The sequence below is a fragment of the Mucilaginibacter robiniae genome (assembly GCF_012849215.1).
GTDB lineage: Bacteria > Bacteroidota > Bacteroidia > Sphingobacteriales > Sphingobacteriaceae > Mucilaginibacter > Mucilaginibacter robiniae.
In genome coordinates this window covers 403,039-460,709 of the sequence record NZ_CP051682.1, presented here as the reverse complement: position 1 = coordinate 460,709, position 57,671 = coordinate 403,039, and the positions used below count along the sequence as shown (strand labels likewise).

At 41.3% G+C, this 57,671-nt stretch carries 41 protein-coding genes and 1 tRNA gene (2 of these 42 only partly in view); 28 read left to right on the top strand and 14 right to left on the bottom strand.

The features are described from left to right. Window positions 1–167, bottom strand: partial view of a hypothetical protein gene (locus HH214_RS02105; RefSeq protein ID WP_169605768.1) — the beginning only. The gene continues 409 nt to the left of window position 1, outside the view; the window shows 167 of its 576 coding nt (coding positions 1–167); its start codon is at window positions 165–167; its stop codon lies beyond the left edge, outside the window. Between the two features lie 220 nt (window positions 168–387). Beyond that, window positions 388–461 (bottom strand) — tRNA-Met (locus tag HH214_RS02100). 106 nt (window positions 462–567) lie between these two features. Here HH214_RS02100 and HH214_RS02095 point away from each other — a divergent pair. From HH214_RS02095 to HH214_RS02085, 3 genes are all read left to right on the top strand, one after another. Further along, a complete protein-coding gene (locus HH214_RS02095; protein WP_169605767.1) occupies window positions 568–948 on the top strand; it encodes an START-like domain-containing protein in 381 nt (126 codons plus the stop codon). Between the two features lie 107 nt (window positions 949–1,055). Next, a complete protein-coding gene (locus tag HH214_RS02090) occupies window positions 1,056–2,510 on the top strand; it encodes an LptF/LptG family permease (RefSeq protein ID WP_169605766.1) in 1,455 nt (484 codons plus the stop codon). Between the two features lie 113 nt (window positions 2,511–2,623). Further along, window positions 2,624–3,829, top strand: a complete 1,206-nt coding sequence (locus HH214_RS02085; RefSeq protein ID WP_169605765.1) for a bifunctional 3,4-dihydroxy-2-butanone-4-phosphate synthase/GTP cyclohydrolase II — start codon at window positions 2,624–2,626, stop codon at window positions 3,827–3,829. A 90-nt stretch (window positions 3,830–3,919) separates the two neighbouring features. Here the strand turns inward: HH214_RS02085 and HH214_RS02080 are convergent, their stop codons facing one another. Beyond that, window positions 3,920–8,356 carry a translocation/assembly module TamB domain-containing protein gene (locus HH214_RS02080; protein ID WP_169605764.1) on the bottom strand — a complete coding sequence of 1,479 codons (4,437 nt, stop codon included), beginning with the start codon at window positions 8,354–8,356 and terminating at the stop codon, window positions 3,920–3,922. 82 nt (window positions 8,357–8,438) lie between these two features. On the opposite strand from HH214_RS02080, the gene tsaD reads away from it, so the two are divergent. Both tsaD and HH214_RS02070 read left to right on the top strand, forming a co-directional pair. After that, the gene (tsaD, locus tag HH214_RS02075; protein ID WP_169605763.1) at window positions 8,439–9,440 is read left to right on the top strand and encodes a tRNA (adenosine(37)-N6)-threonylcarbamoyltransferase complex transferase subunit TsaD; all 1,002 of its coding nucleotides are present in this window, start codon (window positions 8,439–8,441) and stop codon (window positions 9,438–9,440) included. Window positions 9,441–9,449: 9 nt separating this feature from the next. Further along, window positions 9,450–9,620: a hypothetical protein gene (locus tag HH214_RS02070; RefSeq protein ID WP_169605762.1), complete on the top strand. Its 171-nt coding sequence runs from the start codon at window positions 9,450–9,452 to the stop codon at window positions 9,618–9,620. Between the two features lie 310 nt (window positions 9,621–9,930). Here the strand turns inward: HH214_RS02070 and HH214_RS02065 are convergent, their stop codons facing one another. Then, the gene (locus HH214_RS02065; protein ID WP_248282182.1) at window positions 9,931–11,994 is read right to left on the bottom strand and encodes a M13 family metallopeptidase; all 2,064 of its coding nucleotides are present in this window, start codon (window positions 11,992–11,994) and stop codon (window positions 9,931–9,933) included. A gap of 213 nt (window positions 11,995–12,207) precedes the next feature. Between HH214_RS02065 and fabG the strand changes: the two genes are divergently transcribed. The 4 genes from fabG (at window position 12,208) to HH214_RS02045 (ending at window position 17,507) form a co-directional block, all read left to right on the top strand. Beyond that, window positions 12,208–12,951 carry a 3-oxoacyl-[acyl-carrier-protein] reductase gene (fabG, locus tag HH214_RS02060; RefSeq protein ID WP_169605761.1) on the top strand — a complete coding sequence of 248 codons (744 nt, stop codon included), beginning with the start codon at window positions 12,208–12,210 and terminating at the stop codon, window positions 12,949–12,951. A gap of 126 nt (window positions 12,952–13,077) precedes the next feature. Beyond that, window positions 13,078–15,168: a VWA domain-containing protein gene (locus HH214_RS02055; protein ID WP_169605760.1), complete on the top strand. Its 2,091-nt coding sequence runs from the start codon at window positions 13,078–13,080 to the stop codon at window positions 15,166–15,168. Between the two features lie 114 nt (window positions 15,169–15,282). Next, complete coding sequence (gene guaB, locus HH214_RS02050) at window positions 15,283–16,752, top strand: IMP dehydrogenase (protein ID WP_169605759.1); 1,470 nt, start codon at window positions 15,283–15,285, stop codon at window positions 16,750–16,752. A gap of 170 nt (window positions 16,753–16,922) precedes the next feature. Further along, the gene (locus HH214_RS02045; RefSeq protein WP_169605758.1) at window positions 16,923–17,507 is read left to right on the top strand and encodes an LOG family protein; all 585 of its coding nucleotides are present in this window, start codon (window positions 16,923–16,925) and stop codon (window positions 17,505–17,507) included. A gap of 4 nt (window positions 17,508–17,511) precedes the next feature. On the opposite strand, the gene HH214_RS02040 is transcribed toward HH214_RS02045, so the two are convergent. Continuing rightward, window positions 17,512–17,748, bottom strand: coding sequence for a hypothetical protein (locus tag HH214_RS02040; RefSeq protein ID WP_169605757.1), 237 nt, complete (start codon window positions 17,746–17,748; stop codon window positions 17,512–17,514). Between the two features lie 31 nt (window positions 17,749–17,779). Then, entirely contained in the window at window positions 17,780–18,052 is a 273-nt protein-coding gene (locus tag HH214_RS02035) for a hypothetical protein (RefSeq protein WP_169605756.1), read from the bottom strand. 119 nt (window positions 18,053–18,171) lie between these two features. Here HH214_RS02035 and HH214_RS02030 point away from each other — a divergent pair, with 119 nt between their 5' ends. Further along, window positions 18,172–18,570 (top strand): helix-turn-helix domain-containing protein, encoded by a 399-nt coding sequence (locus tag HH214_RS02030; protein ID WP_169605755.1) that lies wholly within the window; start codon window positions 18,172–18,174, stop codon window positions 18,568–18,570. Window positions 18,571–18,891: 321 nt separating this feature from the next. Then, entirely contained in the window at window positions 18,892–19,851 is a 960-nt protein-coding gene (gene trxB, locus HH214_RS02025; protein WP_169605754.1) for a thioredoxin-disulfide reductase, read from the top strand. A gap of 98 nt (window positions 19,852–19,949) precedes the next feature. On the opposite strand, the gene HH214_RS02020 is transcribed toward trxB, so the two are convergent. Next, window positions 19,950–21,212 carry an asparagine synthetase B gene (locus HH214_RS02020; RefSeq protein ID WP_169605753.1) on the bottom strand — a complete coding sequence of 421 codons (1,263 nt, stop codon included), beginning with the start codon at window positions 21,210–21,212 and terminating at the stop codon, window positions 19,950–19,952. A gap of 140 nt (window positions 21,213–21,352) precedes the next feature. Between HH214_RS02020 and HH214_RS02015 the strand changes: the two genes are divergently transcribed. Then, the gene (locus HH214_RS02015; RefSeq protein ID WP_169605752.1) at window positions 21,353–21,790 is read left to right on the top strand and encodes a peptidylprolyl isomerase; all 438 of its coding nucleotides are present in this window, start codon (window positions 21,353–21,355) and stop codon (window positions 21,788–21,790) included. Window positions 21,791–21,878: 88 nt separating this feature from the next. Next, the gene (locus HH214_RS02010; RefSeq protein WP_169605751.1) at window positions 21,879–22,325 is read left to right on the top strand and encodes a DUF5606 family protein; all 447 of its coding nucleotides are present in this window, start codon (window positions 21,879–21,881) and stop codon (window positions 22,323–22,325) included. Window positions 22,326–22,341: 16 nt separating this feature from the next. Here the strand turns inward: HH214_RS02010 and HH214_RS02005 are convergent, their stop codons facing one another. Both HH214_RS02005 and rlmH read right to left on the bottom strand, forming a co-directional pair. Next, window positions 22,342–23,307, bottom strand: a complete 966-nt coding sequence (locus tag HH214_RS02005) for a cation diffusion facilitator family transporter (protein ID WP_169605750.1) — start codon at window positions 23,305–23,307, stop codon at window positions 22,342–22,344. 158 nt (window positions 23,308–23,465) lie between these two features. Then, window positions 23,466–23,939: a 23S rRNA (pseudouridine(1915)-N(3))-methyltransferase RlmH gene (rlmH, locus tag HH214_RS02000; RefSeq protein WP_169605749.1), complete on the bottom strand. Its 474-nt coding sequence runs from the start codon at window positions 23,937–23,939 to the stop codon at window positions 23,466–23,468. A gap of 58 nt (window positions 23,940–23,997) precedes the next feature. Between rlmH and HH214_RS01995 the strand changes: the two genes are divergently transcribed. Further along, complete coding sequence (locus HH214_RS01995; RefSeq protein WP_169605748.1) at window positions 23,998–25,809, top strand: MutS-related protein; 1,812 nt, start codon at window positions 23,998–24,000, stop codon at window positions 25,807–25,809. A 60-nt stretch (window positions 25,810–25,869) separates the two neighbouring features. On the opposite strand, the gene HH214_RS01990 is transcribed toward HH214_RS01995, so the two are convergent. Then, window positions 25,870–28,395, bottom strand: a complete 2,526-nt coding sequence (locus tag HH214_RS01990) for a TonB-dependent receptor domain-containing protein (RefSeq protein WP_169605747.1) — start codon at window positions 28,393–28,395, stop codon at window positions 25,870–25,872. Between the two features lie 405 nt (window positions 28,396–28,800). On the opposite strand from HH214_RS01990, the gene HH214_RS01985 reads away from it, so the two are divergent. The 3 genes from HH214_RS01985 to HH214_RS01975 all read left to right on the top strand — a co-directional run bounded on the left by HH214_RS01985 (window position 28,801) and on the right by HH214_RS01975 (window position 34,578). Beyond that, window positions 28,801–31,596 (top strand): TonB-dependent receptor, encoded by a 2,796-nt coding sequence (locus HH214_RS01985; protein ID WP_169605746.1) that lies wholly within the window; start codon window positions 28,801–28,803, stop codon window positions 31,594–31,596. 358 nt (window positions 31,597–31,954) lie between these two features. Then, a complete protein-coding gene (locus HH214_RS01980; protein WP_169605745.1) occupies window positions 31,955–33,550 on the top strand; it encodes a catalase in 1,596 nt (531 codons plus the stop codon). Between the two features lie 188 nt (window positions 33,551–33,738). After that, entirely contained in the window at window positions 33,739–34,578 is an 840-nt protein-coding gene (locus tag HH214_RS01975) for a phosphatase PAP2 family protein (protein ID WP_169605744.1), read from the top strand. A 107-nt stretch (window positions 34,579–34,685) separates the two neighbouring features. Here HH214_RS01975 and HH214_RS01970 read toward each other — a convergent pair whose 3' ends face one another. After that, a complete protein-coding gene (locus HH214_RS01970) occupies window positions 34,686–37,631 on the bottom strand; it encodes a leucine--tRNA ligase (RefSeq protein WP_169605743.1) in 2,946 nt (981 codons plus the stop codon). Window positions 37,632–37,832: 201 nt separating this feature from the next. Here HH214_RS01970 and HH214_RS01965 point away from each other — a divergent pair, with 201 nt between their 5' ends. From HH214_RS01965 to HH214_RS01915, 11 genes are all read left to right on the top strand, one after another. Beyond that, window positions 37,833–38,087 carry a hypothetical protein gene (locus tag HH214_RS01965; protein WP_169605742.1) on the top strand — a complete coding sequence of 85 codons (255 nt, stop codon included), beginning with the start codon at window positions 37,833–37,835 and terminating at the stop codon, window positions 38,085–38,087. Window positions 38,088–38,144: 57 nt separating this feature from the next. Next, window positions 38,145–39,401, top strand: a complete 1,257-nt coding sequence (dctA, locus tag HH214_RS01960; protein ID WP_169605741.1) for a C4-dicarboxylate transporter DctA — start codon at window positions 38,145–38,147, stop codon at window positions 39,399–39,401. 62 nt (window positions 39,402–39,463) lie between these two features. Continuing rightward, window positions 39,464–40,051, top strand: coding sequence for a PPC domain-containing DNA-binding protein (locus HH214_RS01955; RefSeq protein ID WP_169605740.1), 588 nt, complete (start codon window positions 39,464–39,466; stop codon window positions 40,049–40,051). Window positions 40,052–40,135: 84 nt separating this feature from the next. Further along, window positions 40,136–41,011, top strand: coding sequence for a succinate--CoA ligase subunit alpha (sucD, locus tag HH214_RS01950; protein WP_169605739.1), 876 nt, complete (start codon window positions 40,136–40,138; stop codon window positions 41,009–41,011). A 496-nt stretch (window positions 41,012–41,507) separates the two neighbouring features. Then, window positions 41,508–45,128 (top strand): type IIG restriction enzyme/methyltransferase, encoded by a 3,621-nt coding sequence (locus tag HH214_RS01945; protein ID WP_169605738.1) that lies wholly within the window; start codon window positions 41,508–41,510, stop codon window positions 45,126–45,128. 74 nt (window positions 45,129–45,202) lie between these two features. Continuing rightward, window positions 45,203–45,598, top strand: coding sequence for a methionine-R-sulfoxide reductase (locus HH214_RS01940; protein WP_169605737.1), 396 nt, complete (start codon window positions 45,203–45,205; stop codon window positions 45,596–45,598). Window positions 45,599–46,347: 749 nt separating this feature from the next. After that, on the top strand, window positions 46,348–49,932 hold the full coding sequence (gene dnaE, locus HH214_RS01935) for a DNA polymerase III subunit alpha (RefSeq protein ID WP_169605736.1): 3,585 nt from the start codon (window positions 46,348–46,350) through the stop codon (window positions 49,930–49,932). A 130-nt stretch (window positions 49,933–50,062) separates the two neighbouring features. Then, the gene (locus tag HH214_RS01930) at window positions 50,063–50,299 is read left to right on the top strand and encodes a hypothetical protein (RefSeq protein ID WP_169605735.1); all 237 of its coding nucleotides are present in this window, start codon (window positions 50,063–50,065) and stop codon (window positions 50,297–50,299) included. 110 nt (window positions 50,300–50,409) lie between these two features. Continuing rightward, entirely contained in the window at window positions 50,410–50,730 is a 321-nt protein-coding gene (trxA, locus tag HH214_RS01925) for a thioredoxin (RefSeq protein ID WP_169605734.1), read from the top strand. 75 nt (window positions 50,731–50,805) lie between these two features. Continuing rightward, the gene (locus tag HH214_RS01920; RefSeq protein WP_169605733.1) at window positions 50,806–51,726 is read left to right on the top strand and encodes a DUF58 domain-containing protein; all 921 of its coding nucleotides are present in this window, start codon (window positions 50,806–50,808) and stop codon (window positions 51,724–51,726) included. Between the two features lie 196 nt (window positions 51,727–51,922). Further along, entirely contained in the window at window positions 51,923–53,389 is a 1,467-nt protein-coding gene (locus HH214_RS01915; protein ID WP_169605732.1) for a glycoside hydrolase family 130 protein, read from the top strand. 89 nt (window positions 53,390–53,478) lie between these two features. Here HH214_RS01915 and HH214_RS01910 read toward each other — a convergent pair whose 3' ends face one another. The 3 genes from HH214_RS01910 to HH214_RS01900 all read right to left on the bottom strand — a co-directional run. Beyond that, on the bottom strand, window positions 53,479–54,489 hold the full coding sequence (locus HH214_RS01910) for a glycosyltransferase family 4 protein (protein WP_169605731.1): 1,011 nt from the start codon (window positions 54,487–54,489) through the stop codon (window positions 53,479–53,481). After that, window positions 54,490–56,766, bottom strand: a complete 2,277-nt coding sequence (locus tag HH214_RS01905; RefSeq protein WP_169605730.1) for a glycosyltransferase family 4 protein — start codon at window positions 56,764–56,766, stop codon at window positions 54,490–54,492. Between the two features lie 342 nt (window positions 56,767–57,108). After that, window positions 57,109–57,671 carry the 3' portion of an aspartate aminotransferase family protein gene (locus tag HH214_RS01900; protein ID WP_169605729.1) on the bottom strand. Its footprint extends 628 nt past the window's final position, so the window shows 563 of its 1,191 coding nt (coding positions 629–1,191); its start codon lies beyond the right edge, outside the window; it ends in the stop codon at window positions 57,109–57,111.

Sequence of the window (57,671 nt, the reverse complement as noted above, 5' to 3'; positions counted from 1 at the left end):
TACTTAGGCTTATCCTTTTCAAATCCTCTTGGATAATGAACTTCTTCATCCTTGGTGATATAAACTTCACGTGATAACTGATCTATCTTCTCTGAAGGGTCTCTGTAGTAGAATATCTTTTTTGTAGCTAATTCCCTTTGTAGATACTCGCCTTTTGCTTCTGCCATTAGTAATACTTCAATGTTTAGGTTACATACATTTGATATATAAAGTAAATATATAACACTAATTTTTAAATTAAAGTGTAGAAAGTCAAAGCCTTACTTATCTTTGAACATTGCCGCTGGTATGCAGCATTCGTTGTTTAACTTCTTACAATGGCTAATGTGTATGAACAGGAAAAAAGAAAGCCTGTCACATCTTCATGTAACAGGCTGATCTTAAGTGTAGCGGGGAGCAGGATCGAACTGCCGACCTTAGGGTTATGAATCCTACGCTCTAACCATCTGAGCTACCCCGCCGGGTGTTTCCCTGAAAAGGTTTGCAAATATAGCACAAATTAGTTTTTTTTATAAAAAATGTTAACATTTGTGTTCTGGACCTTAGATATCAATTGTAACCCCTTATATGTCAGAAAAGAAAAAATTCCACTTGGAATACGAAATCAAATCATCACCCCGCATTTTGTATGGTTTTTTAAGTGAAGCGAACGGGTTAACACAATGGTTTGCCGACCGGGTTAGCGTGAAAGATCAGGTTTATACCTTTGTTTGGGATGATGAGGAGCAACAAGCCAAGCTGCTGAGCGCCAAAGAAAACAAAGTGGTGCGCTTCCATTGGCTGGATGATGACCCGCAATGTTATTTCGAGATGGAAATTATGCAAGATGAACTCACCAATGATGTAGCTTTAGGCGTTACCGATTTTGCCACCGAAGATACCATTGCCGAGCGTAAACTCATCTGGAACAACCAAATTGATTACCTGATTAGCGTACTGGGGGCTTAAGCCTTTTCCTGCCTGCAATAATCAAGCTTTCTTCATCGTTAAGCCTATGTATAAATGGCATGTGCCGCTTTAATGCTTGAAGCTGGCAAATTGCTTAAATTTGTCGTGTGAAAAAGATCCATCTTTTAATTCTCAAATCCTTCATCAGGCCTTTTATCGTTACCTTCTTAATTGTAATGTTCGTATTGCTGATGCTATTTTTATTTAAATACATCGATGATATGATTGGCAAAGGGTTCCAGTGGTACACCATTCTGGAGCTGATGATGTATGCTTCTTTCACCAACGTGGCTATGGCGCTGCCCTTGTCGGTATTGTTATCCTCTATCATGACTTACGGCAGCCTGGGCGAAAATTATGAACTGGTAGCTATTAAATCTGCCGGTATATCATTAAGCCGGGCTATGTACCCCATGATGATTACTGTAACGCTACTATCAATAGGCGCTTTCGTATTTTCAGATTATATGCTGCCTATTGCCAATTTTAAATATTATTCCTTACTGTATGATGTGCGCCAGCAAAAAGCAGCGTTTTTGATTACCGAAAAGGTATTTAATAACAGCGTGCCCGGCTACACCATTCGTGTAAGCAAAAAAGATCCTGATGGGCAAACCCTGCATGATTTGATGATCTACCAGAAAGATCAAGCGACCGGCAACATGAACGTGGTTTTTGCCAAAGAAGGTATTATGTACCGTACGCCTGATGATATGCAATTGGTGCTGAAGCTAAAAAATGGCGTACGTTATGAAGAAAAGCCAGGCGAACCGGCGTATGATATGCGTCAGCGTTTAACCCGTACGCGTTTTACTTCGGCCGAAAACCGGTTCGATTTATCAAGCTTTAAAATGCACCGCACCAGCGATAACGACTGGAAATCGGTAATGCAGATGATGAACCTGAAGCAGTTAACCATCTCGCAAGATTCGGTACGCCGAACGTTGGACAAAACCGAGTCGGGCAATTACCGGCTCATTAACCCTTATGTAAAGTATTTCAGCGTACCACCAAAGTCTGATTCGGTAAAAAACTATTTGCCGGCACAGAAAGCAGCCGCCTTGAGCGTAACGAATGATAGTGAAAAAGCAACAGCCATATCCAGCGCTTTGCGCGAAGCTACTTCGGTGAAAGATATGCTAAAAGGAATTGCCGATTCGTACAAAGAAGAATCTAAAACCATCCGTAAATATTCTATCGAATATCAGAAAAAGTTCACCCTTTCGGCCGCTTGTTTGGTATTGTTCCTGATTGGGGCTCCATTGGGGGCTATCATTCGTAAAGGTGGTTTGGGTCTGCCGGTTGTGGTGGCGGTAATCTTCTTCCTTATATACTACATCATTGCTACTATTGGCGAAAAGTCAGTTAAAGAAGGTGGCTTGTCGCCTGCTATAGGTATGTGGGTATCTATTGCAGTGCTTACGCCCATTGGTATTTTCCTGTCGTACAAAGCCGCTACCGATTCAGCATTGTTTGATGTAGAGATCTACAAACGATTAACGCAGAAGCTTACCCGGCTTATACCACGTAAACTAATGCCAAACAAAGTCAAGCCGTTTTGATTTTACAAACAACAGACTTGTTTAAGCTTGCTAAAGCTTAGCTTTGCATAACAAGTTGTGCTGGCTAACCGGCGTTAAACTTGTGTTTTGATTACATTTCTTGTTGTAATAACATGTTAAATACTATTCCCGAAGCAATTGAGGCTATCAAAGCCGGCGAAATAATAATTGTAGTTGATGACGATGATCGCGAAAACGAAGGAGACTTTTTAATAGCTGCCCGTTTTGCCACACCCGAAGCCATCAACTTTATGGCCCGTTATGGCCGCGGTTTAATTTGCGCACCCATCACCCGTCAGCAGGCTAAAAAGCTGGAACTTGAACCCATGGTGAACCATAATACGGCTACGCTCGAAACTAATTTCACGGTTTCGGTTGATTTGCTGGGGCATGGTTGTACAACGGGTATTTCAGCTTCCGACCGTTCCAGAACTACCCTGGCGTTAATCGATCCGGCTATCCGCCCGATAGATTTAGGTCGGCCTGGGCACGTGTTCCCGCTTATTGCTAAAGATGGCGGCGTATTGCGCAGGGCAGGGCACACCGAAGCGGCTATCGATTTGCCAGTAATGGCAGGACTGGAGCCTGCCGGAGTAATTTGCGAAGTAATGAAGGATGATGGCGAAATGGCCCGCTTGCCTGATTTAATAGAAATAGCCCGTGAGCATCAGTTGAAGATTGTATCCATCAAAGATTTGATTGCTTACCGATTGCATACCGAGAGTTTGATTGAGCGGGAAGTTTCTGTAAAAATGCCAACCGAGTGGGGCGATTTTGACATGATTGCCTACACGCAAAAAAACACCGGCGAACACCACCTGGCCCTGGTAAAAGGCCATTGGGAACCTGATGAACCTATTCTGGTACGGGTACACAGTTCATGTGTTACCGGCGATATCTTCGGTTCTTGCCGGTGCGATTGTGGTCCGCAGTTGCATAAATCTATGCAGATGATCAGCGAGGCCGGAAAAGGTGCTATTATCTACATGAACCAAGAAGGTCGTGGTATTGGCTTAATTAATAAGTTGAAAGCTTACCATTTGCAAGAAAATGGTTTGGATACCGTAGAAGCAAACATCAAACTAGGCTTTCAAATGGATCAGCGTGATTATGGTGTTGGTGCGCAAATCATTCGTGATTTAGGTATAACCCAGATGCGCCTCATGAGCAACAATCCTAAGAAGCGGGCTGGCTTGGTAGGTTATGGTTTAGAAGTAATTGAAACCGTGCCTATCGAAATTGAACCCAACCCGCACAATGAACTTTACCTGCGCACCAAGCGCGATAAAATGGATCATGCCATTCTGAAAAACCATTAAGCCAATAGCTTTACGCGTTAGTTAAGCGAAAATATAATTGATAAAATGCCTCCTTTGCCAATGCGAAGGAAGCTTTTTTATTTTGTGTTGTTATTTATCCTCGTCATTATCATCAACCGACTGCGGCATAGTCATAGTATTAGGCATGGTACCTGAGCGCTGTCGCTGACGATTTCCTTTACGGAACAGGTTTCGTATAAATTCGCCAAAGGTGTCAAAATCGCGCTGGTAAATCAAACCTAAGCCATTTACATATTGTGGATCTAAAGCTGAATTCAGCGTGTTTAAAGTAGTGGTATTCAAAATACGGTAAGAGTACCGTGCGCGTAGTTGTCCATCTGAACGAATAAGGTACTCCGCACTAAAATCTTTGGTTAAGTTGTTGAAATTAGAGTTGAACAAGTTGGCCGAGCTGTTCAGCGAAATATCATTGTTCGCGTTAATATTGTACAAACTGCCGTTAAACAAAAAGCGGTTGAAGTGCAACGAAGCACTGGCATCATTTTGCGAGCGGATGTTAATATCCACTACACCCTTCAGCGCGCTTGATTGAGAAAGATAACTGTTCAGCTTATTAAAGAAAAACTCGCTGGCCGCCGTTTGAGCTGTTTGCATTACCTGACGGTTAATAGCACTACCTGTACCTGGAGCAAACTGCCGGCGAACAATCAAGCTTAAGGCTTGCTGGTTACGGTTGTTCACATCACTCAGGTAAGCTCCCAAATCGTCTTTAATTGACGGGTTGGTTGGAAAGCTGAAATCAAAGCTAATAGCAGGCTGCAACAGGGTATGGGTGATATCCAGTTCAGCATCCACCAGTTCCTGGCGGCTGTTCACCAATGAGGAACCCAAGCCCGCTGCCGAATATAGGTCACGAATGTCAGCCCGTAGCTCGTAAATAGCTTTCAGGTTTACCTCAGCATTGGTCGGGTTGCCTGTCCATCGTATGGTTCCACCTTCTGATACCGTAAATACCTTGCTGATAAAGTTCTTAGCTGTCAGCTCAAACTTACCTGACGAAATCAGGAAGTCGCCGTACATATCAAAATCACCTAAGCTGTTTATTTTCAAGTTCAGGTTATTGGTTTGGCCGCGGCCTTCCAGTAAGCCTAAATCGGTTGAAATTCGTACAACGGTTTTTTCATCTACCCGTAAGTTGAAGTTCAGCGTAACACCTTTAAAGGCGCTAGGGTTAACTACATACTTGGTGGTATCTCTATGGCTTACAAAGCGTATAAACTCATAATCGCCAGCAGTAGCAGCCGTGTTCAGCGGAATATTAAATACGGTGCCGTCTTCAGATTTGGCATCAATATCAATACTCATGTTATCCAACGGTCCGCTAAAGTTAAACTGTCCGGTAGCGAAAGCAGTACCGTAATACAGTTTATTATCTTTCAGCGATGTGTTCAGGGCCATTAGGTTGCGGGCGTTGATCTTAATATCCAGTACCGGGTTAGCGATGTTGGTCAGGTCAATGGTGCCATTGGCAATGCCCTGCCCGCCACGCGAACCCTTAATCACCATTTTGTTAATTTTGATGATGCTGTTTTCTACCACCAGCTTTTCGTCAATGGTGTAAGGTACTTTCAGGTAATCTACCGTTACACCTGTGCTGGCCAGGGTAAGTGTACCATTAAGTTTTGGGGCGGTTGGCGATCCGGTAAGCCTGATATCACTGGAAATAGTGCCTTTTACGTTGGATACCAAGTTTTGAATGAAGGGCTGGAAAATAACGGCTTCCGTTTGATTCATCTGCACGTTGAAATCGAGGTTGTTACCATCGTTCCTGTTCAGGTAGTAAGCGCCTGCAATATTCATGGTTTCCAATCCACGGTTCAAAATATTCAGCTTCACATTGGCTTGGCTGCGTGCGTTATCCAGTGTAGATTGGATTTTTACATCACCTACCAGGGTTTGATTCATCAATAAGGAATCGATGCGCAAGTCGGCATCCACACCAGGCGATTTCGTTACTGATGTGAGTATAACATTACCGTTCAGGGTTCCTAATAAATTTACCCCTGCCGATTTGGTAAGCTGATTGATGGTGCTCATGTTGAACTTTTCAAATTCAACTTTCAGCTGGTCGGTTGGGTTATCTGATACAAAACCGTTAATACGTACTTGCTGCTGACCGTTAGATAACTCAAAGCCCGCAACCTGTATTTTATCATTTAAGAACCGAATACGTACTTGTTCCTGTAACTTCCAAGTTTCACGTTCCAGAATAACGTCTGAGGGTAATAGCTTTAATTTGGCGGTAGTATCGCGCCCAAACTCTACTAAGCCGTACAAGTCGAGTTGGTTAACCGCATTTTTATCAGATAGCTTGACGTTAAAGTTCAAACTATCATTCCGTACCATGTTAATAACGTTGATATCTTTGATGAACAAACTATCAGTTAAATCAACCCGGCTCAATGACAGGTTGACACCCAGCATATTATCTGCTGTGCTTTCGTCAATAATAAAATCGTGAAATACAATTTTACCGAACTTAATAGTTTTGATTAATCCATTTAACGTAGCTGTTTTTTCGGCCGAGTTAAAGTGTCCGATAAATGTACCCCGATCTGGTATTTTGATACCGGTGTGGAACAAGGATAATACCGTATCAATGTTTTTGAGTTGCAGGTTAAACTCAAAATTTTGCGGGTTTACTTTATAAATAGTAGTTTTTAACGACGGAATGTACTTCTTGGCAATGGTTTTAAAGTAAGAGGGCAACGTAGCCAAATTGTAACTGCCTTTAATGCTGCCATCAGCAAATGGCGATTTTAAGTTAATAAGTCGGTTGTTACCTAAGCCTGAAGCACTCAACGATACCGAGTCAACCACATCATTGCGATGTGGAGTGATTACCCGTGCAGCAGTAATAAGCACATTACCCTGCAAGTTATCCAAGGTATTACCTGAGAAGTTGGTGTTTACTGTGGTCGTAATGTTAATAGTATCCTTTATTAACTTAAGCCGGTTAAGCTGTGCGCCTTTAATAGTGGCATTAAAGGCATACTGTGGCAGGGCTGGAGCCAGGTTAACCCGTCCGGTTAAGTTAAGCTTTAGGTTACGGTCGGTAACCGTAATCTTGGCGTTAGCTATTTGGTTAATGAAGTTGCCATCAACAGTTAAATTGTGGTACTGGTAACCTTTAAAATCCAGGTAGGCAATTTGTGCATTTACTTTGCCCGACAAGTTTTTAAGTTCATCACCACTACCATTTACATTGGCGGTAAATGACGTACGGCCTACTGTACTATTATCTAGAAGCTTATTTAAGTCAAAGTTGGTAGCAGCCACTTTTCCATTATAGGCTGGTACACCTTTGGCACCAAACCGGATGTTAATATCTGGGTCCAAGCGGCCCAGTGCAGTTTTGAATGTTCCGGTGGTAGTGAAGTTTTCCTGCAAACCGGTAAGGCGTCCCTTAAAGTTGATATTACCGAACTTAGATAGAAAATCAGGTAGGTAAGTTTTGTTAGTGCCAGTAAAACGCTTTAGCAGGTAATCCAGATCTTTTTTGTTGGTTGCCAGCTGGTCAAAATCTAAAGTCAGGTAGGTGTGATCCCAATCAGGTAAGCCTTTCAAGTTAAAGTTGCCTTTTATATAAGTAGCCTGGCCACCCGTAATCATGAAGTTGCGCGAATGAATATTATTCACTTTACCATAAGCCCGGCCGCTAACGCCCAAATCAAAGCTTATTTTATCCAATGAACTGGTGAAATAAGCCACATCAATGCTAGATAGGCGCGAATTTTTAAAATCGCCATCTATATAAACGCGATTTTCAAAATCGCTGAAATCAGTAAATGATTTAAAATGCATCCTGAAATAATCTTGCACCTGCGATTGTGGTGTAGATAGATGCAGGTTTTGCAGTAATATTTCATTCGTATCAATCTTGGCATTTACCGTTAGGTTCTCTACATAAAATCCGCTTTTTTCCTGCAAGGTCAAATTTTGAACATGACCTTTAAACAAGTGGTTTTTTAAATCAATCTGGGTAACTACCGTACTGAAGTTGCGAACATCCACATCATTAAAGTTTACCTGATTGGGTGCGGCTACATGGGTAAGCTGGTTTTTATAACGAAAGTGAAAGCCATTTAGGCCAATGCGTTCAAAGTTAATGGTCCAAGGCTTACTGACCTTTTTAGTAGTATCGGCAGGTTTGTTAAAGTAATTAATGATAAATTGTAGGTTAGTGGTGCTATCCTTTAGTTTTTTCAAATAAAAAGAACCATTATCCAGTTGAATGGACTTGAAATCAATTTTACGTGCTTTAAGGCTGTTGAATATAGAAAAGCCACTTAATTGTACCGTAAGCAACGGAGTGCGCAAAAGCGTATCTTTTTGCCGGTCGAGTACTAGCAAATCTTCCAGCACTACTGATGAAAAAGGCTTGATATATAGCCCTTTAATACTTACCGTAGTATGCAGTTCTTTAGCCAGATAGTGCGTAGCTCTACGGGCAGCCCAAGTTTGTACAGGCTTATATTGAAACAGCACCAGTACCAAACTGAGCATTAGTAGCAGTACCAATACAATGCCTAACGCTATTTTGAGTATTTTTTTAATAATTTTGCGCCTTTAAATCAGTTAAAGTAAAGTGCCTGTTATACTCGGAATAGAATCCTCTTGTGATGAAACCTCAGCTGCCATATGTGCGGATGGTGTGATGCTTAGTAACATCATTGCCAACCAAACCATACATGAAGCTTACGGCGGCGTTGTGCCCGAACTGGCTTCGCGCGTACATCAGCAGAATATCATTCCGGCGGTACAACAAACAATATTTAACGCAAAAATAAACAAAAATGATATTGATGCAGTAGCTTTTACACGCGGTCCCGGCCTTTTAGGCTCTTTACTGGTTGGGGTGTCGTTTGCGAAGGCTTTTGCCTTGGCTAAAAACCTGCCGCTTATTGATATTAATCACATGCAAGCTCATGTGCTAGCTCATTTTATTGATGAGCCTAAACCTGCTTTTCCATTTTTGTGCCTCACCGTATCGGGCGGCCACACGCAGATTGTGCTGGTGAAAAACTACTTCGATATGGAAATTATCGGCCATACGCAAGATGATGCCGCTGGCGAGGCTATGGATAAAACCAGTAAAATTTTAGGTTTACCATATCCGGGAGGGCCGCTTATTGATAAGTATGCACGGCAGGGCAATTCTAAAGCTTTCTCTTTTCCAGAACCCCAAATACCGGGCTACAACTTCAGTTTTAGCGGCCTGAAAACTTCTATCTTATACTTTATTCAAAAGAACGTAGCGCAGAACCCTAATTTTATACAAGATAATCTGGCAGATATTTGCGCCTCAGTAGAGCATCGGATTGTAACCATTTTGCTGCGTAAGTTAACCCAGGCAGCACAGGCTTATGGCATTACCGAGGTGGCGTTGGCTGGTGGCGTATCGGCTAATACCGGATTGCGGCAAGGTTTGCAACAATTAGGTGAAAAGATGGGCTGGCGCACCTTCATCCCCAAAATGGAATATTGCACCGATAATGCAGCCATGATTGCCATTGCCGGATATTATAAATTTTTACAGGGCGATTTTACCGATCAGCATGTAGCGCCGCTGGCCCGTATGCCTTTTTAACGAAACAACATGAATTTACCTTCACTTATTTTTTGGCTGATATTTGTGATACCAATGGTTGCCCTGCTTATTTGGGTAATGCGGCAAGATAAACGCAAAGGCGCCACTGGCCTGATTATATTAGCTGTTATTGTGGTAATTGCCATTGTGTATATGTACGTGCAGACTAAAGGTAAATAGAACTTTATCATTACTTGGTCATCATCTGATAGCGCGAAAGCTCAACAAATGTTGAATTTTGTATGGGTAATTTACAGTGCTTAAAGGCAAGTTAGTGGAGCATAGTTAAAAACTACTTTTAACTTCATGTTCATAACAGAGTGCGTATTGAATTAAAAGGCTAATGACGCGATTCGATAAATGTTCACAAGAGTTCATATTCAAAAAAATGAACACTTAGTTAAATATTGGATAATAGCTTTTAGTTTAAACAACAAAGCCCTGCTTACTAGTAAGCAGGGCTTTGTTGTTTTTGTAGGAAGTGTAAATATTACCAAACTTTTATACGGTCTTCAGGCTTTTTGTAAAGCTTGTCGCCGGGTTTTACATCAAAAGCAGCATACCAGGCATCAATATTGGTTAATGGTGCATTGGTACGGAATTGCTCTGGCGAGTGTGGGTCGGTCAGAATGCGTGAAGCCGCTGATTCCGGACGTTGCAAACTGCGCCATACCTGTGCCCATGATAAAAAGAAACGCTGATCGGGCGTAAAGCCATCAATTTTGGTGTTTGATTTACCTTCTTTGGTTTTCTTGAATGCTTCGTAAGCGATATTCAAGCCCCCTAAGTCGGCCAGGTTTTCACCTAAGGTTAGTTTACCGTTTACGTGCATGGTATCTAACACAGTATAACCATTATATTGGTTTACCACCATATCGGCACGTACTTTAAACTTGTCGGCATCTTCCTTACCCCACCAGTCGCGCAGGGTACCGTCAGCATCATACTGGCGGCCTTGGTCGTCAAAACCGTGGGTCATCTCATGGCCAATAACGGCAGCTATACCACCATAGTTAATGGCATCATCGGCGTTGAAATCAAAGAAAGGAAATTGCAAAATACCAGCCGGGAATACAATCTCGTTACCAACCGGGCTATAATAAGCGTTTACAGTTGGCGGCGTCATGCCCCAACGGGTTTTATCAACCGGTTTGCCCAAACGGGTAACGTTAAAGTTATATCCCCAAACGCTGATGCGTTTTAGGTTGCCATAGTAATCATTCCGATTAATGGTAACCCCGTTATAGTCTTCCCATTTATCAGGATAACCAATTTTAACTGTAATAGCGTGCAGTTTTTTTAACGCACGTTGCTTGGTTTCAGGGCTCATCCATTCCAAGCGTTCAATACGGGAACCCAGAGTTTCCTTCATATTGTTCACCAGATTAACCATATATTGCTTAGCAGCTGGTGTAAAGTATTTTTCTACATAAAGCTGGCCTAACAATTCGCCCAAGCTACCATCAACCAAGCGAGCCATACGCTGATCGCGCGGTGCTTGCACTTGTTGTCCACTCAATACGCTGCTGAATTTAAAGCTAGCTTTGGTGAACGGTGAACTTAATTGGCTGGCAGAACCCCGTAAAATGTAACCTTTTAGATAAACTTTCCAATCTTCAACCGGAATGCTGGTTAACATACCATCAACTGATTTGAAAAAGTCAGGCTGACGAACCAGCATGGTATCCTGGCCGCTAACTTTCATTTTAGGCAGTAAAGTTGCCCAGTTCAGGTGCGGTGTAGTTTGGCTGAACTGTGCTACCGAAAACTTATTGTAAGTTTTGTTTGGGTCGCGCATAGCCACACGGCTCATTTGCAGCTTAGCCAACTCAGTTTCCATCCGGAAAATAGTAGCTGCATTCTTTTCTGCTTCAGCAGCCGGAGTGCCGGTTAGTGTAAATAAGGTTGTCAGGTAAGTTTTGTAGGCTCCCTGTATGCGTTGGTTACGTGCATTATCTACCAGGTAGTAATCGCGGTCGGGTAAGCTGGTACCGCCCTGACCAATACTTACAATATATTTGGTTACGTGTTTGGAGTCTTGCCCTACACCAAAGCCGAACAGCGGGCTACCTTCGCCAATAGTGCGTTGGTAAGCAATCTCGTTAATTACACCATTCAGGTCTGTAATATGATCAATACGCTGTAAGTCAGTTTTAATAGGTTCATAGCCGCGTTTTTCAATAGCTACGCTATCCATAGCGCTGGCATATAAATCGCCTACACGTTGCTTAATGCTGCCTTTTGCCTGACTAGGGGTTTTACTTACTTCAGTTAATAAGTTGATCAGCTTTTTATTATTTTCTTCCGCCAGAATGCCAAAGCTTCCCCAACGGGTTTCTTTAGCCGGTATGCTGTTTTGTTTCAGCCAGCCGCCATTAGCATACTCGAAAAAGTTATCGCCAGGTTTTACAGCCGGGTCCATGTTAGCCGGATCAATAAACTTGCGTGGAGGTGCAACCGGGGTAGGCCCGTTTTTGCCGCCATCGGCAGCCCAGGTGTTGGCCGAAAGGCAAACAGCGGCTGCAAGCATCCAATTTCCTAAATTTAGTTTCATCTATAGTTTTAAAAAAATAAACGCTGAAAAGTAGCAATTTTCAGGTACAATGCAGGGAATGTAAACTGTTTTTTACAAGTTAAAACTTTAAAGTTTTAGTTGAATAATGCAGGCTGATGGTATGATTATCGCTCGGGTAAAAATCTCCAAGCCCTAATCTGTAAGTAACTATCAAAATACCTATCTTCACCCCCTCGAATAACATAGTGAATAATGAAATTGTTAGAAGGAAAAACCGCGCTGATTACCGGCGCATCTAAAGGCATTGGCCGTAAGATAGCTGAAAAATTTGCAGAGCAAGGTGCTAACGTAGCTTTTACTTACCTGTCGTCTGTTGAAAAAGGACAAGCATTGGAGCAAGAACTGCAAAGCTTCGGTACGCAGGTAAAAGGTTACCGTTCGGATGCTTCAAAATTTGAAGAAGCTGATAAACTGATTAATGATATTATAGCCGATTTTGGCAAACTGGATATTGTAGTAAACAACGCCGGCATCACCAAAGATGGTTTGCTGATGCGCATGACCGAAGAGCAATGGGATGAAGTGTTGGATGTAAACCTGAAATCAATCTTTAACGTAACCAAAGCTGCTTCACGTGTCATGATGAAAGCCCGTCAAGGCGTATTCATTAATATGAGTTCGGTAGTAGGGGTGCAGGGTAATGCCGGTCAGTCTAACTATGCAGCTTCAAAAGCTGGTATCATTGGTTTTTCCAAATCAGTAGCTAAAGAGCTGGGTTCACGTAATATTCGTACCAACGTGGTAGCCCCGGGATTCATTAAAACTGAAATGACCGAAGTGTTAGACCCGAAAGTGGTTGAAGGCTGGACTCAGAACATTCCACTAAAACGTGCTGGCGAAACTGAAGATGTTGCCAATACCTGCGTTTTCCTGGCTTCCGATATGAGTGCTTATGTTACCGGTCAGGTAATTGCAGTAGATGGCGGCATGCTGTAGTTAGAGTCAGGAGTCAAAAATCAAGAACCAAGATTAATTAAATGAGATATAGAACTTTTTGAAGCTTTAACAAATTCAAAATTTCTACATCCATAAAATAAAAACAGCATATTTGGGAATACCAATATGCTGTTTTTGTTTTCAATAACCTGGGGTGCTGTTTCTGGCTGGTGGACGCCAGTATGTTTGCTGCTAGGCTTACTATATGCCTGGCTCATGTACCGCGAACCGGTTGAGTTAAGCAAAAGCATGCGTTATGGTTTAGCTACTTTACGTGCATTTGCAGTCTTCTTCATTGCTTTTCTGCCCATATCTCCGTTGGTACAGTCGGTTACTTACCAGCCGCAAAAGCCTTTGGTGCTTATTGCGCAGGATAACTCTTCTTCTATCCAAACCTTTAAACCTGCAGGGTTTAATGCTATACAATTGGTAAAAACATTAGCCAGCTTAAAACAACAGTTAGGTAATGATTATGAGGTACGCGAATACCACTTTAATAGCAATTTAAGCAATGGCCTGACCGATAGTTTTACAGGTAAGCAAACCAATATAGCTTCGGTTATTAAGCAGCTGAATGAGCAGTTTGTAAACCAGAACATTGGTGCATTGGTGCTGGCTACCGATGGTTTATACAACCAGGGAGCCGACCCGCAATATGAAGCCCGCAACCTGAAAACCAGTATTTACACCATAGCTTTAGGAGATCCTATACCACGACGTGATTTGCTGATCGGTAACGTTAATTATAATAAAACAGCATTCCTGGGGAATGATTTTGTAATAGAAGTGCTGGCTGAAGCGTACCAGAGCCAAGGCGAAACCCTGCAAATCAGTGTTGCCGAAGATGGTCGAAATGTGGCATTCCAGAATGTGGCTGTCAATAGCAACGCTTACCGGAAGGTAATACCAGTTAAAGTGAATGCTGATAAAAAAGGCATACACCGTTTTACCATCAGCATCAAACCGGTTAAAAACGAGTTGTCGGTGCAGAATAATACAGAAACTATTTACATTGAAGTGCTGGATGCTAGGCAAAAAGTATTATTGGCCTACCAAAGCCCACATCCTGATATCAGCGTAATTAAACAAACCATAGAACGCAATAAGAACTACGAAGTAAAAGCCGTACAAGCGGCTAACTTGAACAATATAAAATTAAGTGATTATGGTTTAGTATTGTTGTACCAGTTGCCCGTAACTGCTAATACTTTGCTGAATGATTACCTAACCAAAAGCAAAACACCTGTATGGTATATAGCCGGTGCCCAGACTAATTTAGCTGGCTTCAACACTGAGCAGAAAGCGGTGCAGATTGCTTCAACCAGGCCCGATATGCAGGAAGTATTTGCTTTGCCGGTAAATAATTTTTCGGCTTTTACCCTTTCTGATTCAACACAAAACAAAATTGCCCATTTGCCACCCTTGTTAGCACCTTTTGGCAATTATGGTACAAGTAATACTGCGGCTACCTTATTCAGGCAGCGTATAGGCAATGTTAGTACCGATTATCCATTGCTAACGTTCAACGAAGCGGAAGGCCGCCGAACAGCTGTACTAACTGGTGAAGGGTTATGGCGTTGGCAATTGGCGGAATATCAAACTTTCGGAAATCATAGTGCTCTGGAGGAACTGTTCAGCCAAAGCATTCAATACCTAACAGCCAATGCTAATCGGCAACGTTTCAGAGCCTACCCGGCACGTAATGTGTTTGATGAAGGTGAGAATGTATTGCTGAACGCCGAATTATACAATGATGCGCTAGAGTTGATTAATACTCCTGATGTGAATATCAACCTGAAAAACACAACGGGTAAAAATTACAGTTTCCTGTTTAGTCGAGAAGGCAAAAGTTATCAGCTTAATGCCAATGCTATACCGGTTGGCGAGTATAGCTATACTGCCACTACAAAAATTGGCAAACAGCCTTTTACCGCACACGGGCAATTTTCAGTAAGAGCGTTAAACCTGGAAAACAGGCAAAGTACGGCTAACCACCAGTTATTAAACAGCCTTGCCCGGCAGTCGGGAGGGCAAATGTTGTTGCCATCGCAAGTAAACCGTTTAGCTGATTTGATACGACATAATGAGAATATTAAAACTGTGGTTTACGATGACAAACATTATAGCGACCTGATTGATGTAAAATGGGTTTTCGTGTTAATTGTAGCTTTACTGAGTACCGAATGGTTTTTGCGCAAGCGTGCCAGTGAAATTTAATGCTGCTGCTGAAATGACACTATAATAGTGTACTCATTATTTGCAGTATTTGCACAATTGCACAATTAACATTACCTTTGCCCGGCAAATAATCACACACAATTATTATTTGCCATGCAGCTTGATCCCGCCAAATTTGTTGCCGAAGGTTTAACTTACGATGATGTTCTACTCCTTCCGGCCTATTCTGAAGTTTTACCGCGCGAGGTGGATACCCGCAGCTATCTAACTAAAAAAATCCGTTTAAATATTCCGATTATATCGGCAGCTATGGATACAGTTACCGAGTCGGCCCTGGCTATTGCTTTGGCACAAGCTGGTGGTTTGGGTATGTTGCACAAAAACATGACTATTCAGGCCCAAGCCGAGCAGGTGCGAAAAGTTAAACGCTCAGAAAGCGGTATGATTCAGGACCCGGTTACGCTGGATGAACATGCTGTAGTAGCCGATGCATTTAAAATTATGCGCGAGTACCGTATAGGTGGTATCCCGGTAATTGATGGCGACGGTAAGCTGAAAGGTATTATTACCAATCGTGATTTACGTTTCCAAAAAGATATGCGTAAGCCCATCAGCGAGGTAATGACTACTGCTAACTTGATTACCGCTCCACAAGGTACCAGTTTGTTGCAGGCTGAAGAGATTTTACAAAATCAGAAAATTGAAAAACTGCCGGTTGTAGATGCGGAAGGCCGTTTGTGTGGATTGATTACGTTTAAAGATATTCAGAAATTTAAAAACTACCCGATAGCTTGTAAAGACGAGCATGGCCGTTTGCGGGTTGGTGCTGCCGTTGGTGTAACCCCCGATACTATGGATAGGGTAGATGCCTTGGTGAAAGCTGGTGTGGATGTCATTGCTATTGATACTGCACATGGTCATTCCAGAGGTGTTATCAAGCAGCTAAAGGCAGTAAAAGCTAAATACCCTGATTTGCAAGTAATAGCTGGCAACATAGCCACTGCTGATGCGGCCAAAGCACTGGCCGAAGCTGGTGCTGATGCTGTGAAAGTAGGTATTGGGCCAGGTTCTATCTGTACTACCCGTATTATTGCCGGTGTAGGTGTGCCACAACTATATGCTGTTTACGAATGTGCTAAAGCTCTGCAAGGTACCGGCGTGCCGGTTATTGCTGATGGTGGCATTAAACATACGGGTGATATTGCCAAAGCTATCGCCGCTGGTGCCAGCTCAATTATGGCCGGTTCATTATTTGCAGGTGTAGAAGATTCGCCGGGCGAAACTATTATTTATGAAGGCCGTCGTTTTAAATCATACCGTGGTATGGGGTCTATCGAAGCTATGGAGTCAGGTTCAAAAGACCGTTATTTCCAGGATGTAGAAGATGATATTAAAAAACTGGTACCTGAAGGTATTGTGGGCCGTGTACCTTACAAAGGTACTTTAGCCGAAGTAACTTACCAGTTTGTGGGCGGTTTAAAGGCCAGTATGGGCTACTGTGGTGCTAAAGATATTGAAACTTTACAGCAAGCCAAGTTTGTTCGTATTACGGCTGCCGGTATTCGTGAATCACACCCACACGATATCACCATTACTAAAGAAGCACCTAATTATACCCGTTAATTGATAGGATAGTGAGTGGTTGCTTGTGAATATTGAGTAGGGAATAGTGAGTTGTAAAGCGTTCTTTTCTTAGAAGATGAAATACCTTTAATCATTCCCTATTCACTACTTTCTATTCATCATTAACACTTAGCATTCACCATTCCCTATTCACCACTCACCCATTTATTATGCAATCTCTATGTGTATTTTGCGGCGCTAATTTCAACGGCGATCCGGTACTGAAACAAGCTATTGAGCAACTGGCCGAAGTTATGGTAAGCCGTGATATTGCTTTGGTATTTGGTGGCGGACGGGTAGGCGTAATGGGCTTGCTAGCTGATGCTGTATTAAGCAGCGGCGGTAAAGCCATTGGAGTTATACCTCAGTTTTTGATGGATAAAGAAGTAGGACATACTTGGCTAACAGAATTACATATTGTAGAAACCATGCATCAGCGTAAGCAAATGATGAGTGATTTATGCGATGGCATTATGATGTTGCCTGGTGGTTTTGGTACGCTGGAAGAATTTTTTGAAGTGCTCACTTGGTTGCAGTTGGGGTTGCATCAAAAACCAATAGGCGTATTAAACATAAACGGATTTTATGATTTTTTGCTGAAGCAGATGGATGTTATGGTAGAACAGCGTTTTTTAAAGCCCACGAACCGGGAACTGGTTATTACCTCTGCTGATGCGATTGAGTTGGTAAACATGATGGCTGACTTTAAAGCGCATCCCGATGATGTTTGGTTTAAAGATCGTAATCTGACCTAAAAGATTAAGCTTCCAGCGAGCTTAAATCAAGCTTTACGGTGGTAAGCCAAAGCTCCAGCAGATGGTCAATGTGCAGGATACGGGCAGCTAAAAATTGTAAGTACTCTTGGCGGTGCTGTTTTTGCAAATCTGTTTCTGGTTGTGCAGAAAATTCAAGTTCAATTTGATAATCAAAAGCTGATTTCTTTGATGTTTGCTCCTTTAACAAAGCAACAAAATAATGAGGATCATGCAGGTACATAAATAATAAATAAGTAATTGGTGTATTTGGTTTAGTTGAGTTGAATAATCTCAGTAATAGGGTTCATGACCAAAACAAAGTTTTGCAGTTCACCGGGATGTACATTAAACAGCTTTTCCAGCATGGCAACTTTTTCGTGTGGAATATCTTGTTTATCATCCATTTTAATGTTGCGGTAATTTGCAAGATTTTTCTCGCTGACACCTAATTGTTTAGGAATAATTCGTATAGCTTTGCGGTAATCTGTAACCGACAATGTGTTCAGTAATTGGTTAATGCGGTACTTAAACTTGCTTTCAGTCATAATTTTTCAGTAATTCAGCAAAATTTTTCTGAGTTCAGTAAAAGTTTACAATGTCTTACTAAACTTTTGTTGTTGTAAGCAAATATATACTAAACTTTTTTAATTAAAAGAATCTGTAGATGTCTGAAAAACAATTTGATATTTTTTTCAAAACCATCGAGGTCAATATAAGACAACAAACTAAAGTCAAGAGGATTACTCTTGCCGATTTAGCGCAGCTTATTGACATGACCGAGGCTGGGTTTTACAAAATGCTATCATCAGAAAGTATTAAAGTAAAAACTCTGAAAAAAGTAGCAGAGGTGTTGCAGCAACCGGTAGAGTTTTTCTTGAAAGAACAACCTCAAACGGAGAAAGCCCAATCGCAGTACATCATGCCCCCTCACGAAGCTTACTTGGCAGAACCCCCAAGCGTTTACCAGAAAGAGAATGAAAGTTTGCAGAAGCAAATACGTCTTCTGGAAGATCAATTGAAAGACAAAGAAAAGATTATTCAGTTGCTGAGCTACCGTACTTAAGTTTTGTTACAGCCTATACATTTAGTGGTTTCCTTCTGAAACGCTCAATTACATTGTAGCGTTTACATAAATATAGTATTGTCATTATCAGCATACATGCGTTTTTAAAAGCCTCAATGTAACAAGTTTTTTGCAATGGTGTTTCTTTAATGAATAAAGTTAACTGAGAGAAATGCTATCTAACGGTTTTTAAACAAGAAAACTGAACAATGCTTCTGCCCGTATAAGAGTGTAGGTATAAAACAATGGCATAGTACTGACGTTGCAGCATTGGTGGTATGCGTTTAATATCTTAATTTTGAAATTCAATTATTATAGCACATGTCGCAAGATTTGGAACACGTTCAATGCCTTATTATAGGTTCAGGTCCGGCCGGTTATACGGCAGCCATATATGCAGCCCGCGCCGATTTAAAGCCGGTTTTGTACACAGGTATGTTAGCCGGTGGTCAGCTTACCCAAACAACTGATGTTGAAAACTTCCCGGGTTATCCTAATGGTATTATGGGCCCAGAAATGATGGAAGATTTCCGTAAACAGGCTGAACGATTTGGTACTGATATCCGTTTTGGCTATGTGAGCTCGGTTGATTTTTCAAGCTTGCCGCACAAAGTGGTGGTGGATGAAAGTACTACCATATTGGCAGATACCGTAATTATATCTACTGGTGCCTCGGCTAAATGGCTGGGTTTGGAATCAGAAATGAAATATAACGGTTTTGGTGTATCAGCTTGCGCTGTTTGCGATGGGTTCTTTTTTCGCGGACAAGATGTGGCTATTGTAGGTGCTGGTGATACTGCTGCCGAAGAAGCTACTTATCTGGCTAAATTGTGCCGTAAGGTGTATATGCTGGTACGTCGGGATGAGTTCAGAGCTTCTAAAGCAATGGTAACCCGCGTTCAGAATACGCCTAACATTGAAATTGTGTACAATACTGAAACTAAAGAGATTGTTGGTGATGGACAGAATGTAACAGGTGTTTTAGTACTTAACAATAAAACTCAGGAAGAAAAAACGCTGGATGTAACTGGCTTTTTCGTAGCTATTGGTCACCATCCAAATACTGATATTTTTAAAGGCTGGATTGATATGGACGAAACTGGCTATATCTTAACTAAACCCGGCACTACCCAAACTAACATAGAAGGCGTATTTTGCTGCGGCGATGCGCAAGATAATGTGTACCGCCAAGCTATTACAGCTGCCGGAACCGGCTGTATGGCTGCCCTAGATGCCGAACGTTATTTGGCGGCAAAAGAAGCTGAGGTAGAAATGCACTAAGCATCAAAATATAGTTTTATAAAAAAGGTCAGTACCTAATAAGGTGCTGACCTTTTTTGTTGTTAAAGCTATTTGCTTATTCTGTATAATTCAGCTATTTAGGTTTTCTGTTTTTTCTTTTTAGCCGCCGGAAACAACACATTATTCAAGATGAGCCTGTAGCCAGGGGAGTTAGGATGCAGTTTTAAATCAGTTGGTGGGTCGCCAATGTTATGCTGGTAATCTTCCGGGTCATGGCCGCCGTAAAAGGTCCATTGACCTTTGCCGTATTCACCATGTATATAGCGGGCTTCGTTGTAGGCTTTGGCTTCGCCCATAATGGTAACTCCAGGCTTCAGCATATTTTTATTGTAAGCGGTAGTCAGGCCCATAAATCCTTTAATTACCTTATCATGGTTTTGGGTAAGCATACTGGGTACCACATCCCACTTAGCCGAAAAATCAAACAAAGTGAAGAAATCTTTGGTACGCTCTACTTGGCGGGTGTCCGTTACGTCAATATTGCTGAACCGATGCGACATCGGGTTCATATCCAATTGAAAGTTTTGAAAGGCAAAGGTCTGACCAAAATCTAACTTCGATTGTGCTCTGGAATCGGCCGGATCGCCATCAAACATTGTCTCGCAAATATCGGTGTTGGTGGCTGATAAGGCAATATCAAAAGTATCGGTACCCGAACACATCGCGAACAAAAAGCCGCCACCGCCACAAAAATCTTTGATGTGCTGGGCAACGGCCAGCTTCATTTGTGATACTTTCTGGAAACCCAGCTTGTGCGCCATAGCTTCCTGTATTTTTACATCCTCCACGTACCAGGGCGCATACCGGAAAGCGCCATAAAACTTACTGTATTGGCCGGTAAAATCTTCATGGTGCAAGTGCAGCCAGTCGTATTTTGCCAAATCTCCGCGGATGACTTCTTCGTCATACACTACATCGTAAGGTATTTCAGCATATTTCAGCACCAGGGTAACTGCATCATCCCACGGCAACTTGTTTTTAGGGGAATACACAGCCATTTTAGGCGCTTTCTCCAACTTAACTACATCCATGTTCACGGACGGATCGCTCACTTCAGTTAGAATGCTGTTGACCTTGGCATAAGCCAGTACTTCATAGCTAACGCCCCGTATTTTACACTCATCTTCAGTTTGCTTGCTATACGGAGTCATGAAGCTGCCCCCGCGGTAATTGAGCAACCAATCGATAGTTTCACCATTCTTTAATACCCAAAAAGCAATACCATACGATTTAAGATGATCTTTCTGATCCTCATCCATTGGGATAAGAATTGAAGCCGCATGCGTAATGCAGGTTAGTAAACAGAAGAATGCAACAAGAAAGTATTTAGTAAACTTCATGAACTTTTAGCAGTTTCGGGTACTTGGTTTTGAACCCTGAGCTTGTACTCAAATGTAACGATTAATTCCAGAACGTATTATAGGTTTAGGTAATGCCGGAAATGTTTAACTTTGCCAATTCGTTTGATAAATAGAAGAACATGAGCAAAGCAATAATGAAAACCGAAAAAGGTGACATGACTATCGAATTTTACGATAAAGATGCACCGAATACTGTAGCTAACTTTTTGAAATTAGCTAAATCAGGCTTTTACAATGGTGTAACTTTTCACCGTGTTATCCCGAACTTCGTTGTTCAAGGTGGCGATCCAACTGGTACTGGTGCAGGTGGTGCTGGTTACCGTATTGATTGCGAACTAACCGGTGAGAACCAATACCATGACCGTGGTGTATTATCAATGGCGCATGCCGGCCGTAATACAGGTAGTTCTCAATTTTTTATCTGCCACAGCCGTGACAACACCGCTCACCTAGACAGAAACCACACTTGTTTTGGTAAAGTTGTTGAAAATGTAGAAGTGGTAGATGCCATTCGTCAAGGTGATAAAATTACCAGCGTTGAAGTAATTGAAGAATAATTAATGTTACAGGTAGGAGGTTGCGGGTTGCGTAAATCATAAGAACGTAAACCCGCAACTGGCCGCCGGTAACTAGAAATTAAAATATATGAATTTATACGGAATTGTATCGGTAGCTGGTAAACCGGGTTTGTGGCGTGCATTAGCACAAAACAAAACTGGCTTTGTACTGGAAAGCCTAGATGAAAAGAAAACCCGTTTGGTGGTAAACTTATCAACCGCAAAAATGGCTGCTTTAGATGAGATTACCTTGTTTGGTACAGAGGATGACCTAAAGCTAACCGAAGTGTTTGAAAACATGAAGGCTAAAGGTGATGCACCTGATGCGAAAGTTGATGCCAAAACTATGCGTCAGTACTTCAGAGAAGTAGCGCCCGATCATGATGAAGAAAGGGTATATGCTTCAGATATGAAGAAAGTACTAACCTGGTATCATCAACTCAAAGAGCTTCCTTTATTTAATGAAGAGCCTGCCGGTCAGGCTCCGGTAGATGAAGAAGCCGTAGAAACAGAAGAAACAAAAAAAGCTGAATAATATTCAGCTTTTTTTGTTAATGATGGTGAGGTTCATGGTCGTGATCATGGGCATGACCGGTATCAAGCTGGCAAACGGGCTGTGTACATTGTTCATGGCTCAGTTCGGGCTCAAAAGTACAATGTTGAATATCCATGTGTTGTAGCCGATGCCGCATATCTTGTTTAATGTACTCAAAGTTCGGCATCTCTTCTTCTGTAATAACCAGGTGTGCTGTTAAAGCATTTTCGGTAGTGCTGAGTGCCCAAACATGTACATGGTGAATATTTTGTACCCCTTTGGTTTTAAGCAACTCCTGGGTTATTTTGTCAATGTTTAATGCGGTGGGTACGCCATCCATTTCCAACCGGAGACTATCCATCAATAAACTCCAGGTACCTCTGATAATTACCAGCACAATAATAAGGCTGACAATACTATCCAGTATGTACCAGTGTGTGTAGTTAATAATAACGCCCGATATAACTACCCCTAATGATACCAGCGCATCAACAGCCATGTGTAGGTAGGCGCCTTTTACGTTTAGATCTTTGTCCTTATCGCTCATAAATAAATAAGCCGTTAAGGCATTTACACCAATCCCCACCAGCGCAACCCAAGCAATGGTAAGGCCTGGTATTGGTGCCGGGTGATTAAAGCGCGTAATAGCTTCATAAGCTATTATAGCTACCGCCGCTATCAGGATAATAGCGTTCAATAAGGATACTAGTATGGTTGAACGTTTGTATCCGTAAGTGTACTGGTGGCTAGAGCGTACTTTGGTTAATTTAAAAGCTAACAAAGCTAAAGCAAGACTAGCCACATCGCTTAAGTTATGGCCGGCATCAGTAAGCAATGCAAGCGAGCCTTTAGAAAAGCCTACTACAGCTTCAATAACCACAAAAGCCGAGTTCAGGATAATACCGATAATGAAAGCTTTATTTAGGTGATCAAGCTTCGGCGCATGATCGTGATGATGGTGATGTGAATGATCGTGACCCATAGCTGCAAAGTTACATATTTGCCTTCCAAAAAAGCCGCTTACAAAATATGTCGCAGAAATATGGCATAAACAATCAACAGCATCAATGCATACTGTTGGTGTGTGGTGTATGTTAAATTTAAAGCATTCAGCAATGCGTTAAATCAGGTACTGAAAAATTACAAATGATGGTAAGGCTCACCTTTAATAATAGTAAACGCGCGGTATAACTGTTCGGTAAAAAACAAGCGTACCATCTGGTGTGAAAAGGTAAGCCGAGAAAGTGCCATTTGTGCTTGTGCCCGCTGGTAAACCGTAGTATCAAATCCATAAGGCCCGCCAATAATAAATACCAGGTTTTGTACCGAGCTGATGTTCTTCTTGTTCAAGTAATCGGCAAACTGTATCGAAGTAAATTCCAGTCCTTTTTCATCCAGTAGCACTACGTAGTCGGTAACAGAAAGCTTTTTTAGAAGGAGTTCAGCTTCTTTGCTTTTTTGCTGTTCCTGGGTAAGTGCCTTGGTGTTCTTTAGTTCAGGCAGATCGATAATATCCAATTTGGTGTAATGCTTTAACCGTTTTACGTACTTATCAATGCCTTCCCGTAAATAAGCATCTTCGGTTTTGCCTACGGTGAGCAGGGTAATTTTCATACTGCAAATAAAAGCTTAATTTGAGCCGCCTGTATAATTGAATATTTATTTATTAAAAATGTCACTTAACCTTATTGATGATTATCACAACCGTGTTGCCTTTGCCCGGCAACAAGCAGCCAAGCAGGAAAAGTTGGTGAATACCTATTCGCTATTGCGTTTAGGTGTGTTTGTAGCTTTTTTAGTGTGCATATATGTTGCTGTAAGTTTTAACAACATATTATTCTTTGTTATAGCTACGGCTGTTTTATCCATTGTTTTCAACAGGTTAGTTAGTCAGCAAAGCCAGTTTGAACGTGATAAAATTTACTATAACTGTTATGAAGCTGTTTGCCAAAACGAATTAAATAGTATAGCTACACAGGCTAATATTTACGATAGTGGTAGTAGCTTCATGAATGATAAGCATGCTTACACGGCTGATTTGGATGTGTTTGGTTCAGGTTCATTATTGCAGTTAATGAACCGGGCAGCTTCACCAGCCGGAAGAAAGCTGCTGGCAGCGTGGCTGATACAACCTGCTGAGCGTAATAATATTTTACTCCGCCAGGAAGCCGTGAAAGAACTTGCTGCTAATAACGATTGGAAACTGGATGTACAAGCCAAAATGCTGTTTGCCTTGAAAGAGGAGGGACTACAATTACAAAAGTTGCTTACTTATTTAAAAACACCTGTTCAACTAAGCAACGAGTACTGGCTTAACTTGTATACGAAAGTAGTGCCTTTTTTAACTGTAGGTGGTGTGGTACTATCCGTTTTCTTTCCGGTTGCCCGCTATATAACCGTAGCACTGCTTACCTTTAATAATCGCTTGGTATCTGCACAATCTAAAAATATACAGAAAGCGGACCTGATAGCAGGTAAAATAGGAGAGGGATTGAGTGGGTATGCAGATGTGTTTGCCGAAATTGAAAACCATGCCTGGCAATCGCCACTATGTATAAATCTGGCTCAGCAAATCAGAGCAGAGCAGGGGCAAACCGTATCAGCGCAGATCAGGCAGTTATCAGGCTTGGTAAACCGTTTGAACCAGCGCCTGAACATGGTAATGAATTTTCTGTTGAATGCTTTCTTCATCTGGAATATTCGTCAGGTAATAGCTATTGAAAACTGGAAGCGCAACAACCACGAAAATTTAGAAAAAGCATTTAATGTAATTGCCGAATTTGAAGCCCTCATGAGTATGTCGGGTTTGCATATTAACTATCCGGATTGGTGCTTTCCTGAAATAGCTGAAGGTGCAGGTTACACCTTAACGGCTGAAACGATTGCCCATCCGCTAATCAAAAGTACGGTAAGGGTAGCTAATGATTATGAGCTTAATAACACACGCAAAGTAGATATTGTTACCGGATCAAACATGGCGGGCAAAAGTACTTTTTTGCGTACATTGGGTATTAATACCGTATTGGCATTGTGTGGAGCACCGGTATGCGCCCGAAGTATGCGGGTTTCGGTAGTACAATTGTTTAGTTACATGCGCATTAAAGATTCTCTAAACGAAAGTACTTCTACTTTCAAGGCAGAGCTAGACCGTTTGCAAATGCTGTTAACTGCTGTGCAGCAGGAAAATAATATTTTGTTTCTGGTTGATGAAATGCTGCGTGGTACCAATTCGGTAGATAAATATTTAGGCTCGAAAGCAGTTATTGAGCAACTCATTGTTTATAAAGGAGTAGGGCTGGTAGCTACGCACGATTTACAACTGGCCGAATTGGAGCAGCAATATCCAGACTACATCCGCAACTTTTATTTTGATATTCAGGTGCAGCATGGCGAAATGCTATTTGATTATAAACTGAAGCATGGAGCTTGTAAAACCTTCAATGCTTCAATGCTGCTCAAGCAAATTGGCATTCATATAGACTAAACGAAAAAGAGCCCTGTTGATTTCAACAGGGCTCTTTTTATGATAAAGTTGAGGTTTGAATTAGCGCTGTGGTGTTCCGCTGCCGCCACCTTGCATACCGCCACCGTTTTGGTCGCCGCCTTGCATCAAGTCGTCATTATTAACACCTTTCTTCTTGGTTTGCTGACCATAAGAAATTTTACCAAAGTTGTAAGTTAATGATACACCGAATGAGCGAATTGGGTATGAAATAGTTTGTATCTGCTTCAGGTTAGCATTAGCAATATTGGTATTCAAATGCAGGTATTTCTGGAAAGGTGATAGTGCGTTTAAACCTAAAGTAAGTTTTTTAGCAACTACTTCTTTCTTTAAGCCAAAACCGTAAATATTAAATGCCGGGTTTTTACCTTGAATAGTACGGCGAGCCGAATTGAATACACCAAAACCTTCAACCGATAAGCCTTTTTTCAAGGTTAATGAAGCACTTGAAAAAATGTTGTACTGAACATAAGTGCTGGTGCTTGAGCTTAAAGCTTCTGCATAAATTGCATTAGGATCATAAGTATAAACGTTGGCACTTGCTCTGATAGTTAAGATTTTGATTGGATTTACTGAACCAAAGAAGCTGGCACCTACCGAGTTGTTTTTACCAATATTAAGGTAATTGGTACGGGTTACAGTTCTGTCTAAATCAGCATCATAAGTTGATATAGCTATGCCTTCAATTAAATCACTGGTGTGCTTGTAATAAGCCGATACATTGATAACCGAGCTTTTGATGAATGCTGTGTAACCTAACTCAATAGTTTGGGTAATTTCCGGTGACAAGGTTGGTGTACCTTGGGTTTGGTTATCCGCATTGGCTTTGTTAATAAATGGATTCAGGTAGTTTAAGCTAGGGCGTTGTATACGTTTGTTGTAAGTTAGCTTTAATGTATTGTTGTTTTTTAACGTTTTAGATAAAATAAAGCTAGGTACAAAAGTAGTATAGGAGTTACTAAATGGTTTTAAGCTAGGCTGAGTAGCATTGTTAGGGTCACCTTTAATTTGAGTGTTTTCAACACGTCCACCTACTTGTAACGAATAGTTTTTAGGCAGGCTAAAGCTTAACACAGTATAACCTGCGTACACATCCTGATTGTAATCATATTTGTATGATGAGGTATCATTTAACAAGAATGGACCTTGGTTCAAATTCTGGCGATAAACATCTGAGTTACTATTCAGGCGGCGGAAAATACTTTTACCACCTGCTTCCAATTTTATGTTTTTGTTAATAGGTAACGTATAGTCAGCTTGAGCGGTATATTCATCGTTCTTACCATCATTACTACCCATTTGGTTTGGTACATAACGTAAGTAATCAGTAGTTACATTACTGTACAAGGTTGAATAATCAGTATTTACCTTGCTGTGGCTCCACTGGCCTGCAACAGTCAACTCTTCATCTTTCTTTTTGAATTTATGCGTGTAATCAGCATTCCAGTCAAACCCGCTGAATGAAGCTTTACTATAGTTATTACTGTTATAGTTAGGGCTGTTTGTAAATAAGTTGTTAGTGCTTGCGGTATTACCATTGTTTCTCATGCCGCCACCATTAATTCTGATAGTAGAAGTAATGCTGTTATACTCGTTAAAATCATATCCACCAGTAACCGAACCGATAGTACCAAAACGCTTGGTCTTAGATTCAGAATGCTGTGTAGTGATGTTGGTGCCACGTTCGCTGTAAAAATCAACTAATGAATTTTGTGGCCATGCAAAGTTGGTACCCAGGTTACCCGACAAACTAAAACGATTTTGTTTGTAGTTTAAGTTAACGTTACCATTGTTTTGACGAGTACCTACACCACCGCTTACCGAGCCATTAAGCCCCGATACATTACGGCTTTTGGTGACAATGTTGATAATACCACCTGAGCCTTCAGCGTCATATTTGGCTGAAGGAGAAGTGATAACTTCAATGTTTTTAATCTGATCGGCAGGAATGGTACGCAGCACATCTGCTAAGCTGGTTGACAAAGCACCTGATGGCTTACCATTAATTAATACACGAACGTTTTGATCGCCGCGCAACGATACATTACCATCCATATCAACCGATACTAAAGGCACTTTACGCAAAATATCAGTAGCATTACCGCCGGTTGAAGTAATATCCTTTTCAGCATTGAAAACAATTTTATCAATCTTGTTTTCAATAACTGGTGTTTGTCCGGCTACCACTACTTCTTTCAAAGCGCGGCTGCTTGGGGCTACAATTACGTCGCCCATGTTTTTGTCGGGCTTGCCAGGGGTGGTAGTTACCGGATCAATAGTTTTGGTAGGATATCCAATAAAAGATACGGTAATTTTATAGTTACCTGGCGCAATATTATTTAATTTAAAGTTTCCTTTATCGTCGGTAAGTACACCGTTCAATGGCGCTTTACCACCACTCCTGAAAATACTTACGGTAGCATAATCAAGTGGTTTTTTAGTTACCGAGTCAATCACGGTACCCGATATACGGCCGGTAATGCCAGAGCCACCACCTGATGCACCAAACTGCGCCTTGGCCGACAGTACAAAACAGAAAAAAGCAAAAAGTAAAAAAATACGTTTCATTAATATGATTTTGGTAATAAGATTAAATGTTTAATCAATTGTTACAGCAAAAATGAGGTTTTATTTTGTCAACCTACTATTGTAACCAAAAGAGTACATCAGCAGGTGGTTTTGTCATGAAGTATTAATTAATTGAAGTTTTTTTTAAATTAGAAGAAACAGCCTTTATATTCGCAGTTCAATAATGAAAGCAAATAGCACATATACAACTATCACTCGTCAGGCTTATGCTATGATGGGTATGGCTTGTTGCTGTTGCCTGTGCCTTGGTGCATATACTATCACCCTATAGTTTAGTTACTCTCCAGGAGATGAGCTAAACATCTCCAATACTTTCCCAGTTACAATTTTAATGGTTTTCCTTTCGCTAACGCGGCGGGTATTTTTAATTATTCTTTTATCTATATGAAAAAAGTTTACGTTGTTCTTGTTTTATGGTTAAGCTTGTGGCAGTTATCGGCTCATGCGCAAACCATTAGCGGTATCATCCGCGATCAGGCTGCACAGCCTTTAATTGGTGCCACGGTGGCTTTACGCGGCCAAACGGCAGGCACTACTACTGATGTTGATGGGCATTATACTTTGAACGTCAAACCCGGTGCTGTTACGGTTATTGCCAGCTACATCGGTTACCAAACCATTCAAAAGGATACGACCCTTGCCGAAGGACAAAACCTTGCGCTGGATTTTACCCTGAATGCGCTAGGTAATTTGAACGAAGTGGTGGTATTGGGTTCACGCGGACGGCCTCGTTCGCAGATGAATACGCCAGTACCGGTAGATGTGGTAGATCTTAAAAAGATTGCCCAGTCTGGTCCGCAGGTTACCTTGAACCAGATATTGAATTATGTAGCGCCTTCTTTTAACGCCAGTATACAAACCATCTCGGACGGTACTGACCACATCGACCCTGCATCCTTACGTGGTTTAGGTCCAGACCAGGTACTGGTATTAATTAATGGTAAACGCCGCCACACTACCTCGCTCATTAACATCAATGGTAGTTTTGGTAAAGGTTCTGTCGGAACGGATTTAAATGCTATTCCAACTGCTGCTATTAAACGTATCGAAATTTTGCGCGATGGTGCTTCGGCACAATATGGCTCAGATGCGATTGCCGGTGTAATTAACATTATTCTGGATGACCAAGTAAACAAGCTAAGTGCTAATGTAACTACCGGCGGCTATGACTCACGCCATACCGAAGCAGGTAAAACCTTTGATGGCGGCCAGGTACAAGCCAACCTAAACTATGGTTTACCACTGGGTAAAAAAGGTGGATTCGTTAATATGGCGGGTTCATACGATCAGCGGGCTTATACCAACCGCATGCGCGAGTTTACGGGTACTATCTTTACAGATTATAACGACCCATCATTAGCGACAGTGCCCGGCTCACCTACAGGTAAAGATATTACCGATGCTGAACTGGCTAAACGCGGTCTGAACCGGTCTGATTTCAATTCACGTGTGGGGCAGTCGGCTAATAGGGGCGGGAGTTTATTCTTTAACTCTTCAGTACCTGTGGGGGATAGTGCCGAAGTATATGCTTTCGGTGGCTTAAACTACCGTCATGGTGAGTCGGCAGCGTTTTACCGCGTACCCTCGCAGCTCACGCAAACCAATGCTACTGTTTACCCAAATGGCTTTTTGCCGATTATTGCTACCGATAATCACGACCAATCCATAGCGGCTGGTATTCGCGGTCATTTAGGGGCTTGGAAAGTGGATTTAAGTAATACTTTCGGGCAGAATACATTAGATTTTCATACCATCAACACTCTGAATGCTTCACAGCAAACGGCTTCAGCTACATCTTTTACAGATGGTGGCTATGTGTTCAAGCAAAACACCACTAACCTGGATTTGAGCCGTTATTACAATCATATTCTAAGTGGCTTAAATTTGGCTTTCGGCGCTGAACACCGCTATGAAAATTATCAGATTATTGCTGGCGAACCTGCCTCATACACTAACTATGGTAATGCGCTTAACGTAGGTACTGATGCTACCGGTAAAGCTATTTTGGTTCCTAACCCGCAAGGCAATGTTTCTACCTTGTTTGCAGCTAATGGTTCGGCATTAGCTGGTGGAGCGCAAGGCTTTCCGGGCTTTAGTCCTGATAATGCAGTAAATGCTTCACGTACATCAGTAGCCGCTTATGGTGATGCTGAAATCAACTTTACCAAGCAGTTTTTGATAGATGGTGCTTTACGGTTCGAAAACTACTCGGATTTTGGTTCAACCCTGAACTGGAAAGTAGCCAGCCGTTACAAGTTTTCTGATTACTTTGTATTGCGCGGTGCTGCCAGTACCGGCTTCAGAGCACCTTCTTTACAACAACGTTATTTTAGTGCTACTTCTACCATCTTTAGCAACGGGCAGTTTGTAGAATCAGGCACGTTCCGGAATGACAGTCGAATAGCTGAGTTGTTGGGTATTCCTAAATTAAAACAAGAAACATCGCACAACTACAGCTTGGGCTTTACCAGTAATGTTGGCGATTTCAAGTTAACCGTTGATGGTTACTTAATTGATATCAATAACCGCATTATTTATACCGGCCAATTTACCGGCAACTCTAGTAGTACGGCATCAACGCAAGATCAGGAAATTGCCAATATTTTGCGTTTGGCTAATGCCACAACAGCTCGCTTTTTTGCCAATGCCATTGATACCCGTACCCGTGGTATTGATGCTGTGTTGACTTATAGCCACCGTATTGCAACAGGCAGCTTGCGCGCCGATTTATCAGGCACTTTTGCTAAAACAGATTTACGTGGTAATGTGCATACTTCAGCTTTGCTGGCAGGTAAAGAAAGCACCTACTTTGATGATGCCAGCCGTATCTACCTGGAATCGGCAGTGCCGCAAACCAAAGTAAACCTGTCATTGAACTATGGCATTAACAAGTGGAACTTTTTTGCTCGGGGCGTGTACTTTGGTAAAGTTACCGAAGCGACCAACGTAGTATCTGCACAGGATGTTTACCATGGTAAAGTGGTAACTGATGTAAGTGCGAGTTACCGTGTGGTGAAAAACTTGAACTTAACCGTAGGTGCCAACAACCTGTTTGATATTTATCCGGATAATACATCGGCTGCTAACCAAAGCTCAGGCCGCTTTTTATGGTCACGTACCGCCCAGCAGTTTGGCTTTAATGGTAGGTTCCTGTTTACCAGATTGTCGTTGGATTTCTAATTTCTTTTAATACTTTTTTGTTTAAAAAGGCTGCCTAATGGTGAAACCATTGATGGCAGCCTTTCGTTATTATGGGGGTAATTAATAATAAAATAAACGTCTTATCTTTTTAAATTTATAAATCAGTATCAGTATAAATAAATCATATAGTGTTTCTATTTTCTTATCGATAGAATTTATACATCATCTTATTGTTTTATACCGTAAACTATTCCATCTCAGCCTTGTACTTTTACATTAAATAAAGCAAATAACGATTAACGCATTGCAGATTTAATAAAGTGAATGATAAAATAACACACTGCAATTAATAATCAATATATAATACGCTTATTAAAAATATATAAAAACCTGAAGTATGATTGAGCAAGAAAATTCAAACCAGAATGGCCAGGGTAACAAAACCTTGACTACTCGCCAGGGGCATCCGGTTACTGATAATCAGAACCTGCGCACCATCGGTAATCGTGGTCCTGCTACGCTGGAAAATTACCAGTTCTTAGAAAAAATATCTCACTTTGATCGTGAACGCATTCCTGAGCGCGTAGTACACGCACGTGGTGCAGGTGCACACGGCGTATTCGAAGCTTATGGCACTATAGGTGATGAGCCAGCTTCAAAATATACCCGCGCTAAGCTGTTCCAGGAAAAGGGAATGCAAACGCCGGTATTTGTACGTTTTTCATCAGTAATTCATGGTGGTCATTCACCTGAAACCCTGCGTGACCCACGTGGTTTTGCCGTTAAGTTTTATACTGAAGATGGTAACTGGGATTTGGTAGGTAACAACCTGAAAGTGTTCTTTATTCGTGATGCGATGAAGTTCCCTGACCTGGTACATGCTTTCAAACCAGACCCGATTACTAACCGTCAGGATGGCGAACGTATTTTTGACTTTATCAACAATACGCCTGAAGCTATGCACATGATTACCTTCTTGTTTTCACCATGGGGTATTCCGGGCAACTATCGTCAAATGCAGGGTTCTGGTGTAAATACCTACAAAATGGTTAATAAAGAAGGTGTTGCTGTACTAGTAAAATACCATTGGGAGCCATTACAAGGTATTAAAAACCTGACCCAGGAAGATGCTCAGGCTATCCAAGCTAAAAATTTCAACCATGCTACTCAGGATTTGTATGATGCTATTGAGCAAGGCAACTACCCTGAATGGGAGCTATGTGTACAAGTAATGAGCGATGATGAGCATCCTGAATTGGATTTCGATCCGCTGGATGATACTAAAATCTGGCCAGAAGATCAGTTCCCATTCCTGAAAGTGGGTAAAATGACTTTAAACCGTAATCCGCAAAACTATTTCGCTGAGGTGGAACAGTCTGCTTTCGGTACCGGTGTATTAGTAGATGGTCTGGATTTCTCTGACGATAAAATGTTGCAAGGTCGTACTTTCTCTTATTCTGATACTCAGCGTTACCGTGTAGGTTCTAATTATCTGCAATTGCCGATCAACTCGCCAAAAACTCACGTAGCTACGAACCAGCGCGATGGCCAAATGGCTTACCATGTAGATGCAGCACAAGGCCAAAGCGGGCACGTAAACTACGAGCCATCAACTCTTGACCCATTGAAGGAAGCGCCTAAAGCCGGTGCTGATTATGAACCGCAGTACACTGCTAAACTGGTACGCAAGAAAATCGATCGTCAGAACAACTTTAAACAAGCAGGCGAGCGTTTCCATGCGTTTGAAGAATGGGAGCGTCAGGATTTGATCAACAATTTGTCGAGCACATTGGCGCCTGTTGATAAACGTATTCAAGATAAAATGATTGAGTTGTTCACCAACTGTGATCCTGAATATGGCCGTTTAGTAGCAGAAGGTATTCAGAAATGCTTAGCTGAAGGCAACGTTTCTAAAGGCCCAATCGGCAACAAACATTCTGATGAAGCTGTTCAGCAAGCTCAGGAAGTATCGCATGATGCAAAGCCTTATTAATTAAATTTACAGGTGCTTATTTATACAAAAGGCTGCTCCTAACTGGGCAGCCTTTTGTTATTTACTTTAGTAAGTAACAGGTTATAATGCTGTACTTTAATTAATTGTTAAAAATTAACAAACAATTAGGTTGAGTTTGCACTTATGAAAAGTTAGAAATCATCATTGTTAAACCTATATCGTATTTATTGAAAAAGCTATTCTACTTATTATTCTGCTTAGTTACTTTTGAAGTTCAGGCGCAGCAATCTAGTGATACCACGAAGAAGAATATTCCTGATACTTTAAAGAAAGATCTTTTTACAGCACCCGACACGGTGCAGCATTTGCACAGCAAATTTGCTTCCTTAATACCACCAGCGGCTTTAGTAGGGTATGGTATATCATCTTTTTACATTAAGCCTTTGAGGGGGTGGGATCGTTACCTGTATAACCAGGCTGCAAAGCATAACATAGTTACGCGTAGTAACCTGGAAAATTACTTTCAGTATGCACCCGTTATCTTAACCTATGGCGTTAACCTGGTAGGCGTTCATGGCAAGAACACCTTTGTAGACCGAACGCTTATTTATACCATGTCTCAAGGAATGATGCACATTGTTCTAAGTACGCTCAAACATTCCACTCATAGGTTAAGGCCTAATCAGTTCAACCGGTTATCTTTCCCATCAGGCCATACCAGTAATGCTTTTTTGAATGCTGAATTTATGTCTCAGGAGCTGAGCGGTAACTCCATTATCTATAGTGTTATCGGTTATTCGTTTGCTACAACTACCGGCATATTTCGTATTTACCATCAAGACCATTGGTTTAGCGACGTGGTGGCAGGTGCAGGCTTTGGTATATTATCTACTAAAGGTGCTTACTTACTATATCCTTATATCCGGAATGCACTATTCAGCGACAAAAAAGATAAAAAGAACAACGGTTTACCAGCTGAGCTAAAAAAGAAAAAGTACAGCAACTCCATGTTATTACCTTCTTACCAGGATGGTGCTTTAGGATTGCAGTTTTCTATGCAACTGTAATATTGTAGCTAATAGTATTTTTGTAGTCATAGCATATTAGTTTATAAGCACGAAACGGCGAACTTGTAAAGGTTCGCCGTTTCGTGCTTATAAACTTATCAGGAGAGTTATACTACCAAATTAACAATCCGGCCTTTAACCACAATCACCTTTTTAGGTGTTTTACCATCCAGGTACTTTTGTACATCAGCATTAGCCAGCACGAAAGTTTCTACTTCTTTAGGCTCCATAGTTAAAGCGATGTTCAGGTTCATTTTAGTTTTACCGTTGATAGAGATTGGGTAAGCAAACTCATCCTCTACCAAATATGCCGGGTTGAACGTTGGGTAAGCGGTATAAGACAGCGTACCAGCTTCATTGCCTAGCAAGGTCCACAACTCTTCGCAAATATGCGGTGCATAAGGTGAAAGGATAGTCACCATATCTTGCAAAATCGCTTTTTTGTTGCACTTCAAGTCCATGAGTTCATTTACCGCAATCATGAAGCTGGATACAGAAGTGTTGAACGAGAAACGCTCAATATCTTCTTCTACCTTACGGATGATTTTATGCAATGATTTCAGTTCAGCCTTAGTTGGTGCTTCGTTAGAAATTGTAAACTCCCATTGCTCATTATGGAATAACTTCCAGAACTTGCGTAAAAATTTAAACACACCTTCAATACCGTTAGTGTTCCAAGGCTTGCTTTGCTCCAGCGGACCTAAAAACATTTCGTACATGCGTAAAGTGTCAGCACCATAACGTTCAATCAAATCATCAGGATTTACTACGTTGAATTTGGATTTTGACATTTTCTCAATCTCGAAATCACAAACAAATTTGCTTTCCTGTTGCGTGTTATCATTCGAATAAACTACCGTACCATCTTCTAGGATGATAATGGCATTTTTATTATCCGGTCGCCACTGGCGGAAGGCTGCTAAGTCAAGAACATCATTGTTTACAATGTTCACATCTACATGCAGCTTGCTAAATTCCATTTCACCTAATTCGGCACCTTCCGGCAATAAATCTTTGTAGAATAAGGCTATTTGCTCAATGGTGTCAAAATCGCCTTCTTTGTACAACTCGTACACGCCTTTTGATACGTAAACTTCGGGTTTAACAAAGTTTTCATCTACATTCAGCAGCAAAGGTGCCAGTCGGAAGGTGAAACTAGAACGACCTTGTATCATGCCCTGGTTAATCAGCTTTTTGAAAGGCTCTTCCTCAATAGCTAAGTTTAAGTCTTTCAAAAACTTATTCCAAAAACGACTATACAATAAGTGTCCGGTAGCGTGTTCAGAACCGCCAATGTATAAGTCTACATTTTTCCAGTACTCCACCGCTTTCTCTGAAGCAAAAGCTTGCTCATTCTGCGCATCCATGTAGCGGTACCAGTACCAGCTACTGCCAGCCCAGCCTGGCATAGTGCTCAATTCATATTCGTGAGCGTTCTGGTATTTCCAACCTTCTGCACGTCCTAGTGGCGGTTCGCCGCTTTCGGTTGGTAAATATTTATCAATTTCAGGCAGAATTAACGGCAATTCATTTTCTTGAATCAGGTGCGGTAAATTGTTCTGAAAATAAACAGGTACTGGTTCACCCCAATAGCGCTGGCGGCCAAAAATAGCGTCACGCATACGGAAGTTTACTTTCGCTTTACCCGCTCCTTTTTCTTCCAGCTTGGCGATGATTGCCGCAGTAGCTTCTTTGTAAGTTAAGCCGTTAGCAAACTCGGAGTTGATGTAGCGGCCTTCTTTGGTTGGGTCGGCAGCGGTTTCAATATTTTGTATGTCGATGATAGGAACTATTGGCAAGTTAAAGTGCTTGGCAAATAAGTAATCGCGCTGATCGCCCGATGGTACAGCCATTACGGCACCAGTACCATAACCAGCCAGTACGTAATCAGCAATCCAAACCGGAATTTGCTCGCCACTTAGTGGGTTCAGTACATAACTGCCGGTAAATGCACCTGACACTGTTTTAGTATCAGCCATACGGTCCAATTCCGATTTCTTTTTAGTTAAGGCAATATACTCTTCTACTTCGGCTTTCTGTTCTGGCGTAGTCAGGGCTGGTACCAACTCATGTTCTGGCGCTATTACCAAAAAGGTAACACCAAAAATGGTATCTACACGAGTGGTGAAAACCTCGATATAGCTTCCGGCTGCCAATTGTGAGTTTTGGGTTTCATCAAGTTGGAACCTGACGCTAGCACCTACACTTTTACCAATCCAGTTGCGCTGCATTTCTTTTAGCGGTTCGGGCCAATCTATGGTATCTAAACCTTGCAGCAAGCGTTCGGCGTAAGCCGTAATACGCATGCTCCACTGCATCATTTTTTTCTGCTCTACCGGGTAACCACCACGTTCCGAAAAGCCATCTTTTACCTCATCATTGGCTAGTACAGTACCTAAGGCAGGGCACCAGTTTACGGTACTTTCGCGCAGGTAGGTGAGGCGGTATTTTAATAATTTGGTTTGCTGATCGGCTTCGCTCATGGCTTTCCATTCGTCAGCCGTAAAGCTCAGCGTGTCTTCATCGCAGATAGCGTTGATACCAGCTGAACCATTTTCAGCAAAGTGAGCCACTAGTTGATCAATGTTTTGTGCTTGTTCAGCGGCTTTGTTGTACCACGAGTTAAACAGTTGCATGAAAATCCACTGTGTCCATTTATAATACTCCGGCGAACTGGTACGAACTTCACGGCTCCAATCAAACGAAAAACCCAACTGATCCAGCTGACGGCGATAGGTAGCAATGTTCTGCTCGGTAGTAATAGCCGGGTGCTGACCGGTTTGTATAGCGTATTGCTCGGCTGGTAAGCCAAACGAATCATAGCCCATCGGGTGCAGCACATTAAATCCTTTCAGGCGTTTATAGCGTGAAAAAATATCAGAGGCGATATAGCCTAGCGGGTGACCCACATGCAAACCTGCTCCGGATGGATACGGAAACATATCAAGCACGTAGTATTTAGGTTTGGATGACTGATTGTCGGCTTTAAAAGTCTGGTGGCTGGCCCAAAATTGCTGCCACTTCTTTTCAATGTCTTTAAATTGATAGTCCATTTCGCGGGTTCTCAGAGTATTAAGCCGCGAAACTACAAAAATTGATGGTAATAGGCGACAAAGTTCAGGATACTATGGATTACTAATAGCAGCTTGCCGGTGAAGTTTTTGTCTTAAACTAAAATGTAACGGAATTGTTATGAGATAATCTGACCTGCTTTTTTGTAAATAGCAACGGCCAATTACCTAATGCAACTTCTTATGAATAGTGACGACGAAAGGCAAAGTAAACGCCGTTCAACAAATTATCCTATTTGTCCGGTGTGCGGACATCAATTTAAATACCGGTGCAAACGTAGTTTACTAGTAAAAACATTACTGTTCTGGACCCCGGTTAAGCGATATTTTTGTACGCACTGTGCAGTATGCCGGTATGTTTTTAATCCTAAATATGGCGATTACTCTTCGGTAATCCTGCTGTTGTCTTGCCTGCAAATTGTATTGGGCGAAAGCTAAACAGGTAAGAATTATCAGTATTATTGCTGTTCGGGGCCTAAGCTCCGGCTGGTTTTCATGAAGCGTTTACTTTCTAATCTTACCTTTCAGGTAATTGTTGCTATTATTTTAGGGGTTGTTGTCGGGGTTTATTTTAAATCTTTTGCACCAACAGCACAAACTATCAGCAAAACTTTTATCAGCATGATTACTATGCTGATTGCACCTATTATATTTTTTACTATTGTTTTAGGCATTGCCGGCATGAACGACATGAAAAAAGTAGGTAGAGTAGGTGGTAAAGCTATTTTGTATTTTGAAGTAGTAACTACCTTTGCATTGGCTTTGGGCGTAATACTAGCCAATGTGCTAAAGCCAGGCGAAGGTTTGCAGGTGAGTGCCAGCGCTGCCAACGCCGATAAACTGGCAACCTACCAGAAGCAGGCATCTGAAATGCATTGGGGTGAGTTTTTTACCCACATTGTACCCAGCAACGTAATGGATGCCTTTGCCAAAGGTGATATATTACAAATTCTATTTTTTGCTATCCTGTTTGGTTATGGTTTAAGCCGCATGGGTGAAACCGGACAATCACTTATTAATACTTTCAGCAAGTTATCGCAGGTGTTTTTCAACATCATGAATGTGATAATGCGGGTAGCGCCCATTGGCGCATTTGGCGGGATGGCCTATACGGTAGGTACGTATGGTATTGCCACCCTGGTGCCTATGCTCAAGTTGTTGGGAGCGGTATATCTGGCTATGTTGCTGTTCATATTTATCGTACTGAATGTAATTTGCTTATGGGCCAAAGTAAGTTTATGGCAATACCTGCGCTATATCAAACAGGAGATACTGATTGTATTCGGCACTTCTTCATCCGAACCGGTATTGCCTAGCATGATGGAGAAGATGGAGAGGTTTGGTTGTGCCCGGTCGGTAGTCGGGCTGGTGATTCCGACGGGGTATTCTTTTAACTTGGATGGTACTACGATTTATTTGTCGATGTCGGTAATTTTTCTGGCGCAGGTTTTTCATATTCCCTTATCGCTGGAGCAGCAGCTAACTATCATCGGCATCCTGATGGTGACTTCTAAAGGGGCTGCAGGGGTAACGGGTAGCGGGTTTATTGTGCTTACGTCCACACTGTCGGCTATTAAGGTAATTCCGGTAGAGAGTGTGGCAATTCTGTTGGGGGTAGATCGGTTTATGTCGTTGGCGCGGGCATTAACCAATGTAATTGGCAATGGCATTGCCACTATTGTAGTAGCCGAGAGTGAGAAAGAATTCGATCGGGAACGCTATCAGGAAGCCATCAAGTCGCTGGATGCTTAAATACCCATTGGGTAAACATTTGCTTATACTCATAAGTTAATCCTCAAACTAAACAGGGAACTATGAAAAAGCAGATATTATCTTTTCTGAAAACAGCGGGTAGCTTGGCTTCTGTGTTACTTATCTTATCCGGTACCAACAAGGTTTTAGCTCAGGATTATGTATCGCCTACCAACCCGGCACAAACAGATAAATCGCCGGGTGTGAAAGCTCAACTACTCAGTCAGAATGGTGGGGTGAAAACTTATATTCTGGTGTTTGCCAAAAATGATGAAGTAATTTCAGGCTTAACCGAGTTTGCACAAAAGAACAATATCACCAGTGCACACTTCACCGCTATTGGTGATGCCCTGTCGGCCAAAGTAGGTTGGTATGATCAAAGCCGAAAAATGTTTAAAGTCATCCCAATTACCAGTCCGTCTGAAATTACTTCGCTGATTGGCGACATTGCCATGTACAACGGCAAGCCGGTGGTGCATGCCCACATCAATCTGGCGGCACCTGATGGGGTAGTGCATGGCGGCCATTTACTGGAAGCTTACATTTTCCCAACACTAGAAGTCAGGCTGACCGTTGAACCCGAAGCCATGTATAAGAAACTGTACCCCGAAGCCGGTGCAACGGTGATTGACCCTGGTGCGCGGCAATAAATTACACGCTATAGGTACCGCTACGCAAAAATAATTTGATAGTCTAAGCAATAACTTTAGCTTTGCCGTACAAAAGCATAAACCATGAGTGTTCTCGTAAATAAAGATTCCAAAGTAATTGTTCAGGGTTTTACCGGTAATGAAGGTACTTATCATGCTTCGCAGATGATTGCGTACGGAACCCAGGTAGTAGGTGGTGTTACCCCCGGCAAAGGCGGACAGCAGCACTTAGAGCGCCCGGTGTTTAACACGGTAAAAGATGCGGTTGACCAAACCGGTGCCGATGTATCGATCATCTTTGTGCCGCCTGCATTCGCGGCTGATGCGATTATGGAAGCTGCCGAAGGTGGCATTAAAGTAATTGTATGTATTACTGAAGGTATCCCGACTAAGGATATGATTCAGGTGAAAGAATACCTGAAAGGTTTTGATGCCCGCCTGATTGGCCCGAACTGCCCAGGTGTAATTACTGCTGATGAAGCTAAAATTGGTATTATGCCAGGCTTTATCTTCAAAAAAGGTAATATCGGTGTAGTATCAAAATCTGGTACTTTAACTTACGAAGCGGTTGACCAAGTGGTGAAAGCCGGTATGGGTATTACTACGGCTATTGGTATTGGTGGCGACCCTATTATTGGTACCCCAACCAAAGAAGCGGTTGAATTGCTGATGAACGATCCGGAAACTCACGGTATTATCATGATTGGTGAAATTGGTGGTGGCATGGAAGCAGAAGCTGCCCGTTGGATTAAAGAAAACGGTACTAAACCCGTAGTAGGCTTTATTGCCGGACAAACTGCGCCTCCGGGCCGTCGTATGGGTCATGCTGGTGCTATTGTGGGTGGTTCGGATGATACTGCTGCAGCTAAAATGAAAATTATGGCTGAGTGTGGTATCCGCGTAGTAGAATCGCCAGCTGAAATTGGTGCAGCTATGGCTGAAGAAATGGCTAAAAAATAGATTATAGAGCCAAGAATCAAGAGCCAAGAGTTTTGGTTTTTGAAGGCGTTTGAGATACAAGAAAATCCCGGTCAGTTTTGGCCGGGATTTTTCGTTTGGAGACAGATGGTGCAGAATTTTGGCAGTGTTACATGTTTCGGTGTGTAACACCTTGTAACACTGACAAACCATTGGCAGTGGTGGCACTGTTTTGTCAGTAGCTTGGAAGGGTGTTTAACCTCTGTTTTCTGTGTTTTATAAACATGTAAGTATGAGACTAACAATGTGTTATATAGGATATTTGAAATGCTACTCATAGGTTTGAGGTTCAGAAAAGTACTGGTAGTTGGGTGTTACATACTGGTGTAGGTGTTCACTTTTTTGAAGTTTGAGTGTTCGTGAACACTGCAAACATCGGACATGAGTATGGTAGGAGTGAGTTGAATCTTAGGTAAGTTGAAATTAAAAGCGGATTGATTATCTTGCAGCGTATAATCAGAAACGGCTGTAATATAATATGCACCTAAAACTAATCACGCCTAAGCAAGCTCTTAATAAAGCTTACCTTAAAGAAAAGATAAGTCGTACAAGCATTGAGCTCTTCAAAACAAATTTTGTTGATTTACTTAGTAAAATAAATGAGAAAGGCGATGAAGAGCATCTTAAATCATTAATTGCCGATTTCTTAAAATTTACATGGTACAAAGATGCCTATCAGATCAACCCTATCAGCAAAAATGATTTGGTGATACATACTGGTAAGTCTCCTGCTGATCCTATTGGGGTAATACTGGAAGCTAAAAATATGGTGAATACGTTAGAAATGATTAGCGAGCAAAAGCCCAACGTTAAAGCTATCCATGAATTAATATTGTATTATCTTAATGAGCGTATTACTAACAACAAGCACGATGTTAAACAGCTTGTTGCTACTAATATTTATGAGTGGTATGTGTTTGATGCAAATGAGTTTGATAAAAAGATTTATCGTAGTACTGCCATCAAGAAATTGTATGAGCAGAAGAGAAACGATAACAAAGATAACCCTTGGTTTTATGGTGAGCTCAAAAAGTTGCTTGCTGATGATGAGCTAAGTTTAGAAGCTACATATTTTGACATCAGAACTTATAAACAAGCAGCTTTAAGCAATAATGCTGATAATGATAAAAAGCTGATACCGCTATTCAAAATCCTTTCACCAGTTCATTTACTTAAGTTATCGTTTGCTAATGACAGTAACACGCTACAACCTAAGTTTTATTCAGAACTGTTACACATCATCGGTTTGTATGAGTATAAAGAAGGTAGTAAAAAGCTGATTAGTCGTAAAAAAGAAGGAGAGCGTAATGCAGGATCGCTGCTTGAAAATGCAATAGCTAACCTCGATAGTCACGATAAAATATCGCGTTTAGATAAACCCTCGCAGTATGGCGATAATTACCAGAACCGCATGTATAACGTAGCGCTCGAATTGGTGATTACATGGGTAAACCGCATATTGTTCTTAAAGCTACTAGAAGCACAGTTGTTAAATTATCATAAAGGCGATAAAGGTTTTACTTTTTTAAACAAAGATAAGATTCACAGTTTTGATGATTTGGATAAGCTATTCTTTAGAGTATTGGCGAAAAAGGAAGAAGAACGCAGTCAAGAAGTGTTACGGTTGTTCGGCAAAGTGCCCTACTTGAACTCTTCGTTGTTTGAGCCTACCGAACTAGAACATCAAACACTATTTATTAACGGTTTAGAGGATGCTATTGCACTGCCTTTAATAAGTAGCACGGTGTTAAAAGATCAGCGAGGCAGAACAATTAAAGGAAGTTTAAATACGCTCGATTACCTGTTTGAATTTTTAAACGCCTATGATTTTAGCAGTGAGGGAGCCGAAGAGATACAGGAAGATAATAAAACATTAATAAATGCTTCTGTACTTGGGCTCATATTTGAAAAGATAAACGGCTATAAGGATGGTTCGTTTTTTACGCCGGGCTTTATTACCATGTATATGTGTCGCGAAACAATACGTCGTGCCGTAGTGCAAAAGTTTAATGAAGTTAAAGGTTGGAAGTTGCAGGAGTATACTGATATTTATGATCGAATCACTAATCTAACCGATAGGAAAGAGGCTAATGATATTATAAATAGTCTTAAAATATGTGACCCTGCTGTTGGTTCAGGTCACTTCTTGGTGTCAGCATTGAATGAACTGATTGCGATTAAAAGCGACTTGAATATACTCATGAGTAGTGATGGCCGAACGTTGCGCGATTATCATATTGAAGTGGTGAACGATGAGTTAATAGTAAACGATGAAAATGGAGATTCTTTTAAGTATAACTTTCATGACCATCGCAGCCAAATTGTACAACAAACCTTGTTTCATGAAAAGCAGACAATTATTGAACAATGCCTGTTTGGTGTAGATATTAATCCAAATTCAGTAAAAATATGTCGGTTACGGTTATGGATTGAATTGCTAAAAAACGCCTATTACAAACCTGCAAGTGGCGGTGGGTTGCAATTAGAAACACTGCCTAACATTGATATAAATATCAAAACCGGTAACTCCTTGATAAGCCGTTTTGCATTGGATGCTGATTTAAAACCTGCGCTTAAAAAGAACAATATTACTATTGAAGCTTATCGTCAAGCTGTTGATACTTACCGGAACGCGCGCGATAAAGAGCAAAAGCGTGAAATGGAGGGGATAATTAGTGTTATTAAAACCAACTTTAGGACAGAAATCAGTAACAATAGTAAGGAGGTAAAAGATTTAACTAAGCTTGAAAGCGAATATGTATACAAATATGATAGCACACAGCTATTTGATAATAAACTTTCTAAAAAGCAAATTAATGACAAGAAGGATTTAAAAAATAAAATTGATAAGCTTAAAACAAGAATTGAAGAAATAAAGACAAACAAAATTTACGAAAATGCATTTGAGTGGCGATTTGAGTTTCCAGAAGTACTGGGTGATGATAGTTCCTATAGAGGCTTTGATGTTGTCATAGGTAATCCACCATATGGTATAAAATTTCAATTGAATGAAATCAATTTTTTTAAAGCTTATTATTCGTCATTCGAGTATCAAGTTAATAGTTATGTTCTCTTTTTTGAGAATGCATTGTCACTACTTAAGGTAAATGGATTGGTAGATTTTATTACTCCGGCTACTTTTACCTATCAAAGATATTTTAAAAGAATTAGGTCTATTTTAAAGTCAAACAAAATTTTACGAGTTAGAAAGTTCTTATATGAAGTATTTGAGGACGCAGATATAGGAGATTCAGTTTCATTATTAACGAAAAAAGAAACCATTAGTAGCACTTATCCTATCGAAGTACAGTTTCTATTTAAATCAAAAGAAATTCAAAAAAGTATATTAAGTGAAAACTTCTATTTAAGCGAAAATGTATTTGATTTGAACTATTCAGCAATGAATATTTCTCTTTCACACCCTAATTCTATTTATTTGGGAGATATTTCAAAAATCATAGTAGGTATTAAGCCTTACCAAGTTGGAAAAGGGAAGCCAAAGCAAGTAAAGGAAGTGGTAGATAACAAAATTTATACATCTACTATAAAACTTGATGATGACTATCGGTTATGCATCAATGGAAAGGACTTTCATCGTTATGGTTTAATTAATAAACCTACAATGTTTTTAAAGTATGGTGAATGGCTTGCTGAACCCCGAAAGTCCGCCTTTTTTGATGAAGAAAAAATCATTTTACGACAAACGTCAGATTCAATTATTGCTATGTTAGATAGTAGCAAATCTTTAAATTTAAATAATGTATATAACATAGGCCACATAGATGCTAAGTATAAATATAAATATGTATTAGGTCTTATTAACAGTAGCTTGATAAATTATATTTACCAAAATATATCTCAAGACAAGGGTAGAAGCTTTGCAGAAGTAAAAAAAGTTTATTTGGAAAAGCTTCCGATTATTAAAGCTACTAACAGGCAACAGAATGATTTGTCGATGATAGTTGATGAAATAATATTAAAAAAGGAATCTGATATCAACTATGATATTTCTCATTTGGAAAAGCAGATCAACCAATTTGTTTACGAACTATATAATCTTACTGAAGAAGAAATAAAAATAGTAGAAGAGGCTATTTAGATTAGTAAGTAATGGAGCTATATGCCACCTTGTCCCACATTCCAATTTGGCGCAGCTTTTGATATACAAGCTACATGGAACGCGATCAAAATATCAAATACAATAACCTGACGCCTGCTGAAGAACGGGTGATCTTATACAAAGGTACTGAGCGCCCATTTACCGGCGAGTTGCTAAATAATAAAGCGCAAGGTACTTACATTTGTCGCCGTTGCGATGCACCGTTGTACCTATCGAAAGATAAATTTGAATCCTTCTGTGGCTGGCCCAGCTTTGACGATGAAATACCCGGCGCTGTTCACCGTGAAACCGATGCCGATGGTAGTCGTACCGAAATTTTATGTGCCAACTGCGGTGCTCACCTAGGTCACGTATTCGTGGGCGAACGCTTTACTGCTAAAAATACCCGTCACTGTGTCAACTCCATTTCCATGAAGTTTGTACCCGGCAAAGAGGAAGAAGTGAAGTAAAGGGGAATAGGGAATTTTATAAAAGGCAACGTCATGATAATGGCGTTGCTTTTTTGTTGTGCTTGTTTTTGAGGGTGGTGCTGTTATTATTGTTTGTCTGCTCATTGCCGCAGGGGCTATTTCTTTTGTCTTAGCCACAAAAGAAACAAAAAGGCCAAGTCTCTTCTATGCTTCTTTGCCGCACTAATCCCATCCCTGCAAAGGTACGCAACACCACAGGTTGTTTATTCTTTGCCCCGCTTACACCGCGCACTAGCCCAAGCTTCAGCAAAGAATAAAAGACCTTTTCCTGCCGCACTATGCCATCTGTGCTGCCTCCCTTTCACCCGAAGCTGGAAGAAGACGAGTGGATAAGAATTAAGAGTATAGATTCAGGAATCAAGACTTTCAAGTCGTAGCGAGAAGTAGCAGAGTTAGGCGTAGGGATGAATTAAAAACTGCTAAAAACAAGAGCGTAGGGTTGGCAGAAAAGCGGGCCAGCGTTGGGTGTGAGGGAGGAAGCTTTTTTCTGCCTTGTCTTTTTGGTTACTTTTGTGACTAAGACAAAAGTAACTAGGCCTCTGCGGCCATGAGCAGATGAACAATCATCAAAGCACAAGCTCAATAAAGAAGTCCGGTGCTTCAATAAAGCATAAACCTTACCACTATATTTCTCTGTCATACCACTTTGATAAATTACAATCCACCCCAAATAAACCGCTATTTTCAGTAAATTTGTAGGCCAACTCTGGTGCTGAAACGGATTAGTTATGCCTGATTTTTCTCATTTACACGTACATACTCAATTTTCTTTACTCGACGGTGCTGCCGACATTAGCAAGCTGTATAAAAAAGCTGCTGCGGATGGTATGAAGGCCCTGGCTATTACCGACCACGGTAACATGTTCGGGGTGTTTAAGTTTGTGGCCGAAGCGGCCAAGCACAATGTAAAACCTATTGTGGGCTGCGAGTTTTACGTAGTGGAAGACCGTCACCGCAAGCAGTTTACCAAAGAGAAGAAAGACGTTCGGTATCACCAGTTATTTCTGGCTAAAAATGCCGAGGGGTATCGTAACCTCATCAAGCTGTGTTCGTACGGGTACATGGAGGGCTTGTACAGCAAATGGCCCCGTATTGATAAGGAATTGATATTGAAGCATCATAAAGGCTTAATTGCTACCAGCTGCTGTATTGGTGCATCGGTGCCGCAAGCTATCCTGAAAAAGACGGAAGAGGAGGCCGAAGCTGAGTTTAAATGGTGGCTAGATCTGTTTGGCGAGGATTACTACATTGAGCTGCAACGCCACGAAATACCCGAGCAGGAAATTATTAATAACCGGTTACAGCAATATGCTAAAAAGCATCAGGTAAAAATGATCTGCTCTAATGATTCGCATTATGTGGATCAGCAGGATGCTAACGCACACGATATTTTGCTGTGCGTGAATACTGGTGATATGCAGAGTACACCGATTGCTACGGATGAAGAAGGTGGGAAAGGCTATCGTTTTGGTTTTCCGAATGATCAGTTTTATTTCAAGACACAGGCTGAAATGGGACAACTGTTTCATGACCTGCCCGAATCATTAGATAACACCAACGAGATTGTGGACAAGGTGGACGTGCTGAAGCTGAAGCGCGACATCATGCTGCCCAACTTCCCGATACCGCCGGAGTTTAAAATACATGAAGGACCGGAAGCCGATAACTTGAACCAGTGGGAGTATCTGAAAGATATGACCTTTAAAGGGGCTAAAGAACGCTATCGGGATATTACGCCTGATGTGGAAGAGCGTATCAACTTTGAGTTGTTCACTATTAAAACCATGGGTTTTGCCGGTTACTTCCTCATCGTGGCTGATTTCATTAAAGCCGGACGAGACTTGGGTGTGTTTATTGGCCCAGGGCGTGGTTCGGCAGCGGGTTCGGCGGTGGCTTATTGTATCGGTATCACCAACATCGACCCTATTAAGTATAACCTCCTGTTCGAACGTTTCCTGAATCCTGACCGTAAATCAATGCCCGATATTGATACGGATTTTGACGATAGCGGACGGCAAAAGGTAATCGACTACGTGGTAGATAAATACGGTAAAAACCAGGTAGCACAAATTATTACCTATGGTTCGATGGCTGCCCGTACCAGTATTCAGGATGTAGGCCGCGCGCTGGATATGCCGTTATCTGATGTGAATGCCATGAAAAAGCTGGTACCCGAAACTTTGGGCATCACCCTGAAAGCGGCCATTCAGCAAGTACCTGAACTACAGGAAATCTATAAAAGTCAGGATTTAAAAGGTACGGTACTGCGCGAAGCTGAAAAGCTGGAAGGTTCAGTACGAAATACGGGCGTGCATGCCGCAGGTATCATCATTGCGCCCGACGACTTGACCAACATTGTACCCGTAGCCACCGCCAAAGATTCTGACCTGCTGGTTACCCAGTATGATGGTCGTGTAATTGAAGATGCGGGTGTTATCAAGATGGACTTTTTGGGTTTAAAAACCCTAACCATCATCAAAGATGCGCTGCGCATGATTAAGCAGAACCATGACCGGGACATCGATATAGACTATATACCGCTAGACGATCAGAAAACTTACGAGCTGTACCAGCGCGGTGATACCAACGGTACGTTCCAGTTTGAAAGTGATGGTATGCAAATGTACCTGCGCGACTTGAAGCCGGATAAGTTTGAAGACTTGATTGCCATGAATGCCCTGTATCGGCCAGGACCACTCGAGTACATCCCGAACTTTATTAAGCGTAAGCATGGCCTGGAACCTATCACTTACGATTTGCCCGACATGGAAGAGTACCTGGGGGAAAGTTATGGTATCACCGTGTACCAGGAACAGGTGATGCTTTTATCGCAAAAGTTGGCGGGCTTTAGTAAGGGTGATGCCGACGTGTTGCGTAAAGCGATGGGTAAAAAGCAAATTGAGATTCTGAACAAAATGGAATCCCAGTTTGTGGATGGCGCAACGGCAAAGGGCCACCCTAAAGATAAACTGACTAAAATCTGGAATGACTGGAAAGCTTTTGCCCAATATGCGTTCAATAAATCGCACTCTACCTGCTATGCCTTTGTGGCTTACCAGACGGCTTATCTGAAAGCGCATTACCCATCCGAGTACATGGCTGCGGTATTGAACAACCAGAACAGCATTGAAAAGATATCTTTCTTTATGGAAGAAACCCGTCGTATGGGTATCAATGTGCTGGGGCCCGACGTAAATGAATCGGACATGGCGTTTGCCGTGAATAAAAAAGGTGAAGTACGTTTTGGCTTAACCGGTGTAAAAGGGGTGGGTGATAAAGCCATTGAAAGTATTATACAGGAACGTAACGAGCGCGGACCTTACCAATCAGTTTTTGATTTTGCACAGCGCAGCAATGTTCGTAACGTAAATAAAAAATCATACGAGAACCTGGTTTATGCCGGTGCATTTGATAGTTTTGGCGTTAACCGGGCACGCTTTTTTGCCAAAACCGAAAATGGTTTGCTAACCGGTGTAGAACGCCTGATTAAATACTCTAACGATTACCAGAATACACAAAGCAGTTCGCAAGCTTCTTTATTCGGTGGTACCATGGCCGCTTACATACCCGAACCTGCTATGCCCGATGTTGAAGAATGGCCATTAATAGAAAAGCTGAAGTATGAGAAAGATGTAATCGGTATCTATCTGACTGGTCACCCGCTGGATAATTATAAGCTGGAGCTGGAAAAATATTGCCAGAACCGGGTATCCGATTTGAAAGTACTGGTAACCATGCGTAATGGTGAAGCCGCGCCTGATATTATGGAACGTTTTAACTTGTTACGTCGCCAGGGTGAATTAGCTATTGGTGGCTTAATGGCGAACGTACAGCACAAAATGACCAAAACCGGCAAGCCTTTTGGCACTTTCGTGCTGGAAGATTACAATGACTCGTACGAGTTTGCTTTGTTTGGTGATGATTACATTAAGTTCCGCAACCTGTTGGTGGAAGGGTACTTTATCCAGATTAAAGGTAACATTGAAGAAAAATATCGCCAGAAAGATAACTGGGATTTGCGCATAGCTGCCATTAACCTATTATCAGAAATGCGGGATAAAATGACAAAATCATTAACGGTATGTATGCACCTGCACAACCTGAACGATCAGTTGCTGGACAGCTTACAACAGGCTGTAGAAGCTAATAACCAGAAGCATGATAATAAAAACTGTGCCTTGCGGTTCATGATTAAGGATAGCGAAGATACCTTGTTTATCGATCTGCCTTCCAAAACCTGCCGGGTACATCCAAGCGATGATTTGCTGGCCGAAATTTATCAGCTTACTAATGTGCAACCGGTATTGAAGTAGGAAAAAGGTACTTAGAATATTATAATACATTGGATTTATGTACGCATCTGAAAAGTAGTTGCCTGAAGATTAGTAAAACTTAAACTGCTGCATTGCTGTTGCTTATTCAGAACTTTTAAGAAGCAAGCATATGAGCATAGCCAAGGTTTCGGTAATTACGGTTACTGTATTTGTAATTATATATTCGGTGCTGTTTCACACCGGTATATCGCAAACTATATTGTCTTATGCCTTTTTAATCTCACCATTTCTAATGGTATGGATGGTGTACAGCGTGCTTAAAGATCCTTATACCTATCCGGAGTTGAAGGAAAACGAAGAATGGGGATATTCGGATAAAGCAAAAGATGAACTGGGCATGTTTTAACCCATAGGTGAACATACGCCCGTAATTCGATTGTCAGATTGTCAGCCACTACTTGTGGCAAGTAATTTGATTAGTATATATTTGTTAATATTAACTTAAAACATAAAATCATGGCTTTAGAAATTACTGACGCTAACTTCGAAGAAGTAGTGTTGAAATCAGATAAACCCGTATTGGTTGACTTCTGGGCAGAATGGTGTGGTCCTTGCCGCATGGTAGGTCCGGTAGTTGAAGAAATTGCCAAAGAATATGATGGCAAAGCTATAATCGGTAAAGTAAATGTGGATAACAATCCAGGCGTTTCTATGAAATTTGGTATCCGCAATATTCCTGCATTACTATACTTCAAAGACGGTCAGATTGTAGATAAGCAAATTGGTGCAGTGCCAAAATCAGTTTTAGCTGGTAAACTGGACAAACAATTAGCTTAACCATCTATATTAAATATATTAAGAAAGCGTTACTCAATTACAGTAACGCTTTTTTTATGATTACTTTGCCGTACCATGGCTGAATTAAATACCAATCAGGAAATCAGGGAACTGGCTAATTTAGAGCTGCTGGCCAGGCAGGTGGTTGAAGGCTTTATCACCGGCTTGCATCAAAGTCCGTTTCATGGCTTTTCTGTAGAGTTTGCTGAACACCGGTTGTATAACAGTGGTGAATCGGTAAAAAACATTGATTGGAAATTATTCGCCAAAACCGACAAATTGTTCGTTAAGCAGTTTGAAGAAGAAACTAACCTGCGGTGCTACCTGCTGCTGGATACCTCATCATCCATGAACTATCCGCAAAAAGGTATCAATAAGCTACAGTTTTCGGTATATGCCATAGCTTCGCTAATGTACTTATTCAAAAAGCAGCGAGATGCTTTTGGTTTAGGAATCTTCTCTGATAAAATAGACTGGTTGAGTGCAGCCCGCTCAACCACTACCCACATGTTTTACCTGTTTGCCGAACTGGAGAAAGCCTATCAGCAACCTAAGGCAAACACGCAAACTCACCTCACTGACGTAATTCATTACTTTGCTGAAGAAATTCATCAGCGTTCCATGATTATTATTTTCAGTGATATGCTGGAAAACAGTTTGAATCCTGAAAAGATGCAGGCATTGTTTGCTGCTCTGCAACACCTAAAGTTTAACAAGCACGAGGTAGTTATATTCAATGTGAACGATCGCCAGCATGAACTGGATTTTAGCTTTGACAACCGGCCACATCATTTTGTGGATATAGAAAGTGGCGAAGAGCTAAAAGTGCACCCGGGCCGCGTACGCGATAGCTATCGGCAAGTACTGCAACACTACCGGCATGAGTTGGAGCTAAAGTGCGCCCAGTACCAGGTTGATTTGGTGGATTCTAATATTCATGAAGGCTATCAAAATTTATTAAAAGCTTATCTAATTAAGCGTAACAAAGTAATTTAATTGTAAGTATAAATAGTTTCTGAAGAGTACGTTTAAACCATTGGTATTTAATCTAATTTAAAAAACATAAAACTTATACCCAGTTCAAATTGTGTTGGTTTAGGCAATTCAAACATTGGCTGTTTAAACAGCTATTATGCTTGGTTGCTGTAATTGATTAGCCGAACTACGGTTTTTTTGAAAACTTATTTTATATATGAGACTTTCTATCGAGCGTAAAGCTGTAAAAGTAAACCCCGATTCTAAGCGTGTTATTGCCAGATTCTTTTTTAATGGTCCTGATCGTGCTAAAGAAGTTATTCAGCGTGTAATGGAGGTCAATGAAGAGCACGTATTTGACTTAATATCGCCCTTGTTGCAGGAATATTCCAAACGCCATCGTAATATTACCCGTGTATTTAACCGCCATTGCAGTAAACTAAAAGCCTACATTAGCGAACTGGGTATTGATTTTGATTCGTTAAGCGTGTACCGCAAATTACTGCTGGGCTCATACTTTACGCATGAGTACTCTATTGAGTCGGCCGCGTTTTTCAACCCATCGATGGTTGATGACCCTGACCAGAGCGAACTGGAAGAAGGTCAGCGCCGGGTTATTATCAGTTTCCGAGCAGTAGGTGAGGGGCACGTATCCTCTATAACCTTCCGTAGGGCTTTATTTGGTAAAAACAATGAAATTACAGTACTGCCAGCCGGTAACTATATTGACGAGGCTGAAATAGTTCGTAATGCCGTTTATACAAAAAATCTGTTTTTTGAGAAAGCAGTAGCTACTCAAATTAACGTTGATGTATTGAAAGAACTGGAAGGCCAGCTGGATCATCATTTCGAATATACCGAGTTACGTAAAATCATTCTGGAAGCGCAAAAGAGCCACCAGGATGATACGCGTCGGTTAGAGTATGACAAAATACTATGGTTGGCAGATTCTTATTATGAAATTGTATTCTCGCTGGATACGGATATTTCAGACCGGGTTATTTTCCCGATTTCTGAATATGAACGCAAAGGGATTGAGGATGCCCGCTTTGTAAAGTTTACTAATGACGATGGCAGTTCAGTGTATTATGCTACTTACACGGCTTACGATGGTTCATTGATTATGCCGAAGTTGCTGCAAACGAATGATTTCATCAACTTCAAAATTATGCCGTTATACGGTGCCGGAGCAGCAAACAAAAACCTGGCCTTGTTTCCACGTAAAATAAACGGAAAATATGCTATGCTTTCCCGTATTGATGGTTGGAATAACTACATTATGTATTCCGATAAAATCAATATATGGGAAAATCCTCAAAAACTGCAAGCTCCTAAATTTGCTTGGGAGTTCGTGCAAATAGGTAACTGTGGTTCGCCTATTGAAACAGAAGATGGTTGGTTGGTTATCACGCATGGCGTGGGCCCGATGCGTAAATATGTTTTAGGTGCCAGCTTACTAAAATTGGATGACCCTAGCATTGAAATTGGTCGTTTGAAAGAGCCTTTGTTAATTCCGAACAGTGACGAGCGTGAAGGTTACGTTCCTAACGTTATTTACTCCTGCGGTTCTATGGTGCATAATGGCAAACTAATTTTACCTTATGGTTTATCCGATTATTCATCTTCTTTTGCAGAAGTGGATCTGAGAACTTTACTGGATCGCTTGAAAGCCGATGGTATATAATACAATACCAAAACATTATAATGAAAAAGGGAGCAATCAGTTAATGATTGCTCCCTTTCTCGTTTGCAGCTATATATAAATGCTAGTACCTACTTATTTAAAATTTGTTGATACAGCTTATAATAATCATCTACCATTTTCTCGCGCGAAAATTGGCTCTTTGCCCATTCATGGCAAGCTTGCCTGTCAATAACAGGCAATTCTTTTACGGCGTCTACGGCTTCCTCTACCGTGTTTACTAAAAAGCCGGTTTCCTGATCTTTAATCAACTCCGGCATTGAGCCTTTGTTAAAGGCAATCACCGGGGTGCCGCAAAGCATAGCTTCGGCTACACTCATGCCAAAAGGTTCGTTAAAGTTAATGGGGTGCAGCAGGGCTGCGGCTTTGCCTAATAGTTCGTTCCGTTTGTCTGGTCCGGCATGGCCTGCATAAACAATCTGTTCGTTATCAATAAAAGGCTCTACTTTTTCACGGTAATAATTTTCATCCTGAATAATCCCGGCTATCAGCAGTCTTCGGTTGCTCTTGCGGGCAATTTCAATAGCTTCGGCTGCACCTTTATCATGATGTATGCGGCCAAAATATACCAGATAATCATCCGGTTGTTCAGCCACTGCAAATTCCTGTGTATTTAAGCCATTGTACACGGTAGCCAGGTAATCCAGTTCAGGGCTGCGATCAGCATTGCTGATAGATACATAGTGCGACGTAGCATTATACTTTTTGTACACCGGAATGATTCGGGGTGATGAAAAACCATGTATGGTAGTTATTACCGGCGTTTTTATCAGTCCTGAATAAGTAAGGGGTAAAAAGTCGAAATTGTTATGTATCAAATCAAAGCTGCCTGCTTTTTCCATCAGGTTACTGATGTGTAAACATTCCAGCACTTTGGCATCCTGACTACGATCTTCCTCGTAACCTGTAGCACAAACGGCATCCAGCGTGCCCGCAGTGATAGAATCACCAGTGGCAAACAGCGTGACCTCAACGCCTTTCTTGATTAAACCTTCAGCTATGTTAGAGGCTACCTGTTCCCAAGGCCCATAGTGCCTGGGCGGTGTGCGCCAGGCAACAGGGGCTAATACGGCTACTTTCATTTAGCAAACTTCAAGACCTTGGCCGTACTTGTTATATTCGTATTCCAGCTCAAAAGCTTTCAACACAGTAAGGTGCGATATCATGTAAGCCAATGTACTTTCGGCACCCTGGTTACGGTTTATGCCAGTTGGTAGTAAACCATCGCAGCAACCTTTAGTTTCATGGTCATACAGTGGTGCACGCAAGGTATTTTCGCCCAAGAACCATTTATAGCTCAAGAACATTTTCTCAATATACTCAGGCTGTCTGAAGGTTTCATACGCTTTGAAATGCATCAATACCATGGCCATGGTTTCTATCGCTTGCTGATCGTAAGTAGGGAAGGTACCACCACGATAATACCAGCCATCATTACCAACAGGGCTCAAATAACCGTTTGATAAGGTAAGCTTATCTAGGAAAGCCATGCTTTCTAATGCAATACGCTTTACCTCTTCGTTACCGGTTATACTGCAAGAATGCAGTAAGGCTAAAGGTAATATTGCGTTGTCGTAGGTCATCATCTCCTCAAACCATTGCCAATCCGGCGTAGCTGTTTTTTCATAAGCTTCAACCAGTGGCTGTGTTAAGCGGATGAGTTCTTTAATCATACCTTCATCAGATGGCACTGCTTCCAAATACAGTGATATACCAATAACGGTATTAGCCATGCCCCGGATATGTTTTAACGCTTTGAAGTGCGTAAATGAACGATGGAATAGCTCTAACGCAAACTCACGGTAAGAATTGCTGGCAGCGCAGCCAATCAGATAACCTAAAGACCATATAGTGCGTCCGAAAGAATCTTCAGAGCCAATGTCGTCTAAGTAACGGCGATCAAAGCTCAGGAAGTTACGGAAGTTACCATCATCCGTTTGCATGTAGTGAATGTAGCTTAAGTAGATGGGCAGCAATTTAAAAGCTTCCGGGCTTTTATTACGTTGATAAGCCATCAATGCCATAATTAAGGCACGGGCATTATCATCCAGGCAATAACCTTCTTTTAGGTTAGGTATACCGTATTTAGCATGTTGTACGATACCAGTATCATCGGTTAAGCGCAGTATGTGCGCCAAGCTGAATTTTGGCATAATTTCGGGGTCAACAATGCTGTTGCGTAAAATTTTATCTCTGAAATCATGTTTGTTGCTGGCTTCCTGAGCTACTTTAATAAACTCAGAACCTATAACTGGCCAGCGCAGGTGCAAACCATATTCATAAGCATTTTGCTTCAAGGTTTGCATAGCTGCTTCATCATCAAAAAGCTCATTGATGGTATTAGCCAGTGCCTCATGATCTTTAAAGTCAAACAAGCGGCCGCGGTTGTCATCTAACAGCTCAGTAGCATGCCAATATGGGGTTGATACTACAGCTGCACCAGCACCTACTGCGTATGATAAAGTTCCGCTGGTGATTTGGGCTTCATTATGATATGGCGTTACATATACTGCTGCTGCAGTCAGGTAATCCATTAATTCTTCTTCAGTTACAAATTTGTTAATGAAGGTTAAGTTATTAGAAACCTTTAGCTGTGAAGCTAACAATTTTAAATAATCACGGTATTCTTCGCCCGAATGTTTTACTATACCAGGGTGGGTATTACCTAATATCACATACATCACGTCTGGATGCTTTTCTACAATTTTAGGTAAAGCTTTAATAACTACTTCTAAACCTTTGTTACGGCTTAGTAAGCCAAAAGTTAATAGCACTTTACGGTTTTTAAATGCGGATAGCTTTTTAACCGGGTTATTGGCAGGTGCTTCTAAATCAGGCACACCATGTTCAATAATCTGTATTTTTTCGGCTGGAATTTCATAAATGGTAGTTAGAAATTCAACAGCACGTTTGCTCATTACAATGATTTTTGCTGACTGCTCGGCAATTTCACGGATAATAAGCTTTTGTACGTAGCTAGGCTCACGTAGTATAGTGTGTAAAATAGAGATCAGAGGTTTTTCTAAACGATTAAGCAAAGGCAGTATATAAATACCGCTTTCGCCGCCGTAAATACCAAACTCATGCTCCAAAATACAAGCATCCACATCACTGGTATTAACGTAATTAGCTGCCTGAATATAATCTTTCTGGTGGTTTTGGCGGATAATATATTTAACCTCTGGCGGATACTCATACGCCTGCACACTATCCGAATCATTAATGGCTACTACATAGCCACCTTCTAAAGCCGACTTTCTTTCAGGAAAATTGGCATTAATGGCTCGCATTACATTCTGATTGAAGGTTGCAAGTCCGCATTCACGCGGAGGATACGTTGAGATATACGCTATTTTCATTGTAAGTTTATGTTCTTTTAGGTAACAGTAATTAGCTAATGGATAGATGAGCAGATAAAGTGTGTAGTAGAAATACACTAATGACTAAAAAAAAGGCCAGTGCTATTTTGAAAATCTTTTATCTGGTGCGCTAAATCACTATTGAGCAATTATTGCACATATATACGCATAAACTATACCAAATTTGCAGAATAGCCTAGTACAGTTGTTTAGATGCTTTACAGCAAATAAATTACTTTGTTACTATTTGTTTAACGGTGATGGTAAAAGGCTATGAATTTCATTAAAGAGAATGAAATTAGAATTAGATAAATACATTTATTACAGCTAATAAAACGTGTCTTAGGTAAGGCAATATTCTATAGCTTCTGTAATAATGCTACAGGCTTGTTCAATCTGCTGCTGATTGATGATTAAGGGAGGAGCAATGCGCATGGAGTTGCTGCAATGCAAAAACCAATCGGTAATTACACCTTGTTCAATACAGCGGTCAATTACCTTTTTGTTGAACTCAAAGCTTTCGAGTTCGGCAGCCAGCATCAGGCCCTTACCACGTATTTGTTTAATAGCCGGATGGTTCAAGCGTTCTTTAAACAAAGCCTCTTTGCTGGCTACCTGTTCAACCAGGTTATCATTTAATAATACCTCCAGCGATGCTAAGCCTGAAGCACAACATACCGGGTGGCCGCCAAAGGTAGTGATGTGACCTAGTATAGGGTTGTTCTTTAACGCTCCCATAATTTCAGTAGAGGCCACAAATGCACCCAACGGCATACCGCCTCCCAAAGCTTTACCTAACACCAATATGTCGGGTACAATGCCAAAGCCTTCAAAGGCAAACAGAGTTCCTGTACGGCCGAATGCAGTCTGGTTTTCATCCAGTATCAACAAGGTGCCTGTTTCAT

Excerpts from the sequence above, each read along its gene's own strand:
- HH214_RS02095 (WP_169605767.1), top strand. The coding sequence starts at position 568 with ATGTCAGAAAAGAAAAAATTCCACTTGGAATACGAAATCAAATCATCA.
- HH214_RS02085 (WP_169605765.1), top strand. The coding sequence starts at position 2,624 with ATGTTAAATACTATTCCCGAAGCAATTGAGGCTATCAAAGCCGGCGAA.
- HH214_RS02080 (WP_169605764.1), bottom strand. The coding sequence starts at position 8,356 with ATGCTCAGTTTGGTACTGGTGCTGTTTCAATATAAGCCTGTACAAACT.
- HH214_RS02070 (WP_169605762.1), top strand. The coding sequence starts at position 9,450 with ATGAATTTACCTTCACTTATTTTTTGGCTGATATTTGTGATACCAATG.
- HH214_RS02065 (WP_248282182.1), bottom strand. The coding sequence starts at position 11,994 with ATGAAACTAAATTTAGGAAATTGGATGCTTGCAGCCGCTGTTTGCCTT.
- fabG (WP_169605761.1), top strand. The coding sequence starts at position 12,208 with ATGAAATTGTTAGAAGGAAAAACCGCGCTGATTACCGGCGCATCTAAA.
- HH214_RS02055 (WP_169605760.1), top strand. The coding sequence starts at position 13,078 with ATGCTGTTTTTGTTTTCAATAACCTGGGGTGCTGTTTCTGGCTGGTGG.
- guaB (WP_169605759.1), top strand. The coding sequence starts at position 15,283 with ATGCAGCTTGATCCCGCCAAATTTGTTGCCGAAGGTTTAACTTACGAT.
- HH214_RS02045 (WP_169605758.1), top strand. The coding sequence starts at position 16,923 with ATGCAATCTCTATGTGTATTTTGCGGCGCTAATTTCAACGGCGATCCG.
- HH214_RS02040 (WP_169605757.1), bottom strand. The coding sequence starts at position 17,748 with ATGTACCTGCATGATCCTCATTATTTTGTTGCTTTGTTAAAGGAGCAA.
- HH214_RS02035 (WP_169605756.1), bottom strand. The coding sequence starts at position 18,052 with ATGACTGAAAGCAAGTTTAAGTACCGCATTAACCAATTACTGAACACA.
- HH214_RS02030 (WP_169605755.1), top strand. The coding sequence starts at position 18,172 with ATGTCTGAAAAACAATTTGATATTTTTTTCAAAACCATCGAGGTCAAT.
- trxB (WP_169605754.1), top strand. The coding sequence starts at position 18,892 with ATGTCGCAAGATTTGGAACACGTTCAATGCCTTATTATAGGTTCAGGT.
- HH214_RS02020 (WP_169605753.1), bottom strand. The coding sequence starts at position 21,212 with ATGAAGTTTACTAAATACTTTCTTGTTGCATTCTTCTGTTTACTAACC.
- HH214_RS02015 (WP_169605752.1), top strand. The coding sequence starts at position 21,353 with ATGAGCAAAGCAATAATGAAAACCGAAAAAGGTGACATGACTATCGAA.
- HH214_RS02010 (WP_169605751.1), top strand. The coding sequence starts at position 21,879 with ATGAATTTATACGGAATTGTATCGGTAGCTGGTAAACCGGGTTTGTGG.
- HH214_RS02005 (WP_169605750.1), bottom strand. The coding sequence starts at position 23,307 with ATGGGTCACGATCATTCACATCACCATCATCACGATCATGCGCCGAAG.
- rlmH (WP_169605749.1), bottom strand. The coding sequence starts at position 23,939 with ATGAAAATTACCCTGCTCACCGTAGGCAAAACCGAAGATGCTTATTTA.
- HH214_RS01995 (WP_169605748.1), top strand. The coding sequence starts at position 23,998 with ATGTCACTTAACCTTATTGATGATTATCACAACCGTGTTGCCTTTGCC.
- HH214_RS01990 (WP_169605747.1), bottom strand. The coding sequence starts at position 28,395 with ATGAAACGTATTTTTTTACTTTTTGCTTTTTTCTGTTTTGTACTGTCG.
- HH214_RS01985 (WP_169605746.1), top strand. The coding sequence starts at position 28,801 with ATGAAAAAAGTTTACGTTGTTCTTGTTTTATGGTTAAGCTTGTGGCAG.
- HH214_RS01980 (WP_169605745.1), top strand. The coding sequence starts at position 31,955 with ATGATTGAGCAAGAAAATTCAAACCAGAATGGCCAGGGTAACAAAACC.
- HH214_RS01970 (WP_169605743.1), bottom strand. The coding sequence starts at position 37,631 with ATGGACTATCAATTTAAAGACATTGAAAAGAAGTGGCAGCAATTTTGG.
- HH214_RS01965 (WP_169605742.1), top strand. The coding sequence starts at position 37,833 with ATGAATAGTGACGACGAAAGGCAAAGTAAACGCCGTTCAACAAATTAT.
- dctA (WP_169605741.1), top strand. The coding sequence starts at position 38,145 with ATGAAGCGTTTACTTTCTAATCTTACCTTTCAGGTAATTGTTGCTATT.
- HH214_RS01955 (WP_169605740.1), top strand. The coding sequence starts at position 39,464 with ATGAAAAAGCAGATATTATCTTTTCTGAAAACAGCGGGTAGCTTGGCT.
- sucD (WP_169605739.1), top strand. The coding sequence starts at position 40,136 with ATGAGTGTTCTCGTAAATAAAGATTCCAAAGTAATTGTTCAGGGTTTT.
- HH214_RS01945 (WP_169605738.1), top strand. The coding sequence starts at position 41,508 with ATGCACCTAAAACTAATCACGCCTAAGCAAGCTCTTAATAAAGCTTAC.
- HH214_RS01940 (WP_169605737.1), top strand. The coding sequence starts at position 45,203 with ATGGAACGCGATCAAAATATCAAATACAATAACCTGACGCCTGCTGAA.
- dnaE (WP_169605736.1), top strand. The coding sequence starts at position 46,348 with ATGCCTGATTTTTCTCATTTACACGTACATACTCAATTTTCTTTACTC.
- HH214_RS01930 (WP_169605735.1), top strand. The coding sequence starts at position 50,063 with ATGAGCATAGCCAAGGTTTCGGTAATTACGGTTACTGTATTTGTAATT.
- trxA (WP_169605734.1), top strand. The coding sequence starts at position 50,410 with ATGGCTTTAGAAATTACTGACGCTAACTTCGAAGAAGTAGTGTTGAAA.
- HH214_RS01920 (WP_169605733.1), top strand. The coding sequence starts at position 50,806 with ATGGCTGAATTAAATACCAATCAGGAAATCAGGGAACTGGCTAATTTA.
- HH214_RS01915 (WP_169605732.1), top strand. The coding sequence starts at position 51,923 with ATGAGACTTTCTATCGAGCGTAAAGCTGTAAAAGTAAACCCCGATTCT.
- HH214_RS01910 (WP_169605731.1), bottom strand. The coding sequence starts at position 54,489 with ATGAAAGTAGCCGTATTAGCCCCTGTTGCCTGGCGCACACCGCCCAGG.
- HH214_RS01905 (WP_169605730.1), bottom strand. The coding sequence starts at position 56,766 with ATGAAAATAGCGTATATCTCAACGTATCCTCCGCGTGAATGCGGACTT.